Annotated in this window: 53 protein-coding genes and 1 tRNA gene; 40 read left to right on the forward strand and 14 right to left on the reverse strand. The window is 69.3% G+C overall.

All coding sequences use genetic code 11. The annotated features are described in order from the left end of the window. Window positions 1-116 precede the first annotated feature (116 nt). The 20 genes from ACULPM_RS07685 (at window position 117) to ACULPM_RS07780 (ending at window position 19,755) form a co-directional block, all read left to right on the forward strand. A complete protein-coding gene (locus ACULPM_RS07685; RefSeq protein WP_445330927.1) occupies window positions 117-500 on the forward strand; it encodes a VOC family protein in 384 nt (127 codons plus the stop codon). 63 nt (window positions 501-563) lie between these two features. Beyond that, window positions 564-2,552, forward strand: a complete 1,989-nt coding sequence (locus ACULPM_RS07690) for an ABC-F family ATP-binding cassette domain-containing protein (protein WP_075280178.1) — start codon at window positions 564-566, stop codon at window positions 2,550-2,552. After that, window positions 2,545-2,853 carry a hypothetical protein gene (locus ACULPM_RS07695; RefSeq protein ID WP_075280177.1) on the forward strand — a complete coding sequence of 103 codons (309 nt, stop codon included), beginning with the start codon at window positions 2,545-2,547 and terminating at the stop codon, window positions 2,851-2,853. The genes ACULPM_RS07690 and ACULPM_RS07695 overlap by 8 nt, the downstream gene beginning before the upstream one ends. A 2-nt stretch (window positions 2,854-2,855) precedes the next feature. Continuing rightward, complete coding sequence (locus ACULPM_RS07700; protein WP_235858651.1) at window positions 2,856-3,551, forward strand: site-2 protease family protein; 696 nt, start codon at window positions 2,856-2,858, stop codon at window positions 3,549-3,551. Continuing rightward, window positions 3,552-4,358, forward strand: a complete 807-nt coding sequence (locus ACULPM_RS07705; protein ID WP_075280176.1) for a segregation and condensation protein A — start codon at window positions 3,552-3,554, stop codon at window positions 4,356-4,358. A 60-nt stretch (window positions 4,359-4,418) separates the two neighbouring features. Then, a complete protein-coding gene (gene scpB / locus ACULPM_RS07710; RefSeq protein ID WP_445331024.1) occupies window positions 4,419-5,090 on the forward strand; it encodes an SMC-Scp complex subunit ScpB in 672 nt (223 codons plus the stop codon). Then, on the forward strand, window positions 5,083-5,943 hold the full coding sequence (locus tag ACULPM_RS07715; RefSeq protein WP_445330928.1) for a pseudouridine synthase: 861 nt from the start codon (window positions 5,083-5,085) through the stop codon (window positions 5,941-5,943). The genes scpB and ACULPM_RS07715 overlap by 8 nt, the downstream gene beginning before the upstream one ends. Further along, the gene (gene cmk / locus ACULPM_RS07720) at window positions 5,940-6,650 is read left to right on the forward strand and encodes a (d)CMP kinase (protein ID WP_445330929.1); all 711 of its coding nucleotides are present in this window, start codon (window positions 5,940-5,942) and stop codon (window positions 6,648-6,650) included. Before ACULPM_RS07715 ends, cmk begins: the two co-directional genes overlap by 4 nt. Further along, window positions 6,647-7,384 (forward strand): lysophospholipid acyltransferase family protein, encoded by a 738-nt coding sequence (locus ACULPM_RS07725; RefSeq protein ID WP_445330930.1) that lies wholly within the window; start codon window positions 6,647-6,649, stop codon window positions 7,382-7,384. The genes cmk and ACULPM_RS07725 overlap by 4 nt, the downstream gene beginning before the upstream one ends. Continuing rightward, window positions 7,384-8,229 (forward strand): 4-hydroxy-3-methylbut-2-enyl diphosphate reductase, encoded by an 846-nt coding sequence (ispH, locus tag ACULPM_RS07730; RefSeq protein WP_075280173.1) that lies wholly within the window; start codon window positions 7,384-7,386, stop codon window positions 8,227-8,229. The genes ACULPM_RS07725 and ispH overlap by 1 nt, the downstream gene beginning before the upstream one ends. A 144-nt stretch (window positions 8,230-8,373) precedes the next feature. Then, entirely contained in the window at window positions 8,374-9,759 is a 1,386-nt protein-coding gene (locus ACULPM_RS07735) for a DUF512 domain-containing protein (protein WP_445330931.1), read from the forward strand. A 155-nt stretch (window positions 9,760-9,914) separates the two neighbouring features. Next, the gene (der, locus tag ACULPM_RS07740; protein WP_075280171.1) at window positions 9,915-11,246 is read left to right on the forward strand and encodes a ribosome biogenesis GTPase Der; all 1,332 of its coding nucleotides are present in this window, start codon (window positions 9,915-9,917) and stop codon (window positions 11,244-11,246) included. Continuing rightward, window positions 11,246-11,947, forward strand: a complete 702-nt coding sequence (locus tag ACULPM_RS07745; protein WP_075280170.1) for a glycerol-3-phosphate acyltransferase — start codon at window positions 11,246-11,248, stop codon at window positions 11,945-11,947. Before der ends, ACULPM_RS07745 begins: the two co-directional genes overlap by 1 nt. Then, window positions 11,944-12,984 carry an NAD(P)H-dependent glycerol-3-phosphate dehydrogenase gene (locus ACULPM_RS07750; RefSeq protein ID WP_445330932.1) on the forward strand — a complete coding sequence of 347 codons (1,041 nt, stop codon included), beginning with the start codon at window positions 11,944-11,946 and terminating at the stop codon, window positions 12,982-12,984. Before ACULPM_RS07745 ends, ACULPM_RS07750 begins: the two co-directional genes overlap by 4 nt. Continuing rightward, window positions 12,981-13,661 (forward strand): ribulose-phosphate 3-epimerase, encoded by a 681-nt coding sequence (rpe, locus tag ACULPM_RS07755; RefSeq protein WP_417801604.1) that lies wholly within the window; start codon window positions 12,981-12,983, stop codon window positions 13,659-13,661. Before ACULPM_RS07750 ends, rpe begins: the two co-directional genes overlap by 4 nt. A gap of 5 nt (window positions 13,662-13,666) precedes the next feature. Further along, entirely contained in the window at window positions 13,667-14,857 is a 1,191-nt protein-coding gene (locus ACULPM_RS07760; RefSeq protein ID WP_445330933.1) for a cysteine desulfurase family protein, read from the forward strand. 12 nt (window positions 14,858-14,869) lie between these two features. Continuing rightward, the gene (locus tag ACULPM_RS07765; RefSeq protein WP_445330934.1) at window positions 14,870-15,592 is read left to right on the forward strand and encodes a zinc ribbon domain-containing protein; all 723 of its coding nucleotides are present in this window, start codon (window positions 14,870-14,872) and stop codon (window positions 15,590-15,592) included. A gap of 14 nt (window positions 15,593-15,606) precedes the next feature. Then, entirely contained in the window at window positions 15,607-16,830 is a 1,224-nt protein-coding gene (gene coaBC / locus ACULPM_RS07770; RefSeq protein ID WP_445330935.1) for a bifunctional phosphopantothenoylcysteine decarboxylase/phosphopantothenate--cysteine ligase CoaBC, read from the forward strand. A 38-nt stretch (window positions 16,831-16,868) separates the two neighbouring features. Further along, on the forward strand, window positions 16,869-17,714 hold the full coding sequence (locus ACULPM_RS07775; RefSeq protein ID WP_445330936.1) for a deoxyribonuclease IV: 846 nt from the start codon (window positions 16,869-16,871) through the stop codon (window positions 17,712-17,714). Window positions 17,715-17,946: 232 nt separating this feature from the next. Beyond that, window positions 17,947-19,755 (forward strand): ABC-F family ATP-binding cassette domain-containing protein, encoded by a 1,809-nt coding sequence (locus ACULPM_RS07780; protein ID WP_445330937.1) that lies wholly within the window; start codon window positions 17,947-17,949, stop codon window positions 19,753-19,755. A 25-nt stretch (window positions 19,756-19,780) separates the two neighbouring features. On the opposite strand, the gene bilS is transcribed toward ACULPM_RS07780, so the two are convergent. Together bilS and ACULPM_RS07790 are read right to left on the reverse strand one after the other, a co-directional pair. Beyond that, window positions 19,781-20,254, reverse strand: coding sequence for a flavodoxin family protein BilS (bilS, locus tag ACULPM_RS07785; RefSeq protein ID WP_445330938.1), 474 nt, complete (start codon window positions 20,252-20,254; stop codon window positions 19,781-19,783). A gap of 46 nt (window positions 20,255-20,300) precedes the next feature. Beyond that, window positions 20,301-20,615, reverse strand: coding sequence for an MGMT family protein (locus ACULPM_RS07790; protein ID WP_445330939.1), 315 nt, complete (start codon window positions 20,613-20,615; stop codon window positions 20,301-20,303). 53 nt (window positions 20,616-20,668) lie between these two features. Here ACULPM_RS07790 and ACULPM_RS07795 point away from each other — a divergent pair, with 53 nt between their 5' ends. From ACULPM_RS07795 to ACULPM_RS07830, 8 genes are all read left to right on the forward strand, one after another. Continuing rightward, window positions 20,669-21,226 (forward strand): cysteine hydrolase family protein, encoded by a 558-nt coding sequence (locus ACULPM_RS07795; RefSeq protein ID WP_445330940.1) that lies wholly within the window; start codon window positions 20,669-20,671, stop codon window positions 21,224-21,226. Between the two features lie 312 nt (window positions 21,227-21,538). Beyond that, entirely contained in the window at window positions 21,539-22,387 is an 849-nt protein-coding gene (locus ACULPM_RS07800) for a DUF3737 family protein (RefSeq protein WP_445330941.1), read from the forward strand. A gap of 581 nt (window positions 22,388-22,968) precedes the next feature. Continuing rightward, window positions 22,969-23,355 carry a hypothetical protein gene (locus ACULPM_RS07805; RefSeq protein ID WP_445330942.1) on the forward strand — a complete coding sequence of 129 codons (387 nt, stop codon included), beginning with the start codon at window positions 22,969-22,971 and terminating at the stop codon, window positions 23,353-23,355. 43 nt (window positions 23,356-23,398) lie between these two features. After that, complete coding sequence (locus ACULPM_RS07810) at window positions 23,399-24,253, forward strand: hypothetical protein (RefSeq protein WP_445330943.1); 855 nt, start codon at window positions 23,399-23,401, stop codon at window positions 24,251-24,253. Then, entirely contained in the window at window positions 24,250-24,993 is a 744-nt protein-coding gene (locus ACULPM_RS07815; protein ID WP_445330944.1) for a hypothetical protein, read from the forward strand. The genes ACULPM_RS07810 and ACULPM_RS07815 overlap by 4 nt, the downstream gene beginning before the upstream one ends. Further along, window positions 24,980-25,759 carry a hypothetical protein gene (locus tag ACULPM_RS07820; protein ID WP_445330945.1) on the forward strand — a complete coding sequence of 260 codons (780 nt, stop codon included), beginning with the start codon at window positions 24,980-24,982 and terminating at the stop codon, window positions 25,757-25,759. Before ACULPM_RS07815 ends, ACULPM_RS07820 begins: the two co-directional genes overlap by 14 nt. 15 nt (window positions 25,760-25,774) lie before the next feature. Continuing rightward, window positions 25,775-26,428, forward strand: a complete 654-nt coding sequence (locus ACULPM_RS07825) for an ABC transporter ATP-binding protein (RefSeq protein ID WP_445330946.1) — start codon at window positions 25,775-25,777, stop codon at window positions 26,426-26,428. Continuing rightward, the gene (locus ACULPM_RS07830; RefSeq protein WP_445330947.1) at window positions 26,415-27,302 is read left to right on the forward strand and encodes a hypothetical protein; all 888 of its coding nucleotides are present in this window, start codon (window positions 26,415-26,417) and stop codon (window positions 27,300-27,302) included. The genes ACULPM_RS07825 and ACULPM_RS07830 overlap by 14 nt, the downstream gene beginning before the upstream one ends. A gap of 41 nt (window positions 27,303-27,343) precedes the next feature. Here the strand turns inward: ACULPM_RS07830 and ACULPM_RS07835 are convergent, their stop codons facing one another. Continuing rightward, on the reverse strand, window positions 27,344-28,102 hold the full coding sequence (locus ACULPM_RS07835; RefSeq protein WP_445330948.1) for an SDR family NAD(P)-dependent oxidoreductase: 759 nt from the start codon (window positions 28,100-28,102) through the stop codon (window positions 27,344-27,346). A gap of 157 nt (window positions 28,103-28,259) precedes the next feature. Between ACULPM_RS07835 and ACULPM_RS07840 the strand changes: the two genes are divergently transcribed. Further along, window positions 28,260-28,336: transfer RNA gene (locus tag ACULPM_RS07840), tRNA-Pro, on the forward strand. Window positions 28,337-28,677: 341 nt separating this feature from the next. Here ACULPM_RS07840 and ACULPM_RS07845 read toward each other — a convergent pair. After that, complete coding sequence (locus tag ACULPM_RS07845; RefSeq protein WP_445330949.1) at window positions 28,678-30,660, reverse strand: hypothetical protein; 1,983 nt, start codon at window positions 30,658-30,660, stop codon at window positions 28,678-28,680. Between the two features lie 328 nt (window positions 30,661-30,988). Between ACULPM_RS07845 and serC the strand changes: the two genes are divergently transcribed. The 9 genes from serC to ACULPM_RS07890 all read left to right on the forward strand — a co-directional run bounded on the left by serC (window position 30,989) and on the right by ACULPM_RS07890 (window position 38,851). Next, window positions 30,989-32,065: a 3-phosphoserine/phosphohydroxythreonine transaminase gene (gene serC, locus ACULPM_RS07850; RefSeq protein WP_445330950.1), complete on the forward strand. Its 1,077-nt coding sequence runs from the start codon at window positions 30,989-30,991 to the stop codon at window positions 32,063-32,065. 141 nt (window positions 32,066-32,206) lie between these two features. Continuing rightward, a complete protein-coding gene (locus ACULPM_RS07855) occupies window positions 32,207-33,379 on the forward strand; it encodes a 3-phosphoglycerate dehydrogenase family protein (protein ID WP_445330951.1) in 1,173 nt (390 codons plus the stop codon). A gap of 109 nt (window positions 33,380-33,488) precedes the next feature. Continuing rightward, window positions 33,489-34,211, forward strand: a complete 723-nt coding sequence (locus ACULPM_RS07860; RefSeq protein ID WP_445330952.1) for a CDP-alcohol phosphatidyltransferase family protein — start codon at window positions 33,489-33,491, stop codon at window positions 34,209-34,211. Then, a complete protein-coding gene (locus ACULPM_RS07865; protein WP_445330953.1) occupies window positions 34,211-35,059 on the forward strand; it encodes a hypothetical protein in 849 nt (282 codons plus the stop codon). Before ACULPM_RS07860 ends, ACULPM_RS07865 begins: the two co-directional genes overlap by 1 nt. A gap of 48 nt (window positions 35,060-35,107) precedes the next feature. Then, window positions 35,108-35,488, forward strand: coding sequence for a RidA family protein (locus tag ACULPM_RS07870; protein WP_445330954.1), 381 nt, complete (start codon window positions 35,108-35,110; stop codon window positions 35,486-35,488). A gap of 43 nt (window positions 35,489-35,531) precedes the next feature. After that, window positions 35,532-35,957 carry an FHA domain-containing protein gene (locus tag ACULPM_RS07875; protein ID WP_167929353.1) on the forward strand — a complete coding sequence of 142 codons (426 nt, stop codon included), beginning with the start codon at window positions 35,532-35,534 and terminating at the stop codon, window positions 35,955-35,957. Between the two features lie 6 nt (window positions 35,958-35,963). Continuing rightward, window positions 35,964-36,704, forward strand: coding sequence for a transcriptional regulator FtsR (ftsR, locus tag ACULPM_RS07880; RefSeq protein ID WP_445330955.1), 741 nt, complete (start codon window positions 35,964-35,966; stop codon window positions 36,702-36,704). A 31-nt stretch (window positions 36,705-36,735) separates the two neighbouring features. Continuing rightward, on the forward strand, window positions 36,736-37,269 hold the full coding sequence (locus tag ACULPM_RS07885) for an adenine phosphoribosyltransferase (protein WP_075280149.1): 534 nt from the start codon (window positions 36,736-36,738) through the stop codon (window positions 37,267-37,269). 7 nt (window positions 37,270-37,276) lie between these two features. Beyond that, the gene (locus ACULPM_RS07890; protein WP_445330956.1) at window positions 37,277-38,851 is read left to right on the forward strand and encodes a ClC family H(+)/Cl(-) exchange transporter; all 1,575 of its coding nucleotides are present in this window, start codon (window positions 37,277-37,279) and stop codon (window positions 38,849-38,851) included. Between the two features lie 132 nt (window positions 38,852-38,983). Here ACULPM_RS07890 and ACULPM_RS07895 read toward each other — a convergent pair whose 3' ends face one another. The 6 genes from ACULPM_RS07895 to ACULPM_RS07920 all read right to left on the reverse strand — a co-directional run bounded on the left by ACULPM_RS07895 (window position 38,984) and on the right by ACULPM_RS07920 (window position 44,242). After that, the gene (locus ACULPM_RS07895; protein ID WP_445330957.1) at window positions 38,984-39,931 is read right to left on the reverse strand and encodes an NAD(P)/FAD-dependent oxidoreductase; all 948 of its coding nucleotides are present in this window, start codon (window positions 39,929-39,931) and stop codon (window positions 38,984-38,986) included. A 140-nt stretch (window positions 39,932-40,071) separates the two neighbouring features. Beyond that, entirely contained in the window at window positions 40,072-41,346 is a 1,275-nt protein-coding gene (locus tag ACULPM_RS07900) for a uracil-xanthine permease family protein (protein WP_445330958.1), read from the reverse strand. A gap of 77 nt (window positions 41,347-41,423) precedes the next feature. Continuing rightward, complete coding sequence (locus ACULPM_RS07905) at window positions 41,424-42,737, reverse strand: NCS2 family permease (protein ID WP_167929347.1); 1,314 nt, start codon at window positions 42,735-42,737, stop codon at window positions 41,424-41,426. Between the two features lie 80 nt (window positions 42,738-42,817). Continuing rightward, window positions 42,818-43,264 (reverse strand): dUTP diphosphatase, encoded by a 447-nt coding sequence (dut, locus tag ACULPM_RS07910; RefSeq protein ID WP_445330959.1) that lies wholly within the window; start codon window positions 43,262-43,264, stop codon window positions 42,818-42,820. Further along, window positions 43,257-43,706: a transcriptional regulator NrdR gene (gene nrdR, locus ACULPM_RS07915; RefSeq protein WP_167929345.1), complete on the reverse strand. Its 450-nt coding sequence runs from the start codon at window positions 43,704-43,706 to the stop codon at window positions 43,257-43,259. Before nrdR ends, dut begins: the two co-directional genes overlap by 8 nt. Window positions 43,707-43,804: 98 nt before the next feature. After that, window positions 43,805-44,242, reverse strand: coding sequence for a LysM peptidoglycan-binding domain-containing protein (locus ACULPM_RS07920; protein ID WP_167929344.1), 438 nt, complete (start codon window positions 44,240-44,242; stop codon window positions 43,805-43,807). Window positions 44,243-44,438: 196 nt separating this feature from the next. Between ACULPM_RS07920 and lexA the strand changes: the two genes are divergently transcribed. Both lexA and ACULPM_RS07930 read left to right on the forward strand, forming a co-directional pair. After that, window positions 44,439-45,095 (forward strand): transcriptional repressor LexA, encoded by a 657-nt coding sequence (lexA, locus tag ACULPM_RS07925; RefSeq protein WP_445330960.1) that lies wholly within the window; start codon window positions 44,439-44,441, stop codon window positions 45,093-45,095. Continuing rightward, the gene (locus ACULPM_RS07930) at window positions 45,096-45,857 is read left to right on the forward strand and encodes a heparan-alpha-glucosaminide N-acetyltransferase (RefSeq protein WP_445330961.1); all 762 of its coding nucleotides are present in this window, start codon (window positions 45,096-45,098) and stop codon (window positions 45,855-45,857) included. Here the strand turns inward: ACULPM_RS07930 and hflX are convergent. Genes hflX through ACULPM_RS07950 form a run of 4 tightly spaced genes read right to left on the reverse strand, consistent with a single transcriptional unit; the run spans window position 45,747 to window position 49,741 of the window. Then, complete coding sequence (gene hflX / locus ACULPM_RS07935; protein ID WP_445330962.1) at window positions 45,747-47,141, reverse strand: GTPase HflX; 1,395 nt, start codon at window positions 47,139-47,141, stop codon at window positions 45,747-45,749. The genes ACULPM_RS07930 and hflX overlap by 111 nt on opposite strands. After that, the gene (miaA, locus tag ACULPM_RS07940; RefSeq protein WP_445330963.1) at window positions 47,128-48,072 is read right to left on the reverse strand and encodes a tRNA (adenosine(37)-N6)-dimethylallyltransferase MiaA; all 945 of its coding nucleotides are present in this window, start codon (window positions 48,070-48,072) and stop codon (window positions 47,128-47,130) included. The genes hflX and miaA overlap by 14 nt, the downstream gene beginning before the upstream one ends. Beyond that, window positions 48,069-49,439 (reverse strand): tRNA (N6-isopentenyl adenosine(37)-C2)-methylthiotransferase MiaB, encoded by a 1,371-nt coding sequence (miaB, locus tag ACULPM_RS07945; RefSeq protein ID WP_445330964.1) that lies wholly within the window; start codon window positions 49,437-49,439, stop codon window positions 48,069-48,071. Before miaB ends, miaA begins: the two co-directional genes overlap by 4 nt. Next, on the reverse strand, window positions 49,436-49,741 hold the full coding sequence (locus tag ACULPM_RS07950; RefSeq protein WP_075280137.1) for a stage V sporulation protein S: 306 nt from the start codon (window positions 49,739-49,741) through the stop codon (window positions 49,436-49,438). The genes miaB and ACULPM_RS07950 overlap by 4 nt, the downstream gene beginning before the upstream one ends. Between the last annotated feature and the right edge of the window lie 379 nt (window positions 49,742-50,120).

Here is a 50,120-nt window from a genome sequence, read left to right on the forward strand (position 1 = left end):
CCTCCAGTGTGGGTGTCTGGGCCCACGTCGTTTCTGGCGACCGCCCGGTGTGGTGACGGCGCCCCCACACCCCGTCACGTCTATAATGGACGAGTTTGGAACGCGAAGGGAGTGACATGGCCCCATCCGAGAACCCGGTCGAGCTCTTCGGGCTCAGGCTCGCCCACGTCGGCATCAACACCACCACGCCCGAGGACGCGGCGTCCACCGCCGACGCCCTCTGCGCCCTGCTCGGCATCGAGCGCGGCGAGGAGCCCTTCCCCGTGTCATCGTTCGCCGGCAGCCTCGTCGAGGTCATGAACAACGGCGGACGCGGGAGCAAGGGCCACATCGGCCTGCACGTCGACGACATCGACGCCGCCCAGGCCTGGTACGAGGCGCGCGGCGTCGAGTTCAACGAGGCCTCGCGCACGCTCTGCCCCGACGGCTCCGGCCGCACCTACCTCATCTACTTCAAGGAGGAGATCGCCGGCTTCGCGATCCACCTCACCATCGCCTAAAAGGGGCCAGGCCCCTTTTAGGCGACTTTCGACTTTCGGGACGGGAAACCAGGGAAGACACACGTGATCGCACTCGCAGACAAGATAACCAAGTCATTCGGCGGCAGGGTCCTCTACACCGGGGCCACGCTGCAGCTCAACGCGGGGGAGCGCTGGGCGCTCGTCGGGCCCAACGGCTCGGGCAAGACGACCCTCCTGCGCATCATCATGGGTGAGGAGAGCCCAGACGAGGGCACCGTGAGCTTCGCCCGCGACGTCACGGTGGGCTACCTCGAGCAGGAGACCCACCTCGCAGGCGAGAAGAGCGCGCTTTCCGAGGTGGTGGACTCCGCCCACGAGGTGAAGGAGATGGAGCGCCGCGTGCGCGAGCTCGAGCGCAAGATCTCCGAGACCGCCCCCGGAGACGAGCTCGACCGCCTGCTCGAGCGCTACGGCGCGGCCCAGGACCGCTTCGAGCGCCTCGGCGGCTACGAGCTCGAGGCGCGCGCCCGGCAGATCCTCGCCGGCCTCGGCTTTCCCGTCGAGGACTTCGACAAGCCCGCCTGCGACTTCTCCGGCGGCTGGCAGATGCGCATCTCGCTTTCCAAGCTGCTGCTGCGCCACCCCGACCTGCTGCTGCTCGACGAGCCGACCAACCACCTCGACCTCGAGAGCGTCCGCTGGCTCGAGCAGTTCCTCGCGGGCTACGACGGCGCCGTGCTTCTCGTCTCCCACGATCGCGCCTTCATGGACGCCTGCGTCTCCCACGTGGCAGCCGTCGAGAACCGCCGCATCACGACCTACACCGCCAACTACTCCGGCTACCTCAGGCAGCGCGAGGACAATCTCGAGCAGATGAGGGCCAAGCGCGCCGCCCAGGAGCGCGAGATCGCGCACATGCAGGTCTTCGTGGACAAGTTCCGCTACAAGCCCACGAAGGCCGCTCAGGCCCAGGAGCGCATGAAGAAGATCGAGCAGATCAAGAGCGAGCTCGTGATCTTGCCCGAGGGTACCAAGAAGGTGCACTTCTCGTTCCCCGAGCCACCGCGCACCGGGGACGAGGTCGTGAGCCTCGAGGGCGTCTCCAAGTCCTTTGGCGAGAACCACGTCTACTCGGGCGTGGACCTCAAGCTCTACCGCGGCGACCACGTGGCGCTCACCGGCCCCAACGGAGCCGGCAAGTCCACGCTCATGAAGCTCATAAACGGGCTGCTCGCGCCTGATGAGGGCACGGTCGAGCTGGGCAAGAACGTGACGAAGGCCTACTATGCCCAGCACCAGCTCGAGCAGCTGAACGAGGCCAACACCGTCCTCGCCGAGATGGACACGGTGGCAGCGGGCTGGACCACCTCCGAGGAGCGCCGCCTGCTCGGCGCGTTCCTGTTCCACGGCGACGACGTCGAGAAGCGCGTGGGCGTGCTCTCCGGCGGCGAGCGGGCGCGCCTGGCGCTCGCCAAGATGCTCGTGGCGCCCGACCCGCTGCTTCTGCTCGACGAGCCCACGAACCACCTCGACATCGACTCGGTCGACGTGCTGGAGCGCGCGCTCGTTGACTTCAAGGGCACGATCGTGCTCATCTCCCACGACGAGCACCTCGTGCGCGCCGTGGCAAACAAGGTCGTCGACGTCCGCGACCACAGGGTGACCGTGTACGACGGCGACTACGACTACTTCCTCTTCAAGCGTGCCGAGCTCGAGGCCCGCGCGGCGGGGGAGGCGACCCCGGCGCCCGTCGCCGCCAAGGCGGCGGCCGAGGCCGCGCCCGCCACCGGACGCAACGTCAAGACCCGCGAGCAGCGCCGCGCCGAGGCCGAGGAGCGCAACCGCCGGAACCGCGCGCTCAAGAAGGAGCGCGACCGCCTCAGGCAGGTGGAGGCGGCGCTCGAGCCCGCGCAGGCGCGCCTCGCGGAGCTCGAGACCCTCATGGCGGACCAGGAGCTCTACAACGACGCCAAGCGCTTCGACGAGTGCATGTCCGAGTACGCCGCGCTCTCGAAGAAGGTCCCGGCCCTCGAGCAGGAGTGGCTCGAGCTCACCGAGAGGCTCGAGGAGGAGGGGGCCTCGCTTGGCTAGCGCCCTCGCATCGCGCCTGCCGCGAGCCGGCGCCGCCGCATGCCGCGCGCTTGCCGCCGTGCTCGTCGCCCTCGCCGTCGCCGACGCCGTCCTGCCGGCGGGGGCTCGCACGTCGCTGCTCCCGCTCAACGGGCTCGCCTCCCGCCTCCTTCCCGGCCCCATTTCGGGACTCTTCGTGTTTCAGACGCCCCTCGGGGGCGCGCTGCGGGGCGACTTCGTGCTCGCTGCTATCATGTTGCTCGCGCTCGCCTGGGCGCTGGGGCGCGCATCCGCCTCGATGCGCCGACGCGAGAGGGGATAGCCGTGGGGTACCTGACCGACAGGGTCGCGTCGATCGCCATCACCGTCGTGCTCGTCATGGCGTCGGCCATCGTTCACGAGGTGGCGCACGGCTGGGCGGCGCTGAGGCTCGGCGACCCCACGGCCAAGGAGGCCGGACGGCTCACGCTCGACCCGCGCGCGCACCTCGACGGCTTTGGCTCCATCGTCCTGCCCCTCATCATGGCCCTCGCCGGGGGGCCGGTCTTCGCGTTCGCGCGGCCCGTTCCGTACAACCCGTCCAGGCTGCGCCACCCGCGCCGCGACGAGGTCCTCGTCGCCCTCGCGGGACCCGCCTCGAACCTCGCGCAGGCGGTCGTGGGCGCGGCGCTGCTCGGGCTCCTCGACCGCTCCGTCGCGTGGATCGCCGCAACGTCGGCAGGGCTCGAGGTCGCGTACTGGGCGTACGCCATCCTGCTCGCCTACGTGCGAGTGAACCTCGTCCTGTGCTTCTTCAACCTCATCCCGCTGCCGCCACTCGACGGGTCCAAGGTCGTTCTGTTCTTCCTCACGGGGAGGGCCCGGGCGAGGTACTACGAGCTCCAGGGCTACTCGATGGCCATCCTGCTCGCCGTCCTCTACGTCCTTCCCGGCCTCCTGCACGTCGACCCGCTCTCGTCCTACCTCGACGCCACGGCGGGCACCGTCATGCGGGTCCTTCTCGGCTGGGCGGTGGGCTAGGTGTCGTACCGCGTCCGGACGCAGGCATACTCGGGGCCCTTCGACCTCCTGCTTCAGCTCGTGACGAGGCAGAAGGTGACGATCGGCGCCATCTCGATCTCGGAGGTCGCCAACCAGTACCTCGAGGAGGTCGAGCGCATGCGCGACCTCGACCTCGACGTCGCGAGCGACTTCGTGCTCGTGGCCTCGACCCTGCTCGACATCAAGGCCGCCTCGCTCGTCCCCGACGAGCCCCTCGTGCGCGTCCCGGCTGACGACGAGGAGGATGACGACCTCGCTGACCTCTCGCCCGACGAGGCGCGCGAGGTCCTCATCGCCCGCCTCGTGGCCTACAAGCAGTTCAGGTCAGCCGCGGCATCGCTCGCCGCGCGCGCGGAGGCGGAGGGGCGCATGCACCCCCGGACCGTCGGCCCCGACCCGGACTTCCTCGGCCTCATGCCGGACTACCTGGAGGGCATAACGCTCAGGAGCCTCGCCGTCATCTGCGCCGACATAGACTCCAGGCGCGAGACGTTCCTGCTCGAGGCCGAGCACGTGGCCCCCCGGCGCCTGCCCGTGGCCCTCACCATCGCCGCGGTCGACCGCGTGGTCCGCGCGCGCGGCAGCGTCTCGTTCAGCGAGCTTTTGGACGGGCAGGACGACGCCGAGACCGTCGTCGCCAACTTCCTGGCCGTGCTCGAGCTCTACAAGCGCGGGCTCGTCCGCGTGCGGCAGGACGAGCTCTTCGGGGAGATCGACGTCACCCACGTCGAGGGCGCGGAGGCCTACCAGCCCGAGGTGGGCTACGATGATGGAGACGACGCCTAGGGGCGCGGCCGCGCCGCGGCGTCACGTACGGAGGGAGGGCTCGTGAGCGGGCTCGAACGCATGGAATCCGGATCGCTCAAGGGGCTGCTCGAGGCGCTGCTCCTCGTCTCCGACGACTCGGTCCCCGCGACCGAGCTCGCGCGCGCCGCGGGCGCCGAGCCCGGCGAGGTCGCCTCCGCGCTCGCGGAGCTCGCGGCCGAGTACGCGGACGCGAACCGGGGGTTCCAGCTCCGCGAGGTCGCGGGCGGCTGGCGGCTCTTCACCCACCCCGCCTACCATGACGAGGTCGCCGACTACGTCCTCTCCTGGGACACCCGCCGGCTCTCGCAGGCCGCCCTCGAGACGCTCGCCGTCATCGCATACCACCAGCCCGTCACCCGCGAGGGGGTCCGCGCCATCCGCGGCGTCAACTCCGACGGCGTCATAGGCTCGCTCAAGGAGAAGGGCCTCGTCCGCGAGGTCGGCCGCGAGCGGGACCGCGGCCAGGCCCAGCTCTGGGGCACGACGCGCCTGTTCCTCGAGCACTTTGGGCTGAGAAGCCTCCGCGACCTGCCCCCGCTCGAGGACTTCGCCCCGGACGAGGAGTCGCGCAGGTTCATCCGCGAGCGGCTCTCGGGGCGCTCCATCGGCTCGACCCTCGAGGAGACCGAGGCCGACCTCGAGGAGGAGGCGGACCTGCTTGGCCCCGAAGGCGATCCCGACGGCCCGGACGAGGACGCGCGCGATGAGTGAGCCGCTGCGCGAGAGCGGCGTCTACCCCATGCGCCTCCAGCGCTTCCTCGCGCGCGCCGGCGTCGCGAGCAGGCGCGGCTCGGAGCGGCTCATGACGGCCGGCCGCGTGCGCGTGAACGGCGTCGTCGTGACCGAGCTCGGGAGCAAGGTCGACCCGGAGAGAGACGTCGTGACCGTCGACGGCATGCCCTGCCGGCTCGAGGCTCGCCCGGTCGACATCGTGCTCAACAAGCCCTCCGGCTACGTGACCACCATGAGCGACCCGCAGGGGCGTCCCACCGTGGCCGAGCTCGTGCCCGCCCGCGAGCACCCGGGGCTCTTCCCGGTGGGTCGGCTCGACCTCGACACGACGGGCCTTCTGCTCTTCACGACGGACGGCGACCTCGGCCAGGCGCTCCTCCACCCGTCGCGCCACGTCGAGAAGCACTACGTCGCCCTCGTCTCGGGCACGCCCTCCGAGCGCGACCTCGACCGCCTGAGACGCGGTATCATGCTCGAGGACGGGCCTGCGGCCCCGGCCGGGGCCGAGCTCATCGACCCCTCGGACCCGCTCTTCGCTCTCGTCGCCCCCCGCGGGGCGGGGCGGACGGGGGGCGGGGAGCCCAACGCGGTCGTGGGGATCACCATCCACGAGGGCCGCAAGCACCAGGTGAAGAAGATGCTGCTCGCGGTGGGGCATCGCGTCCTCGCGCTCCATCGAGACGCCTTCGGCCCGCTCGGGCTCGCGGGGCTCCCCGAGGGCTCGTGGCGCGAGCTCAGCGAGGCCGAGTCCCGCGCGCTGCGCGAGCGGCCGGCGGGACGCCCCTCCCGGAGCGGCCCCGGGCGGCAGGAACGAAGATTGGGGATTCGATGATCGTTGCCATCGACGGGCCCTCGGGCTCGGGAAAGTCATCGGTCGCGCGCGAGGTCGCGCGGCGGTGCGGCCTTACCTACCTCGACACGGGGGCGATGTATCGCTCGGTCGCCCTCGCCTGCCTCGATGCGGGCGTCGACCCGGAGAAGGAGGACGCCGTGGCGCGCGTGGCGCGCGACGCGCGCATCGAGTTTCTCGCCGACGGGGACGCCCAGCGGGTCCTTCTCGACGGGCGTGACGTGACGAGCCAGATCCGCACCCCCGAGGTCGAGCTCGCGGTCTCCCCGGTCTCGGCCAACCCGCGCGTCCGCGAGACCATGGTCGAGCTCCAGCGCGCCTTCGGCGCGAGCGGAGACGTCGTCGCCGAGGGGCGCGACATCGGCACGGTGGTGTTCCCGGCCGCCGACGTCAAGGTCTTCCTCAGCGCCTCGCCCGAGGCCCGCGCCCGCCGGCGCGCCGTCCAGCGCGGCGGCGGCAACCTCGCGACCGGCGACGTCGTTGCCGTCGACGCGGACGCCGAGCGCGCGATCCTCGCCGACCTCGTGCGCCGCGACGCATACGACTCCAGCCGCGAGGCGTCCCCGCTGCGCCCGGCCGCCGACGCGCGCCACATCGACTCCTCCGAGCTCTCCTTCGAAGAGGTCGTCGCCGCCATCATCGCGCTCTCGCCGGAGCTTGCGGCGCGCGAGCAGGGGAGGCGCTCATGAGCGAGAGGGACGCGCGCGGCGAGAAGGGCGGGCGCATGCGCGCCTTCGCCGGAAACACCTTCGACGACTACTACGACCACGACCTGCGCGACCATCCGCTGCCCGGGCGCCTGCTCATCGGCGCCGTCGTGCGCATCCTGTGGCTGGTGACCAAGCTCCTGTGGCCGTGGCGCATCGAGCGGGCCGAGCACCTGCTCGGCGACGCCCGCGGGCGCGTGATCATCATGAACCACGAGTCCATGCTCGACCCCGTCGTCGTGGTGGTGACGATGTGGCTCGCCCACGTCCCGGTGCGCATCGTCTACAAGAGCGAGTTCGACAAGCTGCTCCCCGCCACCTGGCTCTTCTCGCGTGCGGGCGGCTTTCCCGTCGAGCGCGGCACCGCCGACATGAAGGTCGTCCGGCGCGCCCGCGCCATGCTCTCCCGCGGGGAGTGCGTCCTCATCTACCCCGAGGGGACGCGCGTCCGCGACGACGCGGAGCAGCAGTCCCACGGGGGCTATGCGATCATGGCCCAGCTCGCCAAGGCGCCGGTCCAGCCCGTCGCGATCGTCGGCGCCCGCCGCCTCCGCTTCCGCCGCCCCGTCTACGTGAGGGTCGGCGACCCGATCGAGTGGTCGGACCTGCCCGCGGGCAAGCGTAAGGAGCAGCTCGCCGAGATGGAGCGCGTCGGCATGGCGCGCGTCTACGAGCTGCGCGACGCCCTGCGCGATGACCACCCGGGGGTGGAGTGATGGCGCCCGAGATTCGCGTCGCCGCCGAGGCGGGGGCCTGCTACGGCGTCGAGCGCGCGCTTCACATGGTCGAGGCGGCCGCCGACGAGCGCTCGGGGGCCGTGCACACCCTCGGGCCGCTCATCCACAACCCCCGCGTCGTCTCGGGGCTTGCGGCCCGCGGCGTCGACGCCGTGAGCTCGCCCGACGAGGCCGCGGGGGACACCCTGCTGCTGAGGACGCACGGAACCGTCCCCGAGGAGGAGGCGCGCGCCCGCGAGCTCTGCTCGCGCGTCCTCGACGCCACCTGCCCCTTCGTGAAGAAGGTGCACCAGGCGGCGGAGCGCCTCTCGCGCGAGGGCTATCAGGTCGTCGTGGTGGGGGAGGCGGGGCACCCCGAGGTGGAGGCCACGCTCCCGCACGCGCCCGGGGCCGTCGTCGTCGGCTCCGCCGAGGAGGCCGCCGCGCTCCCGCACGCGCGCAAGGTCGGCGTCGTCGTGCAGACGACGGCGCGCCGGGTCCTTCTCGCCGAGGTCGTCGAGGCCCTGCTCGGCGTCGCCGAGGAGGTGCGCGTCATCAACACCATCTGCGAGGCCACCTCCGGCCACCAGGCGGCAGCCGACGCGCTCGCCCGGGAGGCCGACGTGATGGTCGTCATCGGCGGGCGCAACTCCGCCAACACCACCCGGCTCGCCGAGATCTCCGCGGCGAGCTGCCCCCGCACGCATCACGTCGAGGGCGACGACGAGCTGAGGCCGGAGTGGTTCGAGGGGGCCTCGCTCATCGGCATCACCGCCGGCGCGAGCACGCCCGCGAGTCAGATCGAGGCCGTCCGCGCCGCGATCGAGCGCATGGTGGAGGGGTAGCGAGCGCACGTTCTTCTCGCCCACGGCAAATTGCGCGCAAAATTGTACCGGTGCGTTTTTTGACTGGGCATAGAGATAGTTGTGCTTGTTTTTGTACGTTATTGGTGCGCGGGATGCGTCGGGCGAGAAGAACGGGGACAGCCGATGGTTGATCAGAGACGCGCGGACTACGCCTCGACGAGGGACCGGGCGCTCGGCGCCTGGGTCGCCGCCGTCGAGGAGGGGAGCCCCGCCTGGGAGGCCGGCATCGAGCCCGGCATGCGCATCGACCGCGTGAACGGCGTCGTGCCGCGCGATCTCATCGACTGGCGCTGGGAGGCCGACGGGGCCGCCTGCGAGCTCGAGGTCTTTGACCCCAGCGACGGCACCACGACGCCCTGCGAGCTCTGGCGAGAGCCGGGCCAGGACTGGGGCATCGACTTCACCGACGTCCTCTTCGACGGCATCCGCACCTGCGTGAACGCCTGCCAGTTCTGCTTCATGGCGATGCTCCCGCCCGAGGCGCGCTCGACGCTCACGCTGCGGGACGACGACTACCGCCTCTCCTTCCTGCAGGGCAACTTCGTCACGCTCACCAACGTCTCCGACGAGGAGGCCGAGCGCATCGTCGCCTGCGGGCTCTCGCCGATGAACGTCTCCATCCACGCCATCACGCCCGAGGTGCGCAGAAACCTCATCGGCCGCCGCGCCGACCGCGGCATCGAGGTGCTCGAGCGGCTGCTCGAGGGCGGCATCGAGGTGCACGCGCAGATCGTGCTCTGCCCGGGCATCAACGACGGCGCGGAGCTCGCCGCCACGCTCGACTGGGTTGAGGGGCGGGGCGGCATCACCTCGCTCGCCGTCGTGCCCCTCGGCTACACCAAGCACAGCAGGCGCTTCAAGAGCTCCTACTCGGACGACGTCGAGGCGTCGCGCGCGGTGGTGCGCCTCATCGAGCCCTATCAGCGGCGCGCGCGGGAGACCCTCGGGATCACGCGCTTCCAGCTCTCCGACGAGTTCTACGTCGACGCGCGCCTGCCCGTCCCTCCCGCCGAGACCTACGACGGCTACCCGCAGTTCTACGACGGGATCGGCATGCTCAGGAGCTTCCTCGACGAGACGGCGCTTGTCGCGCGGGAGCGCGCGGCTGACCTTTGCACCGTCGACGGGGCGCTTGCCGAGAGGGGCCTGCGCCTCGAGCTCGTCTGCGGCGAGGCGGCGGCCGAGACGATCGGCGCCCTCTGCCGCGCGCTCTCGCCCGACGGCAGGGCCGCCACGCATGCGATCAGAAACGACTACTTCGGCGGCGACGTCAACGTCACGGGCCTCATCGTCTCCGAGGACCTGCTCGCCCAGATGCCCGACGACCTCTCCGGCGCGCTCGTCGTGCTCCCCGAGGTCATGTTCAACTTCGATCGCCTCACCCTCGACGGCGACACGCAGGACCACATCCTCGAGGAGCTCCGCCGCCGAGGCGCCCTCGTGACCGTGAGCGTCCCGAGCCCCGGCGACTACCTCGACGCCCTTCTCGTCGTCCTTGGGCTGGCGTAGCGCGCGCCAATTACGTCGCGTTCGTCTGCCACATGTGCTCAATGTGGCAGACGAACGCGACGTAATTGGCGCGCGTGGGGGTTTTGCGCGCTCACGGGTCAAAACCGACCGCTCGTGGTATCCTTGCGACACCAATGGAATAGCAAGGAGACCAGATGCCTAAGCCCGTAGTCGCCGTGGTCGGCCGGCCCAACGTCGGCAAGTCCACGCTCGTCAACCGCATTGCGGTGAGCCGCGACGCCATCGTCCACGAGTCGCGCGGGGTCACGCGCGACCGCTCGTATCACGACGCCGACTGGAACGGCCGCGACTTCACCCTCATCGACACCGGCGGCATCGAGTCCGCTAAGTCCAAGGACGTCTTCGCCCCGCGCATTCGCGAGCAGGCGCTCATGGCCTGCGAGGAGGCCGACGTCATCGTCTTCGTCGTCGACGGCACGACCGGCGTGACCGACGAGGACGAGGAGGTCGCGCGCGTCCTGCGCCGCGTCGACAAGCCCGTGTTCCTCGTCGTCAACAAGAAGGACGACCCCGCCACCGAGCAGGACGGCCTCTGGGACTTCTACGCCCTCGGCGTCGGCGAGCCCCGCCCGCTCTCCGCCGGCCACGGCCACGGCACGGGCGACCTGCTCGACGACATCGTCGCCGCCTTCCCGGAGCAGACCGAGGACGAGCCCGAGGACGACATGCTGTCCCTGGCCATCGTCGGGCGCCCCAACGTGGGCAAGTCCAGCCTCGCCAACCGCCTCGCCAACAAGAAGCGCTCGATCGTGTCCGACGTCGCGGGCACCACGCGCGACGCCATCGACACCGTGATCGAATGGAAGGGGCAGCCCATCAAGCTCGTCGACACGGCGGGCATGCGCAAGAAGACGCAGGTCCACGAGGACGTCGAGTACTACAGCCTCGTGCGGGGACTCCAGGCCATCGACCGCGCGGACGTGTGCCTGCTCGTCGTGGACGCCACGATCGGCGTCACCGAGCAGGACCAGAAGGTCGCCGGCATGGCCATCGACCGCGGCTGCGGCCTCGTGCTCGTGCTCAACAAGTGGGACCTCGTGGAGACCGAGCAGCAGAGGAACGACGTCGTCGCGTCCATCGACAAGCGCCTCGCCTTCGCCCCGTGGATCCCCACCGTGAACGTCTCAGCCCTGACCGGCCGCGCCACGGACAAGGTCCTCGAGCTCGCCGTCCGCGCCGCGGCGGCCCATGCCGCCCAGCTCAGGACCACCGAGCTCAACGACCTTCTCGCCGAGATCCGCGAGGGCGGCCACACCCGCTCGGAGCGCGGCCGGCGCCTCAAGATCCAGTACGCCACGCAGACGGGCTCCAAGCCCCCCGTCATCTCCTTCTGGTGCAACGCGCCGGACCTCGTCGACGACAACTTCGAGCGGTTCCTCGAGAACCGCCTGCGCGCCCGCTTCGACCTCGTCGGCACTCCCGTGCGGCTCCGGTTCCGCCGCAAGTCCGAGGGAGGCGATCGCTGATGGGGGAGCTCGCCCTCTGGACGGCGCTGTTCGCCGCCGGCGCCTACCTCGTCTGCGGCATCCCCTTCGGCCTCGTGATCGCCCTGGCCATGGGCCACGTCGACGTGAGGACCGTCGGGTCGGGCAACATCGGGACCACCAACGTCGCCCGCTCGGTGGGCAAGGGCGCCGCGGCCGCGACGCTCGCATGCGACGTCCTGAAGGGCCTCGTCTGGATGCTCGTCTCGCGCTGGGCGATCGCCGCGCTCGCCCTGGGCGGCGACGTCGCCTCGCTCGACCACACCACCCTCTTCGGGACCGCGATGTCGGTCATGTTCCTCGCCTGCATCCTCGGGCACGTCTTCTCGCCGTACCTCGGCTTCCACGGGGGCAAGGGGATCGCCGTCGGCTTCGGCGCGGCGCTCGGGCTCTTCTGGCCGGTCGGGCTGGGCGCGCTGCTCGTCTTCGTCCTTCTCGCCGTGCCCACGCGCTACGTGTCGCTCGGCTCGCTCGCCGCGGCCGCGTCGCTTCCCGCGTGGTGCGCCCTGCTCGGGTTCCCCGCGGTCTCGATCGCGCCGGTCGTCGTCGCGGCCGTGGTCGTCATCTGGTCGCACCGCGAGAACGCCCGTCGCCTCATCCACGGCGAGGAGCGCCGCTTCTCGTTCCACAAGTCGGGCGAGAGGGTCGAGGGGGCCGAGAAGAGCGACGGTGAGGCTCGATGAGCGCCCGCGCCGGGCGCGTCGCCGTCATCGGGTCCGGCTCGTGGGGGACCGCGATGGCCGGGCTTCTCGCGCCGCACTGCGGGGAGGTCGCGCTCTGGTGCCGTGACGCCGCCGTGGCCGACGCCATCAGCGCCACGCGCCGCAACCCGCGCCACCTCGTCGACCACGAGCTCCCGGGAAACGTCGTGGCCACGTCCGACCGCGCGTGCGCGACCGCGGGCGCGGAGGTCGTCGTCCTCGCCGTCCCCTCCTCGTACCTGAGGGGGACGTGCGCCTCGCTCGCGGGCCTCGTTCCCGACGACGTGCCCCTGCTCGTGCTCACGAAGGGGGTCGAGGTCGGCACGAACGAGCTCATGCTCGACGTCGTCGCGGACGAGCTCGGCCACCGCGAGCGGATCGCCGTCCTCTCCGGCCCCAACCATGCCGAGGAGGTCTGCCTCGGCAAGCTCTCCGCCGCCGTGCTCGCCTCCGAGACCCCCGAGGTCGCGAGCCGCCTCCAGGGGCTCGTCGTCAGCCAGGGCTTCAGGGTGTACGTCTCCGGCGACGTCACGGGCGTCGAGATCTGCGGCGCCATCAAGAACGTCGTCGCCATCGCCTGCGGCGCCGCCGCCGGGTTCGGGGCGGGAGACAACGCGCTCGCCGTCATCATGACGCGCGGCCTCGCCGAGATCGGCCGCGTCGCGGCGGCGCTCGGCGCCGACCCCCTCACGCCGATGGGGCTCGCCGGCATGGGGGACCTCGTGGCGACCTGCACCTCGCGCCACTCCCGCAACCGCGCCTTCGGCGAGGCCCTCGCGGGCGGGGAGACGCTCGAGTCCTACGAGGCCCGCACGCGCATGGTCGTCGAGGGAGCGCGCGCCGCCGAGAGCGTGCTCTCGCTCGCGCGCTCCCGCGGGGTGGAGGTCCCCATCACCGAGGCGGTCCACGCCGTCCTCCACGGCAGGCTCGACGTGACCTCCGCGACGGACGCCCTCCTTGGGCGGCGCCCCACCGAGGAGTTCTACGGAATCTCAACGCAAGACAAGGAGAACGCATGATGAACGATGAGATCAGGGTCGCCCCCTCGGTCCTCTCCGCCGACTTCCGCCGCCTCGCCGACGAGCTCGCCGACGTCTCCACCGCCGACCTGCTGCACTACGACGTCATGGACGGCCACTTCGTCCCCAACCTCTCGTTCGGCATCGATCTTTTGCGCACCGTCAAGTCCGCGACGGAGCTCCCCGTCGACGTCCACCTCATGATCTCCAACCCCGACGAGATGGTCGAGCGGTATCTCGACGCGGGCGCGGACGTCGTCTCCTTCCACTACGAGGCGACCCCCCACGCGCACCGGCTCATCTCGCTCATCAAGGACCGGGGCGCCAAGGCGTCCGTCGCCATCAACCCGGCCACGCCCGTGTGCATGCTCGAGCCCATCCTCTGCGACCTCGACATGGTCCTCGTCATGACCGTGAACCCGGGCTTCGGCGGCCAGCGCTTCATCGAGTCGTCCCTGCGCAAGCTCCGCCGACTGCGCCGCATGTGTGACGAGCAGGGCGTGAACCCCGCGATCGAGGTGGACGGCGGCATCACGGCGAGAAACGCAGCCGAGGTCGCGGCCGCGGGCGCCAACGTCCTCGTGGCGGGCAGCTCCGTCTTCGGCGCCGCCGACCGCGCCGCCGCGATCGCGGCGATTCGCACGTCCGGCACGAGCGGCACGTCGAGGAGGGCGTAGCTGCCGTGACGCGACCAACCTATCTCGACTACGCCGCCTCGGCGCCCGCGCGCGAGGAGTCGCTCGACGCGGAGCGCGCCTACGAGGCGAGCGAGATCGCCGGGGCCAACCCCAACTCGCTCCACACGCTCGGGCGCGCCGCCGCCCGCGCGCTCGACGGCGCCCGGGCCGACATCGCGCGCTGCGCGGGCGGCCGCTTCAGGCCCTCCGACGTCATCTTCACCTCGGGCGGCACCGAGTCGAACAACCTCGCGGTCCTCGGCCTCGCCGAGGGCGCCCGGGCCCGCGACTCGCGCCGGCGCGCCGTCGTGCTCTCCCAGATCGAGCACGACTCGGTCCTCGACCTCGCCCCGGTCCTGCGCGACCGCGGCTTCGAGGTGCGCCTCGCCGCCGCCGGCCCCGACGGGGTCGTGCGCCCCGAGGGCCTCGAGGGGCTCGTCGACGGGAGCTGCGCGCTCGTCTCGGTGATGGCGGCGAACAACGAGACCGGCGCCTGCCAGCCCACGGGCGCGCTCGCCCGCACCGCGCACGCCGCCGGAGCGCTCTTCCACACGGACGCCGTCCAGGCCTTCGGGCACCTGGCGCTCGACCTTGCCGAGGTCGACGCCGCGAGCGTCGCCGCCCACAAGCTCGGCGGCCCCGTCGGCGTGGGCGCGCTGCTCGTCCGCGGGCGCGCGGCGATGAGGCCGCTCACGTTCGGCGGGGGGCAGGAGCGCGGCATGCGCGCGGGCACCCAGGACGTGCGCGGCGCGCTCGCCTTCGCCGCGGCCGCCCGTGCGGCCTGCGCGGCGCTGCCCGAGGTCGCCGCCGAGGTCTCCCGGCGCGCCGACAGGCTCGTCCGCACCCTCTGCGCGCCGGGCAGCGGCATCGTGGAGACGACGGCGCTGCCCTACGACGGGTCCTCGCGGCTTCCCGGCATCGTCAGCGTCATGGTGCCCGGGCTCGACTCCGAGACGCTCGTCCTCGAGCTCGACCAGGCCGGCTTCGAGGTCTCCGCCGCGTCGGCCTGCTCCTCCGGCTCGCTCGACGCGAGCCACGTCCTTCTCGCCATGGGCGTCCCGCGTGAGAGCGCCCTCGGGTCGCTGCGCGTCTCGTTTGACGAGCGCGTCGCCGAGCGGGACCTCGAGCGCCTCGCCGAGGCGCTCCTCGACATCGTACGTGACCATGCCCGCGACCGACGCCGCGGGCGCAGATAGCAAGGGGAACCGATGACCGAAGCAGCAGCACTCCTCTCCCTCCAGGACCTCGACCTCAGGCTCCTCAAGCTCGCCTCGAGCCTTGCCAAGATGCCGCAGCAGGCCCGCCTCAAGACGATCGAGCTGGCGCGCAAGAAGGTCGCCGCCGAGCTCACGGGCATCGTCGGGCAGCGCAAGGACGCTCAGATAGAGATCGAGGAGACCGAGGCCGAGCTCTCGCACTACCGCGAGAAGTCCGCCGAGGTCCAGGCCCAGGCAGACTCCGGCGCCCTCACGCACCGGGAGCTCCGCGACTACGAGCGCCAGCTCACCTCGCTTGCCAAGAGGATCGAGAAGTGCGAGTTCGCGCTCGGCCCCGCGCGCGATCGGCTCGAGCGCCTCGAGCGCGCGGAGCGAAACGCGCGACGCACCGAGGAGCGCATCGAGTCCGAGCGCGCGGCCACGCAGGCATCGCTCGACGAGGGCTCGAAGAGCATCCGTGCGGAGATCGTCGCGCTCTCGCGCGAGCGCGAGGCAACGGCCGCCGAGCTCACCGCCGAGCACCTCGCCGCATACGAGGCCGCCAGGAAGCGCTTCAGGGGGCTCGCCGTCGAGCGGCTCAACGGCAACGTCCCCTCGGTCTGCCGCGTGAAGCTCCAGCCCAGCCAGTTCCACGACCTCTCCCACGGGGACGAGGTCACGGAGTGCCCGTACTGCCACCGCATGCTCATCACGTCCGAGGAGGGGCAGGAGTGAGCGGGGAGCGGGCCGTGCGGCAGGGGGGACGCAGGCCGCGCGTCCTTCTCGCCGTCTGCGGTGGGATAGCCGCCTACAAGGCGTGCGAGGTCCTGCGCGGCCTCCAGAAGGCCGGCTGCGACGTCCGCGCGACCATGACCGCCGACGCGGAGCGCTTCGTGGGGACTGCCACGTTCGAGGCGCTCTCCGGCGCCCCCGTGGCGACCTCGCTCTACGGCAACCCCGGCTCGCCCATCCCGCACATCGAGCTTGCCGAGTGGGCCGACACCGCCGTCGTGGTGCCGGCCACGGCCAACGTCATGGCGAAGATGGCCTGCGGGATCGCCGACGACAGCCTCACCACGACCATCCTCGCCTGCCCGTGCCCCGTGCTGGTGGCCCCGGGCATGAACGTCCACATGTGGCAGAACCCCGCCACGCAGGCAAACGCCATGACCCTCCGCGCGCGCGGCGTGAGCTTCGTGGGACCGGACAGCGGGCGGCTCGCCTGCGGCGACGTGGGCGAGGGCAAGCTCGCGGGCGTGGGCGAGATAGTCGCCGCGGCGCTGGCGCTTCTCGTCCCGAACGACCTCGCAGGCGTTCGGCTGCTCGTGAACGCCGGCCCCACGCACGAGGCCATCGACCCCGTGCGCTACATCGCCAACCGCTCCACCGGGAAGATGGGGTACGCGATCGCAGAGGCCGCCGCGCGGCGCGGCGCCGAGGTGACGCTCGTCTCCGGCCCCACGGCGCTCCCCGCGCCAGCCGGCGTGCGACGCGTGAGCGTCGAGAGCGCGGAGCAGATGCACGATGCCATGCTCTCCGCGTTCGCGGACGCCGACGCCGCCATCTGCAGCGCCGCCGTCGCCGACTACACGCCCGCCGCGCCTGCCGGCCACAAGCTCAAGAAGTCGCGCGAGCACCTAGACGCCATCGAGCTCGTCGAGACCGCCGACATCCTGGCAGACCTCTGCGCCGCCAAGGGCGGGCGCGTCGTCGTGGGATTTGCCGCCGAGACCGACGACCTCATCGCCCACGCCTCCGAGAAGCTCCGCCGCAAGGGGGCAGACCTCATCGTCGCCAACGACGTGAGCCGTCCCGAGTCCACCTTCGGGGCGGACACCAACCGCGTGGCGCTCGTCTCCGCCGCCGGCGTCGAGCAGCTCGAGACCATGCCGCTCGCCGACGTTGCCAACGCCATCCTAGACCGGGTCTGTGAATTGGGGACAGTCCCCAATTCACATAAATCATTTGTGTGAATTGGGGACTGTCCCCAATTCACAGACGGGAGCGCAAGGTGAAGGATCTGCTCATTGGGTGCCACCTCTCAACGGCCAGCGGCTACGCGGCCATGGCCGCCGATGCGGTGTCGATCAGCGCCACCACGTTTGCGTTCTTCACGCGAAACCCGCGCGGCGGCAACGCGCGCGAGCTGGACGACGCCGACCTCGCCGCGTTTCTCGGCACGCTTCGCGAGCACGGCATCGGCCCGCTCGTGGCCCATGCGCCCTACACGTACAACCTCTGCTCCGCGAAGCCCGAGACCGTGGAGTTCGCCCGTCGGGCCATGCGCGAGGACCTTGCCCGCATGGAGCGCCTCCCCGGCCACCTCTACAACTTCCACCCCGGATCCCACGTCAAGCAGGGTGCGGACGAGGGGGTTCGCCTCATCTGCGAGGGCCTGAACGAGGTCCTGGAGCCCGGCCAGCGCACCACGGTCCTCCTGGAGACCATGGCGGGCAAGGGCACCGAGGTCGGGCGCTCCTTCGAGGAGCTCGCGCGCATCATCGACGGCGTGGGGCACGACGAGCTTCTCGGCGTGTGCCTCGACACCTGTCACGTGGCCGATGCCGGCTACGACATCGTGGGCGACCTCGACGGCGTGCTCGACGAGTTCGACCGCGTGATCGGCCTCGACCGCCTGCGGGCCCTGCACCTCAACGACTCCAAGAACCCGCTCGGCTCCCACAAGGACCGCCACGAGAGGATCGGCGCGGGCACGCTCGGGCTCGAGACCTTCCGCGCCGTGGTCACGAGCCCGCGTCTTGCGGGCCTGCCGATGGTCCTCGAGACGCCGCAGCCCGGGCTCGACGGCTGGGCCGAGGAGATCGCCCTGCTCCGCGGGCTCGCGGCGGGGGAGTGAGGCGCGGGCGCCCTTCTCGCCACCCGCGCCGTGCGCCGGCCGTTCGAGGATTTATTACATGGAATAGAAGGGGGCAATTGGCTTCCGGCAGCCGTTTTCGGCGTCAAGGCGCCCGTTCCTACATGGAACTCCATGTAATAAATCATCGAACGGAACCGCCGGATGGCCCGCCGCGCGCCCCGCCCGCGCGGCCCCTATAATGGTCCAGGAACGCGACAGGAAGGAACCCGGGATGGGAATCCTCATAGGCCTCGAGCACGTTGGGCACGAGTGGCCCGGCAAGCGCGTGCTCGAGGACCAGACCATAGGCATCAACGAGGGCGAGCGCATCGGCATCGTCGGCCGCAACGGGGACGGAAAGTCCACGCTGCTGGAGATCGTGGGCCACGTGCTGGAGCCGGACGAGGGCACCGTGACATGGCGGCGCGGCATCAGCGTGGGCTACCTCGGCCAGGCAGACCAGCTCGGCGACAAGGACCCCGTGCGCCGCGCGATCTTCGGCGACGTCCCCGAGTACACGTGGGCCTCCGACGCGCGCATCCGCGCGATCCTGGACGAGCTGGTGGGCGACCTTGACCTGGACGGCCTCGTGGGCGAGCTCTCCGGCGGTCAGCGCCGCCGCGTGGACCTCTGTCGCGTGCTCTGCCACACCTGGGACGTCGTCCTCATGGACGAGCCCACCAACCACCTCGACCTCGCCGCCATCGAGTGGCTGGCAGACCACCTCAAGCGCCGCTGGCCGGAGGGGGAGGGCGCGCTGCTCGTGGTCACGCACGACCGATGGTTCCTCGACGAGGTCTGCGAGCACATGTGGGAGGTCCACGACCGCAGGGTAGAGCCCTTCGAGGGCGGGTACTCCGCCTACATCCAGCAGCGCGTCGAGCGCGAGCGCCAGGCGGCCGTCATCGAGGAGCGCCGCCAGAACACCCTGCGCAAGGAGCTCAACTGGCTCGCGCACGGCGCCAAGGCCCGCACGAGCAAGCCGAAGTTTCGCATCGAGGCCGCGCGTGCGCTCATCGCCAACGACCCGCCGCTCAGAAACCCGCTCGAGCTCAAGCGCCTCGCCGTGAGTCGGCTGGGCAAGCAGGTCATCGAGATGAAGGGCGTGAGCTTCAGCTATCCGGGCGGCCCGCGCGTGATCGACGGCGTGGACTGGCTCATCGGCCCCGGCGACCGCTACGGCATCCTCGGCGCCAACGGCGCGGGCAAGTCCACGCTGCTCGCGCTCATGACGGGCGCGCTCGAGCCGACGTCCGGCACCGTGAAGATCGGCGCGTCGGTGCGCTTTGGCTTCATGAGCCAGCACCTCGACGCGCTGGGCGAGAAGGACGGGTGGCGGGTGCTCGAGGTCCTCGGCTGCTACAAGCGGAGCTACCTCGTGGGCGGCAAGATGCAGAGCCCCACGCAGCTCATCGAGCGCCTGGGCTTCGAGCAGCGCGAGCTCACCAACTTCATCAAGGACCTCTCCGGCGGCCAGCGCCGCCGGCTGGCGCTTCTCTGCGTCATCCTGGAGGAGCCCAACGTGCTCGTGCTCGACGAGCCGGGCAACGACCTCGACACGGACATGCTCGCCGTGATGGAGGACCTGCTCGACAGCTGGCCGGGAACGCTGCTCGTGGTCTCCCACGACCGCTACCTCATGGAGCGCGTGACCGACGACCAGTTCGCGCTCATCGACGGCCGCGTGCGTCACGTCCCCGGCGGCGTTGACGAGTACCTGCGCCTGCTAGGCGAGAAGGACGCGGCCGCGCGACCCGCCCCCTCCGACGAGCCGCGCGCGGACGGTCCCTCTCGCCCCGCCGCGACCGGCCTCACCAACCAGGAGCGCCGCGAGCTCAAGAAGCGCTTCGACGCGGTGAGCCGCAAGCTCGAGAAGACCTCAGGGGAGCCCGACCGCCTGCGCGCGGAGATGGCCGCCGTGGACGCGAGCGACTACGCCGCGCTCATGGCCGCGCAGGAGGCGCTCGACGCGTGCCTCGCCGAGCGCGAGGCCCTCGAGGACGAGTGGCTCGAGCTCTCCGAGAGGCTCGGCATCGAGTAGGTCAAGAGCGACTGTCCCCTTTGACTCATAGGGCGGCGCGGAGGGCCGCCTCGAAGGCGTCGAGGTCGGCGGCGGAGGGGTGGCCAAGCGCGCGGTCGAAGTTCTCGATCATGGGGCCGAACTTCTTCGGGTCCTGCTCCGCCATCCTGACGTAGCGCTCGCGCACCGCGGGCGGCATCTGGCCCTGGCACATGAAGCGCCCGATCACCTCCGCCCCCTCGGGCAACGCGGACTGGAACCGGTCGAGCACGCGGTCGTAGTACGTCTGGCTGCCGCCGAAGCCGCAGGTGCCGAAGAGGAAGACGCGCTTTCCCTCGACCGCGGCGAGGGAGCCTGACAGCGCCGGGTCAAGTCCGCCCTTGTCGGTCCAGGAGCCCAGAAGGACCGTGTCGGCATCGGCGACGGAGTCGACGACCGCGTCACCCAGGACGTCTCTTGCCCGCTGGGCGAGCTTCGCGGTGTTTCCGGTCTTTGAGCTGCAGATGATTGCGCAGGTCATGATTCCTCCTCTGTTGGCTAGCCACCTTGTACCCCAGGGCGTGCTTCTAAACCTCCCACTTTGAGGTTTTCATGTCCACGCGCCCGCTGGGCAGGAAGCCGACGCCCTCCGCCTCGAGCATGCGCCTCTGCTCGCCCGGGCCCCCGAAGGCGAAGCCGGGCGCGAGGGAGCCGTCCGCGAAGACCACGCGGTGGCAGGGCACGCCACCGGCGACGCCTGGGCTGCCGTGCATGGCGTAGCCAACCTGACGGGCGCACCTCGGCGCGTCCATGAGACGCGCCACCTGGCCGTAGCTGGCCACGCGGCCCTTCGGGATCTGGCGCACCACGTCCCAGGCGCGCTCGAAGAACGACTGATCCATAGCGCCTCCAATCCGCTATGCTCAGGCTACACCAATCGAAGGGGGACCCCATCATGGAGCTCGAGAAGAACGCCGCCGCCCTGCTCGTCATCGACGCCATCGAGGCCGTGGGCGAGGACTCGCTCTACGACCCCGACGCCGCGACCGCCGCATACCGCACCGCAGTCGCGCGCTCCGTGGCCGCCTGCCACGCCGCCGGCGTCCCGGTGATCTTCTGCAACGACGCCCACGTCCGCGGCCTCGACCGCGAGCTCGAGCTCTGGGGGGAGCACGGCATCGCCGGCGAGTCCCGCATCTTCCCCGAGGTCGAGGTGGGGGAGGGCGACATCGTCATTCCCAAGCGTCGCTACTCCGGCTTCTTCCAGACCGACCTCGACCTCACGCTGCGCGAGCTGGGCGTCACGACCGTCATCGCCGTCGGCGCGGACACCAACATCTGCGTCCTGCACACCCTGGCCGACGCCTACTTCAACAACTACGCCTCCGTCGTGGTGACCGACGCCACGATGACCTTCCTCTGCGGCACCCAGGAGGGTGCGCTCGAGCACTGCGAGAAGTGCTACGGGTCCCAGCTCGTGACCGTCGCGGAGCTGGAGGCGGCGCTGGCGTAGCGGGGCACGGGCACGCCCCGCAAATTAATCCGCCCCCAGATGCCCATCGCATCGCATTTCCCCAGATGGCCCTTTTGCCTTCATGCCACAGGGCGGATTAATTATCGCCTGCACCTTCCCAGCGGGACGCACCACGACAAGAAACATGAAGGACGTTGGGGGCATCTCACCATATTCGCCGCCCCACCCATGCCGTTTCCGCATGACGCCTCATGCGGTATGGGAATTGTACATAATGACGCTGCGTCGCTAAACTGATCACCAGGATGTGGAAAAGGGACAGTCAATTTTCCACGCTTGGAAAGGAATGTGATGGACGAGAAGATCGTTGAGAACCGGACGTTCGACGAAGAGCGCGCAGTGTACGGACAGAGGGGCCTCTTCGTGCGCAACTGCCGTTTCGACGGGCCGGCGGACGGGGAGAGCGCCTTCAAGGAGTGCGAGAGCGTCACCGTTGACGGCGCCTTCATGAACCTGCGCTACCCGTTCTGGCATGACCGCGGCCTCACGCTCCGCGACGTCGAGATGACCGAGCTCTGCCGTGCCGCGCTCTGGTACTCCGAGGACGTCACGATCGAGGACAGCCGCCTGCACGGCATCAAGGCGCTGCGCGAGTGCTCGGACGTGCGGATGCGCGGCTGCGACATCGTCTCGCCGGAGTTCGGCTGGTCCACGCGCGGCATCGAGATGGAGGGCTGCACGGCCGAGAGCGAGTACTTCATGATGAGAGCGACCGGCCCGCGCCTCCGCGACGTGCGCTTCCAAGGAAAGTACTCGTTCCAGTACATAGAGGATGCCGTCCTCGAGGGCTGCGACCTCGACACCAAGGACGCATTCTGGCACGCGAGGAACGTCGTCGTGCGCGACTCGCGCGTGAGGGGCGAGTACCTCGGGTGGTACAGCGAGAACGTCACCTTTGAGAACTGCGTCATCCAGGGCACGCAGCCGCTCTGCTACTGCAAGGGCCTCACCCTCGTGAACTGCCGCATGGTCGGCTGCGACCTCGCCTTCGAGCGGTCTCACGTGCAGGCGCAGGTCACGACGCGGGTGGACAGCGTCAAGAACCCGCTCGAGGGGAGCCGCATCACGCTTCCCGCCGTGGGCGAGGTCATCCGGGACATCGAGGGCGCCACGGGCGTCGTCGAGGTGACGGGCGAGTAGGGCGAGAAGGACGGTGCACACATGCGCGCTTACCGCGGCAGCACGCAAGAAAGACCGTATAGAGGAGCCAAGTCCACAACGTAAACAACAACTACGGTTTGGGTCATGATTGCCTGAAGCAAATCGACCTATAAAAGATTCGCGGATGATTTCGGGACCGGAGGAGTTGCTGGCTTCAGGGATAGCCGCATCGCCATCTCCTGTGACTCCTACAGGCGGAGCAACGTTTTTCTAGCACACATAGATTGCCTCGGAAACCAAGAGGAAACTCTCAGAGCAAACGGCATGACTATCGAATGCCCACAATAATCCTCCTTGCTGCTCTCATAATGGCTGGATGCGACATTCCAAGGTCTTCAACAGAGAGCGCGCCTCCTAAACAGCGATATTCTGGATAAACCATTTGCCGAATTGTTTGCTCCGTTCAGGGCTTTCAGATTTAAATTTGCTATAGCCTGAAAATAGACTTAATCAGAGTTGAGGCATATCTGAGAGGCACGAAAACCATGTTGTATATCTCGTATTGTCGAATCAAACGTCTTCACTCTAGGTGCGTAGGACACTGACACAAGGAGTGAAAAATGAAGAAGAATGTTAAAAGGATCTTCCTCGGGCTAGCCCTCACAATTGCGATAGGCTTTGGGATTGCAGCGCCCGCACTTGCCGATTGGCAAGGGACATACGGGACTACGATATATTACAGCAACACCCATCTTGCAACTGGTGATCACGATGGCTATTACGGTCATGGGACTGTTTCTGTCGATTCCGGATGTGTTGCTGGAGGAATCTTCTGGTTTGAGATCGCGGGAGGCGGCCGCTGTACAAATATGGTCTCCGTAGAGCCTAGGCTAACAAGGACACTAACTTTTACTACTAACTTTACAGGCGGTGCGCAAGTCTGGGGAACCGCAAGCGGTACCGCTCCGTACTACATTTCCGGACGATATCGATTCAATGTAGTTTAGTTTCATATCTATATTGTCTGCTTTTTGCGTGAGAAGGTCGTAGATGAAACGTCATTGTACTGGCGTGCTTCGCCTTCAGATGCGTAGGGCAGTCGAATCCAAGACGCTGCCCTACGCGTTCCTCGCCCTCATGGCGCTTATCACGGTGTGCTTCGTCCAGTCGTGCCTCATGTTCTGGGGGCACGACGTGGGCGCCCTCCCGTCCGCGGCGACGATCTGGGTGGGGAACGGATGGAGGTCCAACGCCGGACTCATGACCTTCGTCACGAGTTACCTGCTGTTTCCGCTGAGCGCCGCTCTCTTCGCCGACTGCCTGTACGAGGACAGGAGTAGGGGCGCGGCCTATCTCATCGCCTCGCGCACGTCCCTGTGGGGCTACCTCCTTTCCGGCGCGCTCTGCTCCTTTGTCATCGCCTTCGTGATGACGCTTCTGGCCCTGCTCCTGTCTCAGGCCGTGGCGCTCATGGCCTTCCCGGCCACGGCAAGTCCCGACGCGTACTATGTGATGTACGACCTTGCCGCCACGAGCGACCTCGGGTTCTCCCTGCTCGAGGGCCAGCCCTTCTCAGGCCTGCTCTTCTCGAACCGCTATCTCTACAACCTGCTCTACTGCGTCTACGACGCCGCGTTCGCTGGCGCGATGGCGCTCGCGTCCTACGCCCTCTCGCTCTTCGTGAGGCGCAACCGACTCGTGGTGCTGGGCCTTCCCACCATGCTCCTCCTCATGCTCTCCGCCGTCGTGCCGCCCGCGTGCTCCGTCGCGGGGTTTCTCCTGCCCCAGTACGGCTCCGCCGGGACGCCCGAATGGCTGGTGCTCGCCACGCCCGCCCTCATCGCTGCCGTTTCCCTGCTCGTCGTCTGCGTTTCGTCGAAGGCACGAGGGGACGTGCTGAGATGAGGGGAGGTCGCATCAGGCAGCAGGGGCATGACCGGGCGCTTGTCATCGCGCTCGCCGTCCTTCTCGCCTTCGGGCTCATGAGGCTCGCGGGGGCGCGCCCCGAGAGCTTCATGAGCGCGCAGGGGACGCTCGGCAGCGCCTATCTCGCCTTTGTGGGCTCGAATCAGGCGACCTACCTCTACGTTCCGCTCTTCGCCTTCTGCGCCGCACGGTTCTTTCGCCCCCTCTCTTCGGCCATGTGGCTCGCGCGCAGCGCAGGCAGGGCGGCGGCCCTCGCGCGATTGCTCCCCGGGCTGGTCGCAAGGGCGCTCACCTTCTCGGCCGCGGTGCTCGCCCCGTCGCTCGCCGCGCTCGTGCTGCGCTCGTCGCTCGAGCCGGCCCCGGGGCAGGTCGTCGGCTTTTGCCTCGTCCAGCTCGCCTTCGAAACGGCCTTCTTCGTCATATGCGGGCTCGTCTACGCGACGTCCCGCCTGCTGACGCGATCCGGAGCCCTCTCGTTAGTTCTCACCGTCGTCTACGGGGCTTCCGACACCTTCGTCTCCTCGTTCGACCGCGCCCATGACGGCACGCTGTGGATGGGGTGGATGCTCATGGGGCAGGGCGACCCGGCGAGCCCCGTCGTCGCGCTCGCCGGCATACTCCGGCTGATTGCCATCGCGACGCTCCTCTATCTCATCGCGCGCCGGGCCGTGCGCTCACTAGACCTCCTTGAGGCGGAGCCTCACCATGACGCCGCGTAGCGCGCGGCCGCGGGTCGCATGCCTCGGGAGCGTTCGCCGCGGCCCCGTCCTCGCAGCGCTCGCGTGCGCGGTCCTGCGAGGGGCGCTCGCCTGGTACTTCAGGGGCATGGGACAGGGCGGGGCGCTCCTACTGTCGATGGGGGGAGGCGCCGTCGTCCCCGGTCTCATCGGGTCGTTCGAGCCGTTCGCGATGGTCCTCACCATTGCGCCGGACCTGCTCCTGTGCTACCTGCTTGCGGACTTCATGCCAGCCCGACTCTCCTCGGACGCGACGACGCTCCTCCCTCGGACGGACTCTCGGGCCTCATGGGCGGCGAGGTCCTGCGGGCGGCTCGTCCTTCTCGTCTGCCTCCACGAGGCGGCGTCCTGCGCAGTTGTCCTGGCGATGGCGCCCCAGGCGCTCAACGCCCTGCTGCTTTGCGCCCTTCTGAGCGCTGCGCTCCTCTCCGCCCTCGTGCTCTTGGTCAACCTCGTCGCGCTCCGGCGCGACGCCGTGGTCGGCTTCGCCGTGGTCGTCGGCGCGCACGTCGCCGTCCTTCTCGCCCTCTCCGCTGCTCCGTCGTCCCTCGCGCGCGGCCTTGCGCCGTGGCTCCCCTCCGCCCGCGGCGTCCCCGCGTGGCACGACGCCGTCTGCGCCCTCGCCGGGCTTTCGCCAGAGGCCGCGGCGAGCATGCGCCCCGAGGTATCGCTCGCGCTCCTACTGCTGCTGTCCGCCCTCGCGCTCTGCCTAATCGCACGCACGGTGCGGCGGGCAGACCTGCTCTGAACCGGGAGGTTGCCGATGTCCGACTTGATAGTCATCACTGATGCCACCAAGAAGCTGGGCGGCAGACTCGTGCTCGACCACGTCTCGCTCGCCCTCGAGCGCGGCGGGATCTACGGCTTCGTGGGGGTGAACGGCTCCGGCAAGACCATGCTCTTCCGCGCCGTCTCCGGCCTCATTCACCTCACCTCCGGGAGCGTCGACGTGTTTGGCGAGCGGGTCGGCAGGGACGTGGACTTCCCGTCCGACATGGGGCTGGTCTTCGAGTCCACCGGCTTCTGGGACGAGGGGACGGGTCTTCAGAACCTGCTTCGCCTCGCCTCTGTCAGAGGCGTTGCGGGCAGGGAGGAGGCGGAGGCGGCGCTCTCCAGGATGGGGCTCGACCCGGGTGACGCGAGGCCCGTCTCCGCCTACAGCATGGGGATGCGCCAGCGCCTCACGATCGCGCAGGCGATCATGGAGCGCCCGAGGCTCCTCATCCTCGACGAGCCGACAAACTCGCTCGACGTCGAGGGGACCGGGACGCTCGTCCGCATCCTCGGGGAAGAGCGCGACAGGGGCGCCACGATACTCGTCTCGAGCCACAACGAGCCCGACGTCGAGGCGCTCTTCGACCGGACGTTCCTCATGGAGTCCGGGCGGGCGCGGGAGGCGCGCGATGGCGGCCGCTAGGGGGCTCGAGATGCCGCGCATGAGGGCGCGGACGTTCCTGCTTGCGATGGGCCTGCTCGTCGCCGTCTGCCTCTCCGCCGGCCTGGCGATGCGGGCGAGCCTCACCGATGTCAACGGGAATGCCGGGGAGCTCGACTCGATGAGCTTCCTTCCCTCTCCCGCGACGCCGGGCATGGTAGGGCTCTACACCTCCCAGGACATTCTCCGGGAGCTTGAGCGCAGCGGTCTCGACGCGGGGGAGCTCACCCTCGAGGAGTCCCAGGACCTGCTCACGCTGGCGATGGACAACGTCGAGGAGATCGCGCCCGTCATCGTGACCGGGAGGTTCACGGGGGAGCGCACCTACGTCTACGAGGCCTTCAGGTGCGAGATTGAGGTCACGGGCGTCGTCAAGGGGGAGGGCGTGACGGTGGGGGAGCGCATCTCGGTCTACGACCCCTATTCCATCCGCGAGCCAGGCCTCTACACGGACAGCGGCGGGATGTTCTCGGCCGAGCGCGTCGTCGCCGTGACGTCGGACGACTACACCGGCGGCTCCGCCCCGCTCCGCGCGAGCCAGGAGTACCTCTTCTTCCTCGAGCCGAAGACGTTCCCCGAGGGCATGGAGCCTCCGCCGGGAGGTGCGACCTACATTCTGGCCCGCCATCCCTACGCGAGGATTCCCCTCGACGTCGTCGACCATCCCGAGCGCGTATATGTGATCGAGCTCGACGAGTTGGAGACCGTTGAGCGCTCGTGGGGCGTGGAGTACGTCATGCCCGAGATGACCTTTGCCGAGGCGTGCACGTACGACATGTTCGTCCAGGGGTCAGCGACCGCCGAGCTGTACCGCGCTACCTGCCGGGGCATCCTCACCCGCGTCCTCGGCACGTAGGCGCGTGCAAAAGGGACAGTCCCTTTTGCACGCGCGTGCACCTACAGCTGGGAGGTGAGGCCGCCGTCGACGTAGATGGTCTGACCGGTGCAGTAGGTGTTGGCCTCGCTCGCGAAGACGAGCATCTGCGGCACGAGCTCCACCGGGTCGGCGAAGCGCTTGAGGACGGTGCGGTTCTTGAGGACGAGCGAGCCCTCGGCCTCGAGGGCGTCATGGGTCATCTCGGTGTCGAAGACGCCCGGGGCGATGGCGTTCACGAGCACGCCGTAGGGCGCGAGCTCGGCCGCGAGCGCGCGCGTGACCTGCAGGACGGCGCCCTTGGCGGCGAAGTAGCCGATCTGCGTGGCCCCCGCCTGGATGGCGCCCACGGAGGCGATGTTGACCACGCGGCCGTAACCCTGCTCGCGGAAGAGCGGGGCCACCTCTCGCGTCATGAGGAAGACGCTCGTGAGGTCGGTCGCGATGACCTTGTCCCACTGGGCCGTCGTGTGGTCCTCGAGCGGCGCGTACTCGCAGACGCCGGCGTTGTTGACGAGCACGTCAATGCGGCCGAACTCGTCTTTCACCTGCGCGACGGCGGCCTTGATGGACTCCTCGCTCGAGACGTCGCAGGCCACCGGCAGGCAGCGCACGCCGAGCGCGCGGCACTCGTCGGCGACCTGCTCGAGGCGCTCCACGCGGCGGGCCAGGATGGCGACGTCGGCGCCCTGCTCGGCGAGCGCGTGCGCGAAGTCGACGCCGAGGCCAGAGGAGGCCCCGGTCACGAGGGCGACGCGACCGTGGAAGTCGAGGTTGAGCATGTTCTTCTCCTTTCTTCGGGGTGACGGCCCCATGGTACGCGCGACGCCGCGGCGTCAGGGCCCCTCTTCGGCGGGCGGCTGCGGCGAGAAGAACAGGCTCAAATTCGTACTTGTCACGCCACGGGAAGGGTGCTATAGTTCTTCCTCGCACAACGACCGGGTGGTGGCGCAGTTTGGTAGCGCACTTGACTGGGGGTCAAGGGGTCGCTGGTTCGAATCCAGTCCACCCGACCAGGAATTGACGAGGCCAGGGAGAGCTCCCTGGCCTCTTTTCGTGCATAGCTGCCACACGAGCGTCCCCTGGGCCCCGCTCGCACGCCGTGAGAAGGAGGGTCGTGGCGATTCTCGGGACGATGGCGTTGCCCCGCCGGGGGGGTGGCGGTCGTGCCGGGCGTAAGCTGGGCGTCCTTCTTGGCACAACAGGGGAGCCGGGCTTGTGGCAGGCCGATTTCTGCCACAAGCCCAGCTCCGGCGATGCCATTGCCCGCCGCAGGGCACGTCGGGGCGCGGCGCGGGACCGTCCAGCGCCCCTACGGGCGCCCGGAGGCCATGTCGCACCAGCCCGCGCGCACCTCCTAGCGGGCCCGCCGCCTCCTGCCGCTCGTGCGCGCGGCGATCGCCGCGCCCGTCGCGAGGGCGGCAACGCCGACCGTCGCCACGGCGCCGGCGCCCGACGGCGTGGCGTCGCCCGTGTCCGGCAGGGGGCGCTTCCTGACGCGCCTCCCGGCGGGCTTTGAGCCGCCGCGCGCCGTCGCTGACGCGCCTCCCTCGCGTCCGGACGGCGCGTCGGTCGACGGCTTGGGGCCGGGATCGACCCCGGGCTCGGGATCGGGCTCGGCCGCGTCCTTCACGCGCGCCTCAAGGTCGAAGTGCTGCGGCGTCACCGCATAGCCCTCCTCCTCGGAGCCGGTCACTTCGATCGGGGCCACGGTGAAGCGGAGCTCGCTTGCCTCGTAGCCCTCTGGCGCGGACGTCGGTCGCAGGACGTAGTCGCCCGGCACGAGGTAGGCGTCGTCGCCGTCGCGCCATGCGCGCGCATCGGCGTCGAAGGCATCGTCGCGCGAGGCGACGCCCTGGAGCTCCTCGTAGGCGGGCGTCGTCCTGGCGGCCGGCGAGAAGGAGCCGGTTCCATCGGAGGTGAGGCCGCCCGCGACGCGGCGCTCCTGGCCGTCGACCACGGAGAGGAGGTCGTAGGTCGCCCCCTTGACGGGCGCGCCCGCGGCGGTGACCGAGAAGTTGACCGGGATGGGGAGCGAGCGATACACGAGGTAGTAGTTCTTGTCGCGATAGACCTTCCTCGACGCGTCGCGCGCTATGGTGAGGTAGTGGTTGCCCTGGCCCTCCGCCTTGAGCGGGTCGTTGGCGTCGGCGCTCTCGGGATGAGGGGCCTTGTCGATGTCGTCGCCCACGAGGACGTAGCCCGGAACCGTGCGGGCGGTGAGCTCGGCGTAGGTGGGCTTCACCTCGCCGTAGACCCAGCGGTCGGCCGCGGCGTCGTAGACGAAGTCCTTGCTCGGCGAGCCCTCGGGGCTGAGGAGGGGCTGTCCGTAGAGCATCATCGAGCCGTACGCGGTCTGGAACGACCCGCGCGTGACCGTGGGCTCGGCGAGGTCGGCGACGTCGAGCGGCGGGAAGGGGGCCTCGGAATAGGCGCGCTCGCCCGCGCTGCGCTCCCGGATCGGGTCCTTGGCGCCAAGCCCGCGCGCGGCGCGATACGCCCCCTCCTCGACGAGGTGGAAGGTCGCGCTCGTGGGCTGCTGCGTCCGATAGCTGCGGAACAGGTTCCCGGGCGGGACCGTGGCGTCGGGAGTTCCGGGATAGCCGTCCGCGACGACCGTCGTGGCGCCCTCGGGGACGTCGAAGCGCACCTCGAAGTACTGGGTCGCCCCGACGGGATAGTTGATGCGCCAGTAGATGCCTTGGGCGGGCAGGTCCTCACCGTTGTGCCTGACCACGGAGGTGGGGAGCAGCTGGAACGAGCCGTTGCCGGGGCCCGAGACGAGCGGGTTGGGGCTGTCCCACGCGTCGTAGGAGAGGTGTCCCACGGTGAACGTGAAGCCGTGACCGTAGGAGAGGTTCGCGGGCATGAACGCCACGTAGAAGTGGATGTGCGCGAGCTGGTCGTGATACTGCACGAAGGGCTCGAGCGGGGGCATGTTGAGCGCGTTGGGCTTGAAGGGCATCTTCACCACGGAGCCGTCCTTCATCTCGAGCTCGACGTACATGGCGTAGTTCTGGTAGGGGCCCTTGCCCTCGTGCGTGCTCTCGGCGATCATCTCGGGCGTGAGCTTGTCGGGGAAGGGGTTCTCGGCCTCCTCGGACGCGTCGATCACAATCGGGTCGTCCTGACTGAGGCCCGTTCCCTCGGCCGCGCGGGCGACGGCGGCGCCGACGGGGGCCACCCCCGCCGTGACGGGGACGGGGGCCATCGCGACGCCGAGCCCGAGGGCGAGCCCCAGCCCCACGCCGCAGGCGACCCGCGCGAGTCGGGCGCGCCCCGCCAGCCTCTCGTCGGGACGCTCGCGCCCCGCTTCCTGCACGCTATCCCGCACGTCCATCGTGACCTCCGCATCGTCTCGCGCGTCTTGGGTGCGCGCACGGTAGCACGTCGGGGGCGCGCTGGCGAGCGGGAGGCCCCCTCCGGCGAGAAGAACCGACGAACGGTTCCCCCCTGCTGGCGAGTGGTCAGACGATGACGTAAGGTAACGTATATTTCGATATGCTCCCGCTATATCGCCTTTGGTCAACACATTTATGCTATTGACGAGGTGGCATACATGGCGGACGTCGCTCACGCCACACGGCGTTTGCGCGGCGGAAACCCGCACGACACACTGGCGTGCCTAAGATGGAGGGACGTTTCTGCACCAGACATTGGAGGACGACATGGCACGCGTGTACAACTTCTCCGCTGGCCCCGCCGTTCTGCCCGAGGAGGTCCTCAGGCAGTGCGCGGACGAGATGCTCGACTATGCCGGCTGCGGCATGAGCGTCATGGAGATGAGTCACCGATCTTCCGTCTTCCAGAAGATCATCGACGACGCCGAGGCGGACCTCAGGGCCCTCATGGACATACCCGAGAACTACAAGGTCGTCTTCACCCAGGGTGGCGACTCCCTGCTCTTCTCCACGGTCTTCATGAACCTCGCCGCCAACGGCAAGGCGGACTACGTCATCACCGGCAACTGGGCCAAGAAGGCTTTCCAGGAGGCGCAGATTCTCGGCGACGCCGTGGCCGTTGCCTCTTCTGCCGACAAGAACTTCTCCTACATCCCCGACTGCTCCGACCTGCCCATCCGCGAGGACGCGAGCTACCTCTACATCTGCGAGAACAACACGATCTACGGCACCAAGTTCGGCGAGCTGCCCAACACCAAGGGCCACGTCCTCGTGGCAGACCAGAGCTCGATGTTCCTCTCCGAGCCCGTGGACGTCACCCGCTACGGCCTCATCCACGCGGGCGTCCAGAAGAACGTGGGCCCCGCCGGCGTCCAGATCGTGATCGTCCGCGAGGACCTCGTGCCCGACGACCTGCCCGGCGTCCCCACGATGCTGCGCCTCAAGACGCAGATCGACGCGGGCTCGCTCTACAACACCCCCAACTGCTGGGGCATCTACGTCTGCGGCAAGGTCTTCAAGTGGATCGAGAAGAACGGCGGGCTCGCCGCGATGGGGGAGAGGAACGCCGAGAAGGCTGCCCTGCTCTACGACTTCCTCGACGAATCGGAGCTCTTCTCGTCCACCGTGGAGCCGCGCGACCGCTCGCTCATGAACGTGCCGTTCGTGACCGGGAACAAGGAGCTCGACGCGGAGTTCGTCGCCGAGGCCGCCAAGGCGGGGCTCGTCAACCTCAAGGGGCACCGCTCGGTGGGCGGCATGCGCGCCTCCATCTACAACGCCATGCCGCGCGAGGGCGTGGAGGCGCTCGTCAGCTTCATGAAGGACTTCGAGCTCTCTCACTGACCTGCAAAATGGGGACGTGTTTTTTCGCGCAGAAGATTTGGGACAGGTTTTCTGGGCAGGCGCGTCCCCTTATCAGCCAGGCACAAACCTGTCCCAAATCTTCTGCGCGAAAAAACACGTCCCCATTTTGCGGAGGGAACCATGTACAAGATCTGCTGCCTCAACAACATCGCCAAGGTCGGGACCGACCACCTCGGCGAGGGCTACGAGTTCGTGAGCGAGCCGGAGGGCGCCGACGCCCTCATGGTGCGCTCCGCGAACCTCCACGAGCTTGAGCTCGCGGACGGCCTTCTGGCCATCGCCCGCGCGGGGGCCGGCGTCAACAACATCCCGGTCGAGCGCTGCGCCGAGCAGGGCGTCGTCGTCTTCAACACGCCCGGGGCGAACGCCAACGCGGTGAAGGAGCTCGTCATCTGCGGCATGCTCCTCGCCTGCCGCGACGTCATCGGGGGCGCGGCGTGGGTGGCCGAGAACAGCGACGACCCGGACGTCGGCAAGAAGGCCGAGAAGGCAAAGAAGCAGTTCGGCGGCTGCGAGCTCGCGGGCAAGAGCGTCGGCGTGGTCGGCCTCGGGGCCATCGGGGCCGCGGTCGCAAACTCCCTCATCGACCTCGGCTGCGAGGTCATGGGCTACGACCCGTACCTCTCCATCAACGCCGCCTGGAGCCTCGACCGCAGGATCGAGCACGTCACGGACCTCGGCGAGATGCTCTCCCGCTGCGACTTCGTGACGCTGCACGTCCCGGCCACCGACTCAACGCGCAAGATGATCTCGGCCGAGATGATCGCGCGCATGCCGCGCGGCGCCGTGCTGCTCAACTTCGCGCGCGACCTGCTCGTCGACGAGCAGGCGCTCGCCGAGGCGCTCGACGACGGCCGCGTGGGCCGCTACGTCACCGACTTCGCCAACCCGGCGAGCGCCAACATGAAAAACGCCATCGTGCTGCCGCACCTCGGCGCCTCGACCGGCGAGGCCGAGGACAACTGCGCCGTCATGGCCGCCAACGAGCTCAAGGACTACCTCGAGAACGGCAACATCAGGAACTCCGTCAACTACGGGCAGGTTGACCTCGGCCCCGTGGGCGAGGGCGACGAGCGCGTCGCGATCTTCCACGAGAACGTGCAGGGCGTCATCGGCCTCCTCTCCGCGACGCTTGCCGCCTCGGGCCTCAACATCGAGAACATGACCAACAAGAGCCGCGGCAGCAACGCCTACACGCTCATCGAGGTCTCGGGCGACGTCACCCCCGAGGTAGGCGAGCAGCTCTCCCAGATCGCGGGCGTGCGGCGCGTCCGCGTCATCGAGCGCCCCTAGCCGCGTCCGGGCTCGCTCGCCCCGGGAGGCGCCCGGGGCGAGCGATTGAAAGTACGCTAATATGGGTATTTCGATTGAGGAGTGCAGACCCAGGCTCGAGAGGCAAGTAGTGTCAGAGAGAACCGACCGCATCACATCGCTGCTCCGTGACATCGCGGACGCCGATGCCGCGGAGCGACAGAGGGCCGGCCGCGCCAATGCGCCCGTCGGCTCGTCGGAGAACCCCTCCACCCAGGTCCTCACGGTCGCCAACGTCATAACCTTCTGCCGCCTCGCCCTCACGTTCGCCTTCCTCGCGCTGTTCACGGGCGGCGGCAACCGCGCCCTCGCCCTCACCTGCTACGCCGTGGCCGCGGTGACCGACTTCCTCGACGGCCAGGTCGCCCGGCGCACCCAGACGGTGAGCTGGCTCGGGAAGATCATGGACCCGATCATGGACCGCGTGCTGCTCTTCACCGGCGTGCTCGGGCTCCTCGTCATGGGGGAGCTGCCCGTCTGGGTCCCCGTCTTCGTCATCGGGCGCGACGTCTACCTCGCCGCGGGCAGCCTCGTCCTCAGGCACTTCCGCGTGCGCCCGATCGACGTCGCCTACATCGGCAAGGTCGCAACGGCCCTGCTCATGTTCGGCTTCTGCGACCTCCTGCTCGGCATGCCCGTGATCGACGGGCTCGGCGTCGTCGCCGCGTCCTGGCTGCCCGGGCTCAACGACCAGGCCGCCGCGCTCGGGATTTTCTTTGTGTACGCCGGCGTCATCTGCTCGGCCGCGACCGCCGTCGTCTACACCCGCACCGCCCTCGGCATCATTCGCGCGAGCAGGGGAGGCGAGCGCTGATGGGCGCGCGCATGGGAGCGCTCTACGAGGAGCACCTCCTGCTCGGTGCCAGCTTTCTGCCCAACGATTCGACCGGGCTTCTCGCCGTGCGCTCATACCCCTGCGAGAGCGAGAAGGACCTGGGCGAGGCGCTCCGCGGCGCCGTCGTCGCCGACCTCACCGGCACGACCTACGCCCTGCTCTCCGGCGCCGCCGCGCCCGACCTCGCCCGCTCGGCGCTCGCCGGCAGGCCCCTCTCGGTGGGCGAGGCCTCCTTCGAGGCGGTGCTCCGGGGGGACGGCGGCGTGCTGGGCGCCCCGCTCGTCCTGAGGACGGGCGACCACGAGCACGTGCTGCTCGACCCGACCCCGCGCGGCGAGGCGGCCGTCGCATGGCTCGAGCTCGTGCGGGGCGCGGGCGGCGACGAGGGCCCCCTTCGAGACTGCTCGCTCGAGGACGCGAGCGGCATGCTCGTGCCCCTGCTCTGCGTCGGGGACGGCGCCGGTCGCGTGGTCTCCGACTACCTCGTGCGGACCGGGGCGCGCCTGCCCCGCCCCGGCGAGGTTGCCTCCGTGCGGCTCGACGCGATCCCCGCCCTCGCGGCGCGGGTCCCCGTCGTCGAGGCCGAGGCATACCTTCTGCTCGTCCCCGCGCCGTCGGCGCGCGCGATCTGGCGGAGCCTCCTGTCCTTCACCGAGGTGTCCCCGGTGGGCACAGGGGCCGTCCGCGAGCTGTTCGCCGGCTGGCTCCCCTGGGCCGCGGCGCTCTCCGCGCCGGGCCCCGTCGCCCTCGGCCGCGCGGAGCTCGAGGGATGGGGCATCGTCAGGGCGGGGGACGACTTCGTCGGGGCACGGGGGCTCGCGTCCTAGGGGCGCGCAGCGCGATCGGGGCGACGCCCCGAGAGGGGAGAGACAGACGTGAAGTACTCGATCAACGCGCAGGAGGCGCCTGACGCCATCGGCCCCTACTCGCAGGGCACGACCGCCGGACGGCTCGTCTTCGCCTCCGGTCAGCTCCCGATCTCCCCTGACGACAAGCGCTCGCTCGTCCCGGGCGGCATCACGGAGCAGACCGAGCGCGTCATCGACATCATCGAGTCCATCCTCGGCGAGGTGGGCTGCACGCTCGCCGACGTCGCCCAGACCACCGTCTACCTCGCGAGCCTCGAGGACATGGAGGCCATGAACGAGGTCTACGCGCGCAGGTTCACGACCCCTGCCCCCGCCCGGGCCGTGGTGGGGGTCTCCGAGCTGCCGCTTGGCGCCCTGATTGAGATGGACTGTGTCGCGTGCAGGTGAAGCGCGCTATGATGGTACTCTGAACAGAAACGAGGGGAGACACATGCCCAACACCAATACCAGCGCCGGCTCCACCGAGATCTTCCGCATGCCCGCCGCGGACTCGACGATCCCCGACCTCATGGGGACGGCAAAGCCCGCCCACCCGACGCTCACCATCGTGAAGGGACCGCAGATCGGCGAGACCTTCGAGCTCGACGCCCCCGAGATCACGCTCGGGCGCGACCCCAAGAACAGCGTCTTCCTGAACGACATGACGGTCTCGCGCCGCCACGCCACCATGGACCTCTCCAACAGCGCGCTCGGCCTCGCCACCATCGAGGACCTCGGCTCGCTCAACGGGACCTGGGTCGATGGCGCCATCGTGAGCAAGGCGAGCCTCAAGGACGGCTCCACCATCCAGATTGGCACGTTCCGCATGGTGTTCCACGTGAACGGCCGCCCGCGCAGGATCGACGCGGAGGCGTAAGGCCCCATGGCCGACGCGGGATACCTGACCATAGGGAAGGTCGTCAAGCGGCTGCAGCAGCAGTACCCCGACCTCTCCGTGTCCAAGGTGCGCTATCTGCAGGACGAGGGCCTTCTCAACCCCTCGCGCACGCCGAGCGGCTACCGCCTCTACTCGCAGCGTGACGTCAGGCGCCTCGAGACGATCCTCTATCTCCAGAAGAACCGCTTCCTCCCGCTCTCGGTCATCAAGGAGGAGCTGGAGCGCGCGGACAGCGGACAGCGGCCGAACCCCGAGCTCGGGGGGGCGGACCCCGTGGCGCTCCCCGTCGACGACGAGGAGGTCGCCGGCAAGCTCCACCCCATCGACCGCATGCCCGAGCTCACCGGCGCCACCGCGAGCTTCGTGCGCCAGCTCTCCGAGGCCGGCGTCATCACGCTCACGAGGTCCCCCCACGGGCGCGACCTCGTCGACGGGCGCGACTTCCCCCTCATCCGCGTCTGCGACGAGCTGCGCCACTTCGGAATCGGGCCGAAGAACCTCCGCCAGTACGTCATCGCCGCAAACCGCGAGTCCGCCATGTTCGAGCAGGCCCTCGTCGTCTATGCCCGCAAGGGCGGCGGCGTTGAGCTCGAGCCCACCGACGAGACGCGCCAGCGCTTCAACCATGCGTTCTCCCGCATGCTCGGCCTCACCAACGCCGTGAGGGACGAGCTCATCCAGAGGCGCGTCAAGGAACCGTTCAAGGACAAGGGCGCCGAGCGCTAGGCCCGGTCACCCGCGAGAGGAGAGGGAAGCCTTGTCAGACTTCGACTTCGCGAGCCGCATCATCGACATCCCCGACTACCCCGAGCCGGGCGTCGTCTTCAAGGACATCACGCCGCTCTTCGACGACCCCGAGGCGCTGCGCGCCGTCGTCGACGACATCGCCGGTCACTTCGAGGGACGGGGCATCACCAAGGTCGTGGGCGCGGAGGCTCGTGGCTTCCTCATCGGTGCGCCCGTCGCATACCGCCTCGGCTGCGGGTTCGTCCCCGCCCGCAAGCCCGGCAAGCTCCCCCGCGCCGTCTACTCCCAGAGCTACTCCCTCGAGTACGGGACCGACGAGATCCAGATCCACCGCGACGCGCTGACCCCCGAGGACCGCGTCCTCGTCGTCGACGACCTCGTCGCGACCGGCGGCACCGCGATCGCGGCCGCGCGCCTCGTCGAGCAGTCGGGCGCCGCCGTCGAGGGCTTCGCCTTCATCCTCGAGCTCGCCTTCCTCAAGCCGCGCGAGGTCATCTCCGAGGCGTGCGACCACGAGGTCTATACCCTCGTCAAGGTCTCCTAGCGCCCGGATGGAGGACCTTCCGCAACAGGAGATAGTCAGGCGCCTCTCTCGGCGCTTCCAGGTAGCCCTCGTGCTCGAGGGCCTGGTCGTCGGGCTCGTCGCCGGCGGCGTGGTCACGCTCTACCGCCTCGTCCTCTCGAACGCCGAGCGGCTCCTGCGCCTCGTCACGGGCGCAGCCGTGGGAAACCCGCTGCTCATGGCCGCATGGTTCGCGGTCCTCGCCGTTCTTCTCGCCTGCGTCTCCGCCCTCATCGTCTGGGAGCCCGCCACCTCCGGCTCCGGCATCCCTCAGATCGACGCCGAGGTCGTCGACCGCATGGACGCCCCCTGGCGAAGGGTCGTGCCCGCCAAGTTCGCCGAGGGCGCGATGCTCGCCCTCGCCGGGCTCTCGCTCGGCCGCGAGGGGCCGTCCGTCCAGCTCGGGGGCATGTCGGGAAAGGCGGTCTCCCGCGCCCTGCGCAGGAAGAGGGGAGAGGAGCGCCTGCTTGTGACCTGCGGCGCCGCCGCCGGCATGTCGGCCGCCTTCCATGCCCCGCTGACCGGCGTCCTCTTTGCGCTCGAGGAGATTCACAAGGAGTTCACCGCGCCGCTCATCATCTCGGTCATGTGCTCGTCGGTCGCCTCCGACTACCTCGTCTCCCAGGCGCTCGGCGTCTCGCCCGTGATCAGCCTCGCCCTCGGGGCTGACCTGCCGCACGCGAGCTATGCCCTCGTCGTGGCCCTCGGCCTTTTGGCGGGAGCCCTCGGCGCCCTCCACAACCGGGGCATGTTCGCCTGTCAGGACCTCTTCGGGAGGGTGCGCTCCCACCTGCCGCTGGCACGCCTCGCCGTGCCCTTCGCGCTCGCGGGCATCGTTGCCTTCGTGTGGCCGGAGCTCCTCTGCGGCGGCGACGCCATCATCGAGCTCCTCGAGTCCCCCCAGGGGCTCGGCGTCGCGGCCATCCTCGCGCTCCTGCTCGGCAAGTACCTCTTCACCACCGTCTGCTTCGGCTCCGGGGCGCCGGGAGGGACGCTCCTGCCGCTCGTGGTCATGGGGGCGCTCATGGGCGGCCTCTTCGCGCGCGCTGTGGGAGCGCTCGGCGTGCCGGGGGAGTACTTCCCGAACTTCGTCGCGCTCGGCGTGGCCGGGCTCTTCTCGGGCGTCGTGAGGGCGCCCGTGACGGCCGTCGTGCTCGTGTTCGAGCTCACCGGGTCGCTCGACGCGCTTCTCTCGGCCTCGATCGTGTCCGTCGTGGCCTATGTGACCGCCAACCTCACCGAGACCGAGTCGTTCTACGAGCACCTGCTCGCGGCGCTTCTCGGCTCCTCGGGTCGCGCGGCCGAAGAGGGGACGGCGGGCGGCAAGTCGCTCCAGACCATCCTCGTGGGCGCGGGGAGCCGCCTGGAGGGGATGCTCGTCCGCGAGGTGCCGTGGCCCGACGGGATGCGCGTCGTGACGATCGAGCGCGCGGGCGGTGACGTGGTGCCCACCGGGAGCACGCGCATCGAGGCGCTCGACCGCCTCCTGGTCATCGTCGACTCGTCGGTGACCGACGACGCCTTCCTCAAGCTCCGCCTCATGTCCTCGCAGCGCGTCCTCTGATGGGGGATTTTTCCCGTTATCGATACTTTACATAAGATATATTATCACGGTTTTAGAAACTGCAGAAAGAGAAGAGGACCGCCGCCTCGACGTGGTGTCCGAGACGACGGTCCGAGAACCCGTGAGATGGCGTCACCCCTCGACGGGATATCCCAGGTACGCAGCGACGCTCGTCGCGGCGATGGCGCCGTCCGAGGCCGCCGTGACAATCTGCCTGAGCGGCTTTCGCCTCACGTCGCCCGCCACGAAGAGCCCCGGGGTCGTCGTGGCCATGCGCTCGTCCGTCACCGCATAGCCGCTCTCGTCGAGCTCGACGAGACCCCTCAGAAGCCCCGACTCGGGCACGCGGCCCACGAGGACGAAGATCCCGAACGAGCCCTCCTCATAGGTCTCGACGCGCGTCTTGCCGGTGGCGTTGTCGCGGAACGTGACGCTCGACGGGAGCTCGCCGCCGTCGACCTCGACGATGCTCGTCATGAGGCGCAGCTCGACCTTCTCGTTGCGCTCGAGCTCCGACACGACGGATGCCTGCGCCCTCAGGTGGTTCTTGCGCACGACCACGGTGACCTTGCTCGCGAACCGCGTCAGGAAGAGCGCCTCCTCGGCAGCCGAGTTTCCCCCACCGATTACGAACACCTGTTTGCCTCTATAGAACATCCCGTCGCAGGTGGCGCAGTACGAGACGCCGTGCCCCGCGAAGCGGTCCTCGCCATCGAAGCCGGCCTTGCGCGGCTGCGCGCCGGCGGAGACGATGACGGAGGCGGCATCATACGCGGCCGACGGCGTGCGGACCAGGAAGCGGCCGGTCTCGGCGTCTCGCTCAAGCGACTCGACGGGCTCCATCCTGATGTCCGCCCCAAGGCCCTCCGCCTGCTCCCGCATGGCCTCCGTGAGGCCGTATCCGTCCGCGTGCGGGACGCCCGGGTAGTTGTCGACCTCGCTCGTGAGGATGACCTGACCGCCGAGGGCCTCCCGCTCGAGCGTCACCGCATCGAGAAGCGAGCGGCTCGCGTAGATGGCGGCCGAGAGGCCGGCAGGCCCCCCGCCCACGATGACAAGGTCCTTCTGAGTTGCTTCCATGATGCGGGCTCCTCCCCTGCTCCTGACTTCCTTTCTCTGATGGTACCCCATGCTCCCCCGCTGCAACGCCAAAATGAGAGAGGGCGGCCCACATATAGCGAACCACCCTCTCGTCAACGAAATATGCGGGACGGCTCACCCTAGTCGTCCGCCTCCGCGGACGGGCGGCCCGGAAGGATCAGGTTGAGCAGGATGCCCGCCAGCGCCGAGGTGGCCATGCCGGGAAGAGTGTAGTCGCCGATGGGGATGGCGATGCCGGAGGTCTCCATGCCCACGCCGAGGATGATGACGACCGACGCGATCATGAGGTTGCGGTTGACGTCGAAGTCGACGCGGTTGGAGACGAGCATGCGCAGGCCATTCGACGCGATGAGGCCGAAGAGCAGGAGCGACACGCCGCCCATGACCGGGCTCGGGATCGACTGGATGAGCGCCGCAAGCTTGGGGCAGAAGCCGCCGATGACGAGGGCGAACCCGCCCGCGTACCAGAAGATCTGCGTCGAGTAGACGCGGGTCACGCTCATGACGCCGATGTTCTCCGCATAGGTGGTCGTCGGGGGTCCGCCGAGGAAGCCGGAGATCATCGTGGAGATGCCGTCGCCGGCGAGCGAGCGCGGCAGCATGGAGCGATAGTCCTTGCCCACGATCTCGCCGACCGCGAGCAGGTGGCCGATGTGCTCGATGACCACGACGACGGCGACCGGGGCGACGAGCGCGACCGCGCCCCAGTCGAAGCGCGGCGCCGAGACGCTCGGCAGGCCGACCCAGGCGGCCTGCGCGACGGGCGAGAAGTCGACGAGGCCGAAGGGGATGGAGACGAGATACCCGACGATGATGGCGAGAAGGACGGGGATGGTGCCGAACATGCCGCCCATGCTCGAGAAGACCACGGCAGCGACCAGCGTCACAGCGGCGACGATGGCGCCGACGCCGAAGAACGCGGACGTGCCGTCCGGCAGGTCGGTCATGAAGGCCATGTCGGCCGCGGTCGCGGAGAGGCCGACGCCGATGACGACCATCACCGAAGCGACGAGGACGGGCGGCAGGAAGCGGTCGAGCCAGCCCGTGCCCACGAGGCGGATGATGCCGGCGACGACGAGGAACACCATGCCGGCGACGATGACGCCGGACATGGCGGCGTCAAGCCCCTTGGTCGCGCCGACGGCGAGGATGGGGCTGATGAAGGCGAACGAGCTGCCGAGGTAGCTCGGAATCTTGTTGCCGGTCACCAGCAGGTAGCAGATCGTTCCGATGCCCGAGCACATGATGGCGACGTTGGGGTCGAGCCCGGTGAGGACCGGGACGAGCACCGTCGAGCCGAACATCGACATCATGTGCTGGATGCCGAGCGGAATGGCGCGGCCGACCGAGACGCGGTCGTCGACGCCGATGACCTCACGCTCATGAGAGCTCATGAGACCTCCCTTCGGGACGTGCGTACAAGAAAGCGGGCCCGGGCGCCGTGCCCGGGCCCGCGCAGGGGCGCCTCGCGCTAGACGACGAGGAAGTAGACGAGGAAGGCGACGGCAGCGACCCACATGAGCGGCTTGACCTTCTTGAGCTGGCCGGTGACGGCGGCGACGATCACGTACGCGATGAAGCCGAAGCCGATGCCGTTCGAGATCGAGTAGGTCATCGGGACGCCGGCCACGATGAGGAAGGCGGGCAGGCCCTCGAGGAGGTCGGACCAGTCGATCTCCGCGACCTCGCTCATCATGAGGAAGCCGACGAACACGAGGGCGCCGCAGGTGGTGGCGGAGTTGACGATGGAGATGAGCGGCGAGAAGAACGCGGCGATGATGAACAGCACGCCGGCGGTGACGGAGGTGAGGCCGGTGCGGCCGCCGTCGGCAGCGCCGGAGGCGGACTCGACGAACGTGGTGATCGAGGAGGCGCCGGTCAGGCCGCCCACCGCGGCGGCGGCGGAGTCGACGATCAGGATCTCCTTGATGTTCTGGACGCGGCCATCGGGCTCGAGGAACTCACCCTGCTTGGCCACCGCCATCGCGGTCCCCATGGTGTCGAAGAAGTCGGACATCATGAGGGAGAACGCGAAGACGAGCAGCGTGGGGTTGGTGACGACCTTGGCGATGCCCATCACTCCGGCCTCGTCGGCGAGGAACGGGGCGCCGAAGGAGGAGAAGTCGAGGCCGGACACGATGCCGGCGGGAAGCTGCGTGACGCCGAGGGGGATGCCGGCGACGACGGCGACGATGATGCCGAGCAGCAGCGAGCCCTTGACGTTCATGGCGTACAGCACGATCGTCGCGATGATGGAGATGAGGCCGACGAGGAAGGTCGGGCTGAAGACGTCGCCGAGGGCGACCATCGTGGACTCGTCGGCGACGATGATGCCGCCGTCCTTGAGGCCGATCATCGCGATGAACAGGCCGAGGCCGACAGAGATCGCGTGGCGCAGGGACACGGGGATCGCGTCCATGATGGCCTCGCGCAGGCCGCAGAGGACAAGGATGAGGATCGCGATGCCCTCGATGAAGATGACGGCGCTCGCGGCGTGCCAGTCACCGCCCGCGATGGCGGTCAGGCTGAACGCGAAGACGGCGTTGACGCCCATGCCGGAGGCGCAGGCGAGCGGGCGGTTGGAGAACAGGCCCATGCAGATCGTCATGATGCCGGCGCCAACGCAGGTGGCGGTGACGGCTGCCGTCGCGGGAATGCCCGCCTGGGTGAGCAGCGAGGGGTTCACCGCGATGATGTACGCCATCGCGAGGAACGTCGTCAGGCCGGCGCGAAGCTCCTGTCCGACGCTCGACCCCCTCTGCTGGGCCTTGAAGAACTTTTCCATGTAATGCATCCCTTTCCGTTGTGACACGTACACTGCGTTCGGACGCCGCACGGGCGGCGGGGGAACCTGATGCGCGGGGCCTAGACGCCGCTCGAGCCGAAGCCGCCGGCGCCGCGGTCGGTCTCGTCGAGCTCGTCGACCTCGACGAGGCGGACGACGGGGACGCGCTGGATGACGAGCTGCGCGATGCGCTCGCCGCGCTCGATGCGTATGGGCTTGCGGTCGTCGAGGTTGACGGCGCAGACCTTGAGCTCGCCGCGGTAGTGGGCGTCGATGAGGCCGGGGGTGTTCGCCATCGAGAGGCCCTCGCGCAGCGCAAGGCCGCTTCTGGGCTGCACGAAGCCCGCGTAGCCCTCCGGGATGGCGATGGCGAGGCCCGTCGAGACGAGCCGGCGCTCGTGCGGGGCGAGCGTCACGTCCTCGTTGGCCCTGAGGTCGAGCCCGGCGTCCCCCTCGTAGGCGTAGGTCGGCAGCTCGACCGTGGGGTCGAGCCGCTTGATGGGAAGGTCGATCCTGTCGTCAGTCATTAAGGCTCCTCAGCTCCTCGCTGAACTCGTCGACGTCCTTGAAGTCGCGGTACACGGAGGCGAAGCGGACGTAGGCGACCTTGTCGATGGAGACCAGGCGCTTGAGCACCATGCTGCCCAGGTCGGCTGAGGTGACCTCCGTCCTGCCGGAGTCGCGAAGCGTGGACTCGATGTTGTCGATGAGCCCCGTGAGGGCGCTCATGGGGACGTCGCGCTTCACTGTGGCCGTGAGGAGGCCGCGCATGAGCTTCTGCCGGTCGAAGGGCTCCTTGTGGCCGTCGCGCTTGATGACCAGGAGCGGGACCTCCTCGCAGCGCTCGTACGTGGTGAACCTGAACCCGCAGCTCGTGCACTCTCGTCGACGCCTGATGGCGTCATTGCTCTCCGAGGGCCTCGAGTCGACGACCTTCGACTCCTCGCAACCGCATTTAGGACAGCGCATCTAACCTCCTCGGCAAACGGCACCTAGTGAAGTTATCACAAAATGCACAAAGATGCCGCGGTCGGGCCGTCTTGAAATGCGTTGGAAAGGAAGGGCCGCTATCCCCTCGCAGGAACGACGAGGGACTGGCCGGGCCGCAGCGAGGCGTCATCGAGGGAGTTGGCGTCCGCGATCCAGCGCACGAGGTCCGCGGTCTCGACGCCGTCGACGGGGCGCTCGGCCGCGATGCCCCAGAGGGAGTCGCCCTCCGAGACCGTGACGGTCGTCGTGGCGACGCCCTCGAGGGCTCGGGCGCGCGAGGACGATATGACGAGGTCGGAGAGGATGGACCCGAGCACGATGGCGGCCACGACGGCGACGCCCGCGACGAGGGCCAGGCCGAGCTGCCTCGCGTCGAGCTCCCCCGCGCGCCGCACCGGCGCTCCGTGCCTGCGACCAAGGCCTCCCTCGACCAGGGTGAGGCGGCGTGCGGGACGCGCAGCGAGCGCGGCGGTGCCCTCGAAGGCGTAGACGGCGGTGCAGGCGTTGTGGCTCATGGTGTCCCCTCTCGTTCTGTGTGCTGGGACGGTTATATCGGACGGGCCGGACAATAATTGGCCCCTCGGAATTACCGGAACGTCTGTACTCAATTATGGTGGTACAATTGTTCGTGTCAAGAGATTTGACGAACAAATGTTTGCGAATTTCTCGAAATCGGCTATGATGGGATGACGGAGGACAAGGAGGCACAACATGACACGTGGAAAGCTCGGCAAGCGTCAGCTCGCCATCTACGACTTCATCCGCACCTACTCGACCGAGCACGGCTATCCGCCCTCGGTGCGCGAGATCGGTGCCGCCGTGGGCCTCGCCTCGCCCTCGACGGTCCACATGCATCTCAAGGTGCTCGAGGAGCACGGGCTCATCCGCAGGGACTCCAAGAAGCCGCGCACGATCGAGGTCGTGGACAAGCAGGCGTCCTCCACGGACGAGCAGGTTCCGCAGGCGAGCGTCTCCCAAGACGTCGACCGCAACCTCATCTCGCTGCCGCTCGTCGGGCGCGTCGCCGCCGGGACGCCCATCCTCGCCGAGCAGAACGTCGAGGAGACGCTCACCCTCCCCACCTCGATCGTCGGTGACGCGAGCTCCTTCATCCTGCGCGTGCGCGGGGAGTCGATGATCAACGCGGGGATCTTCGACGGTGACTACATCGTCGTGAAGGAGCAGCACGACGCGCACAACGGTGAGATCGTCGTCGCCCTCATCGACGACTCCGCCACGGTGAAGACCTTCTACCGCGAGCGCGACCGCGTGCGGCTGCAGCCGGAGAACGACAGCATGGACCCGATCTACGTCGACGACCCCGTCATCCTCGGCAGGGTGACGGCCCTCATCCGCTCCATCTCGTAGGTGGGCGGCTCAGACAGGCCGCAGGGCGGTCGCATCGGGGCCTTCGACGCGGCGCGCGGCCTTTCCGTCATATCGATGGTTCTCTTCCACCTCTGCTATGACCTGCGCTTCATCTACGGCCTCGACCTCGGGTGGTTCGCCCCTCCCCTCCAGGACGTCTGGCGGGCGAGCATCTCATGGACCTTCGTCTTTATCGCGGGCTGCATGTTCCCGCTCTCAAGGAGCAACCTGAGGCGGGGGGCGCAGTACGCGGCCGTCGCGCTCGCCATCTTCGTCGTGACGAGCGTCGCGTCGGTCGATACGCCCATATCGTTCGGCATCATCTACTGCATGGCCGCCTGCACGCTCGTCACGTGGGCGCTCGCGGCGGGAGGCCTCGTCCCGCGCGGGCCCGTCGCCGCGGCCGCCCTCCTCGTCGCCTTCGTCGCGCTGCTCGGCCTGCCGCGCGGCTTCGTCGGCATCGGCCCCGTGAGCGTCGCCCTGCCTGAATGGGCCTATGGGAGCGAGTGGCTCTCCTGGCTGGGGCTGCCCGGGCCCGCCTTCTCCTCGGGGGACTACTACCCGCTCCTCCCCTATCTCATGCTCTACCTCGCCGGGGCCGCGATGGGGTCATCCTGGGCCGAGCGGGGCTATCCCGGCTGGGCCCGCCGGCTACGCGTCGCCCCGCTCAACTTCGTCGGAAGGCATGCCCTGGCCGTCTATGTCATCCACCAGCCCGTCCTTCTCGTCCTCTGCGAGGCCCTCGAGCTCGTCTTCGGATAGCACCTCGTACGGTGCGAGCGTGCGCGCCATGCGCTCGTCGGCCTTGACCGTGGCCATGAGGCCGCCCTGGACGTAGCTCTCTCGCATGACCTGGCATCGCTCGTGGACCATCTTCATGAGCAGGCCCTTGTCGTAGGGCACGAGCACGCTCATGGTGACGCTTCCCTCGGCGGCCTCCCGCGCGATCCTATAGAGCAGCCCCCGCACGCCCCAGCCGGTGCGGGCGGAGATGGCAACGGCGTCGGGATGGGCCGCACCCGCCTCGCGCAGCCCCTCCTGGTCGAGGAGGTCGCACTTGTTGAGGACGGTGACGCTCCTGATCCCAGACGCGCCGATGTCATCCAGCACGGAGCGGACGGCATCGATCTCGAGCTCTCGGTGGGGGTCCGAGGCGTCGACGACGAGAAGGACGAGGTCGGCGGCGCGGACCTCGGCAAGCGTCGACTTGAAGGACTCGACGAGCGTCGTCGGGAGCTTCTGGATGAACCCGACGGTGTCGGTGAGGGTGACCTTTCTCCCCTCGTCGAGCACGAGCGAGCGCGTCGTGGGGTCGAGCGTCGCGAAGAGCTCGTCCTTCGCGTAGACGTTCGCGCCCGTGAGGAGGTTCAGCAGGGTCGACTTGCCCGCGTTGGTGTAGCCGACGAGCGCGACCCGCCAGACGCCGGAGTCCCAGCGGGCCTTGCTCTGCACGCCCCGGCGCCGCTCGAGCCGCTCGAGCTCGCGGCGAAGGGTGGAGATGCGCGACCTCACGAGCCTGCGGTCGACCTCGAGCTGGCTCTCACCCTGGCCGAAGCGGCTCCCGATGCCGCCCCTCGTCTGCTCGCCCACGAGGTGGCTCCACATGCCGCGAAGGCGCGGCAGGACGTACTGGAGCTGGGCGAGCTGCACCTGGAGCCGCCCCTCGTGCGTCCGGGCGTGGACGCCGAAAATGTCGAGGATGAGCGCGGTGCGGTCGATGATCTTGACGGGCTCCCCCACCGCGCGCTCGAGGTTCGCCTGCTGCGAGGGGGTGAGCTCGTCGTCGAAGATGACGACGTCGGCCCCGAGCTCGCGGACGAGCGAGCAGAGCTCCTCGACCTTGCCGCGCCCGATGAACGTCCGCGGCACGGGGGCGTCGAGGCGCTGGTACATGGTATGGACGACCTCGGCCCCGTCGGTCTCGGCGAGGCGGGCGAGCTCGGCGAGGGACTCCTCGCAGGACCACTCCGACCTGCCGAGGTCCACGCCGACGAGAATGGCGCGCTCCGGCACGGGCGCCGTCGAGAGCGGGCTAAATCGAGGCATGGGGCTCACCCCCGAGCTCGGAGACGATGACCCGCGCGGCGGCCTCCGGCGTGATGTCGTCGAGGTCGAGCCAGCGCACGCGGCCGTCGCGCCTGAGCCAGGACAGCTGTCGCTTGGCGTAGCGCCGGCTCCTGAGCTTCACGAGCTCCACCGCCTCGTCGAGCGTCATCTCGCCCGCGAGCGCGCCGAGGACCTCCTTGTAGCCGATCGCCTGCCCGGCCGTCGTCCCAGGGGTGAGGCCGCGCCTCGCGAGCCCGGAGACCTCCTCCACGAGCCCCTGGGAGACCATGCGGTCCACGCGCTCGTCGATGCGGGCGTAGAGGCGCTCCCGAGACATCGTGAGACCCCAGATGCGCGCGTCGTAGTGGAGCGCGCGGCGGCGGAGCCCCTCGTGATGACGGGCGTAGGAGACGCCCTCGTCGAGCATCTCGAGCGCGCGGACGACGCGCCTCACGTTGTTGGGGTGGATGAGCGCGGCACTCTCGGGGTCGCGCCCCGCGAGCAGAGCATGGAGCCACTCCGCGCCCCGCTCGGCCGCGAGCGCCTCGTAGCGCTCGCGCGAGGCCGCCCCGCGCTCGCCGGACGGGAACTCCATCTCGTCGATGACGGCGTCGAGGTAGAGACCCGTGCCCCCCGCGAGCACGGGGGTGACGCCCCTTCGCAGCGCCTCATCGACGCACGCTCGGGCATCTCTCTGGAAGAGCCTGACGGAGTAGTCCTCGAGGGGGTCGACGACGTCGACCATCAGCAGGGGCGCGCGGCGCTCCGCCACGGGGGTCTTGGCGGTGCCCACGTCCATGCCGCGATACACCTGCATCGCGTCGACGGAGACGACGGGCCCGCCGAGGCGCTCGGCGACGAGCTCGGCGACGGCGCTCTTGCCTGAGGCCGTGGGCCCGACGACGCAGACGACGGGGCCCGGGGCGCTCATCGCGGGTCGCCCTCGACGGTCCCGCGCAGGTACCACGTGCGCGCCTCCTCGACGCGCACGTCGACGATGGAGCCGACGAGCGAGGCGGCGTCGACGCCCTCCGGGACCGGGAAGTGCACGGTCTGGTTCTTCTCGCTGTGCCCGACGAGGATGCCGTCGTCGCGCTTCGAGGGACCCTCGACGAGGACGCTCGCGAGCGTCCCGAGGTCGGCCTGGTTGGCGTCGTGCGCCTGCTGGGCGACGAGCTCGGCAAGCCGGTCGAAGCGGCCCTGGATGACCTCGCGCGGGGTGTCGTCCGCCATCTTGGCGGCGGGGGTACCAGGCCGGGGCGAGTAGATGAACGTGTAGGCGGACGAGAACGCGGCCTCGCGGACGAGCGAGAGCGTGTCGAGGAAGTCCTCCTCGGTCTCGCCGGGGAAGCCGACGATGATGTCGGTCGAGAGGGCGAGGTGCGGCATCGCGGAGCGCAGGCGCCCGACGAGCGCGAGGTACTCCTCGCGGGTGTAGCTGCGGTTCATCGCCTTGAGGACCCTCGTCGAGCCGCTCTGCACGGCGAGGTGCAGGTGAGGCATGACGCTCGGGAGCTCCGCCATGGCGGCGATGGTCTCGTCCGAGAGGTCCTTGGGGTTTGAGGAGGTGAAGCGGATGCGCTCGACCCCCGTCGCGGCGACGCGGCGCAAAAGCTCGGCGAAGCGCGGCTCGCCGTAGAGGTTGCGCCCGTAGGAGTTGACGTTCTGGCCGAGCAGCGTCACCTCGCGGACCCCGTCGGCGACGAGGTGCTCGACCTCGGCGACGACGCTCTCCATGGTGCGGCTCTTCTCGCGGCCGCGCACGTAGGGGACGATGCAGTAGGTGCAGAAGTTGTTGCACCCCGTCATGATGGGGACCCACGCGTGGAAGGGGCTCTCGCGCCGGCTCGGCAGGTCGGTCGAGAAGGGCCGGCCCTCCTCGACGGTGTCGACCTCGACGGCGCGGCCGTCCGCGGCGAACGCCTCCTCGAGCAGGCCGGGGAGGCTGGCGAGCGCGCTCGTGCCGAAGACGACGTCGGCGCAGGCGATGTGGTCGCGGATGCGCTCGCCGTCTCGCTGGGCTATGCACCCGCCGATGGCGACGACGCGGCGACCCGAGGGCGGCGTCGGCGCGGAGACCATGGCGGAGGCCTGCCCGTAGAGGCGCTGGTCGGCGTTCTCGCGCACGCAGCAGGTCATGAAGACGACGATGTCTGCGTCGTCGGGGTCCTCGACGCAGATGCAGCCGCAGGCGTCGAGCAGGCCGGCCACGCGCTCGGAGTCGTGCAGGTTCATCTGGCAGCCGAAGGTCCTGACGCAGTACGTCTTGCCGACGAGGGCGGAGGGGGCCTGCGTCACGACGCCACCCCCGCCTCGCTCGCGGCGGAGGGCGCCTGGAGGCGATGTACGTACACCGCGATCCTGATGGCGGTCCTGCTCTCCCCCGAGATCTCGATGTCCGAGAAGGTGGGGGCGCACGAGATGTCGATGCCGGTGGGGATGAGGAACCCGCGGGCGATGGCTATGGCCTTGATGGCCTGGTTCACCGCGCCGGCGCCGACGCACTGGATGTTGACGGGCACCCCGTCCTTGACGAGTCCGGCGATGGCCCCGGCGACCGAGGCCGGCGAGGACTTGCTCGACACCTTCAGATAGTCCATGTTGCTTTCTCCTGCTGCGTGGCTCATGAGAGCGGCTGCGTTTGTCGCGCTCGTACGATTCTACTGGTAACGGGTCCGTTTGAGAAGAAGGTGGTGGTCAGTCGCTCTCCTCCAGGTCGAAGGTGACCGTGATCTTGCCGTGGCCGACCCGGACCTTGGGGTCCGCGGAGAGCGAGAGGTAGTAGCGGTCGGCGAGAAGGGCGAAGTCGCGCTCCATCGTCCGGGAGAACTCCTCGACGTCGGCAGGCGCGATCCTGAGGCCGCGTCGGTCGCGGGGGGGGGGGGGGGGGGGGGGGGGGGGGGGGGGGGGGGGGGGGGGGGGGGGGGGGGGGGGGGGGGGGGGGGGGGGGGGGGGGGGGGGGGGGGGGGGGGGTGGGGG

Source organism: Thermophilibacter sp. ZX-H3 (assembly GCF_052599055.1).

Coding starts and splice junctions, on each gene's coding strand:
- ACULPM_RS07685 (WP_445330927.1), top strand. CDS start 117: ATGGCCCCATCCGAGAACCCGGTCGAGCTCTTCGGGCTCAGGCTCGCC.
- scpB (WP_445331024.1), top strand. CDS start 4,419: ATGGAATCCGGATCGCTCAAGGGGCTGCTCGAGGCGCTGCTCCTCGTC.
- ACULPM_RS07715 (WP_445330928.1), top strand. CDS start 5,083: ATGAGTGAGCCGCTGCGCGAGAGCGGCGTCTACCCCATGCGCCTCCAG.
- cmk (WP_445330929.1), top strand. CDS start 5,940: ATGATCGTTGCCATCGACGGGCCCTCGGGCTCGGGAAAGTCATCGGTC.
- ACULPM_RS07725 (WP_445330930.1), top strand. CDS start 6,647: ATGAGCGAGAGGGACGCGCGCGGCGAGAAGGGCGGGCGCATGCGCGCC.
- ispH (WP_075280173.1), top strand. CDS start 7,384: ATGGCGCCCGAGATTCGCGTCGCCGCCGAGGCGGGGGCCTGCTACGGC.
- ACULPM_RS07735 (WP_445330931.1), top strand. CDS start 8,374: ATGGTTGATCAGAGACGCGCGGACTACGCCTCGACGAGGGACCGGGCG.
- der (WP_075280171.1), top strand. CDS start 9,915: ATGCCTAAGCCCGTAGTCGCCGTGGTCGGCCGGCCCAACGTCGGCAAG.
- ACULPM_RS07745 (WP_075280170.1), top strand. CDS start 11,246: ATGGGGGAGCTCGCCCTCTGGACGGCGCTGTTCGCCGCCGGCGCCTAC.
- ACULPM_RS07750 (WP_445330932.1), top strand. CDS start 11,944: ATGAGCGCCCGCGCCGGGCGCGTCGCCGTCATCGGGTCCGGCTCGTGG.
- rpe (WP_417801604.1), top strand. CDS start 12,981: ATGATGAACGATGAGATCAGGGTCGCCCCCTCGGTCCTCTCCGCCGAC.
- ACULPM_RS07765 (WP_445330934.1), top strand. CDS start 14,870: ATGACCGAAGCAGCAGCACTCCTCTCCCTCCAGGACCTCGACCTCAGG.
- ACULPM_RS07780 (WP_445330937.1), top strand. CDS start 17,947: ATGGGAATCCTCATAGGCCTCGAGCACGTTGGGCACGAGTGGCCCGGC.
- bilS (WP_445330938.1), bottom strand. CDS start 20,254: ATGACCTGCGCAATCATCTGCAGCTCAAAGACCGGAAACACCGCGAAG.
- ACULPM_RS07790 (WP_445330939.1), bottom strand. CDS start 20,615: ATGGATCAGTCGTTCTTCGAGCGCGCCTGGGACGTGGTGCGCCAGATC.
- ACULPM_RS07795 (WP_445330940.1), top strand. CDS start 20,669: ATGGAGCTCGAGAAGAACGCCGCCGCCCTGCTCGTCATCGACGCCATC.
- ACULPM_RS07800 (WP_445330941.1), top strand. CDS start 21,539: ATGGACGAGAAGATCGTTGAGAACCGGACGTTCGACGAAGAGCGCGCA.
- ACULPM_RS07805 (WP_445330942.1), top strand. CDS start 22,969: ATGAAGAAGAATGTTAAAAGGATCTTCCTCGGGCTAGCCCTCACAATT.
- ACULPM_RS07810 (WP_445330943.1), top strand. CDS start 23,399: ATGAAACGTCATTGTACTGGCGTGCTTCGCCTTCAGATGCGTAGGGCA.
- ACULPM_RS07815 (WP_445330944.1), top strand. CDS start 24,250: ATGAGGGGAGGTCGCATCAGGCAGCAGGGGCATGACCGGGCGCTTGTC.
- ACULPM_RS07820 (WP_445330945.1), top strand. CDS start 24,980: ATGACGCCGCGTAGCGCGCGGCCGCGGGTCGCATGCCTCGGGAGCGTT.
- ACULPM_RS07825 (WP_445330946.1), top strand. CDS start 25,775: ATGTCCGACTTGATAGTCATCACTGATGCCACCAAGAAGCTGGGCGGC.
- ACULPM_RS07830 (WP_445330947.1), top strand. CDS start 26,415: ATGGCGGCCGCTAGGGGGCTCGAGATGCCGCGCATGAGGGCGCGGACG.
- ACULPM_RS07835 (WP_445330948.1), bottom strand. CDS start 28,102: ATGCTCAACCTCGACTTCCACGGTCGCGTCGCCCTCGTGACCGGGGCC.
- ACULPM_RS07845 (WP_445330949.1), bottom strand. CDS start 30,660: ATGGACGTGCGGGATAGCGTGCAGGAAGCGGGGCGCGAGCGTCCCGAC.
- serC (WP_445330950.1), top strand. CDS start 30,989: ATGGCACGCGTGTACAACTTCTCCGCTGGCCCCGCCGTTCTGCCCGAG.
- ACULPM_RS07855 (WP_445330951.1), top strand. CDS start 32,207: ATGTACAAGATCTGCTGCCTCAACAACATCGCCAAGGTCGGGACCGAC.
- ACULPM_RS07865 (WP_445330953.1), top strand. CDS start 34,211: ATGGGCGCGCGCATGGGAGCGCTCTACGAGGAGCACCTCCTGCTCGGT.
- ACULPM_RS07875 (WP_167929353.1), top strand. CDS start 35,532: ATGCCCAACACCAATACCAGCGCCGGCTCCACCGAGATCTTCCGCATG.
- ftsR (WP_445330955.1), top strand. CDS start 35,964: ATGGCCGACGCGGGATACCTGACCATAGGGAAGGTCGTCAAGCGGCTG.
- ACULPM_RS07890 (WP_445330956.1), top strand. CDS start 37,277: ATGGAGGACCTTCCGCAACAGGAGATAGTCAGGCGCCTCTCTCGGCGC.
- ACULPM_RS07895 (WP_445330957.1), bottom strand. CDS start 39,931: ATGGAAGCAACTCAGAAGGACCTTGTCATCGTGGGCGGGGGGCCTGCC.
- ACULPM_RS07900 (WP_445330958.1), bottom strand. CDS start 41,346: ATGAGCTCTCATGAGCGTGAGGTCATCGGCGTCGACGACCGCGTCTCG.
- ACULPM_RS07905 (WP_167929347.1), bottom strand. CDS start 42,737: ATGGAAAAGTTCTTCAAGGCCCAGCAGAGGGGGTCGAGCGTCGGACAG.
- dut (WP_445330959.1), bottom strand. CDS start 43,264: ATGACTGACGACAGGATCGACCTTCCCATCAAGCGGCTCGACCCCACG.
- nrdR (WP_167929345.1), bottom strand. CDS start 43,706: ATGCGCTGTCCTAAATGCGGTTGCGAGGAGTCGAAGGTCGTCGACTCG.
- ACULPM_RS07920 (WP_167929344.1), bottom strand. CDS start 44,242: ATGAGCCACAACGCCTGCACCGCCGTCTACGCCTTCGAGGGCACCGCC.
- lexA (WP_445330960.1), top strand. CDS start 44,439: ATGACACGTGGAAAGCTCGGCAAGCGTCAGCTCGCCATCTACGACTTC.
- hflX (WP_445330962.1), bottom strand. CDS start 47,141: ATGCCTCGATTTAGCCCGCTCTCGACGGCGCCCGTGCCGGAGCGCGCC.
- miaA (WP_445330963.1), bottom strand. CDS start 48,072: ATGAGCGCCCCGGGCCCCGTCGTCTGCGTCGTCGGGCCCACGGCCTCA.
- ACULPM_RS07950 (WP_075280137.1), bottom strand. CDS start 49,741: ATGGACTATCTGAAGGTGTCGAGCAAGTCCTCGCCGGCCTCGGTCGCC.